This window comes from Marinomonas aquimarina (assembly GCF_900089755.1).
GTDB classification, from domain to species: Bacteria; Pseudomonadota; Gammaproteobacteria; order Pseudomonadales; family Marinomonadaceae; genus Marinomonas; species Marinomonas aquimarina.
Genome location: NZ_FLOC01000008.1, coordinates 57,117 through 112,769, shown reverse-complemented (window position 1 = coordinate 112,769; position 55,653 = coordinate 57,117). Strand labels below are relative to the sequence as shown.

Below are 55,653 nucleotides of genomic sequence, written 5' to 3'. Positions count from 1 at the left end.
AAAGCGAATTAACAGCATCGCTTAAGCAACGCCATATAAAAATACGATCAAAGTAGCGCTCAGGATGAGTGAGAGCCCCAGCGATGAACCATCGTTGGGGCTCTTTTTATTTAGTGTTCGATGACGGCGTCTTCAGGGCTAGACACCCCATTGCCCATGGGGTTAAACACTGGGCTTTCTAAAATGATGTTCTCAAGGCGACGGGTCGCCTCGTTGACTTTGGGTGAGATCATCAAAGTCATATCGGTCTCAGGTAACGTCGGTAACTCATGGGTAACGATGGCTAAATCGTCTTCGACGGTATGGTGCGGGATGATGGCCACACCGATCCCCGCTCTAACCGCCGCGAGCACCCCCATGCGACTTTGGCTGGTAAAGGCGACACGATAAGGGATACCGGCTGCATCCAGGGCTTCACAAGCGTAACGGCGGTGAATACAGCCTTCTTCGAATACCACTAACGGTAGTACCGGTGGTGTATGTACAAAATGGTCTTTGCCTCGAATCCACACTAAACGATCACGACGCAAACGCAGACCACCTTCAGTGCCCGCACGCATTTCCACTAAGGCAATGTCCAAGCGGCCGCGCTCTAACATATCCACCAAGTGATCAGGGCGATAGTCACAAAAGGCTTCCAGCTCCGCCTCCGGGTAGCTCAAGATGAACTCTTGTAGAATCGGCGCTAAAGCACGGCTAGCGTATTGATCATGGGTGCCTAGACGCACCACACCGCCGATGTCCATATTCTGAAACGAGCCAACGATTTGATCATGTAGATTTAATAGCTGCTGTGCATGACTTTTCAGGAGCACACCGACCGCTGTCAGGCGCACGCCATGCTGGCCACGCTCCATTAACGGGTTCGCCACTAATTCTTCTAGACGATTCAGTTGCATGCTCACCGTAGAAGGGGCTTTATGCAGCTGTTTCGCGGCTTCCGTGAGGTTAAGAGTGTCTGCGACCACCATAAAGGTGCGCAGTAAATTTATCGGTAGATCACGCATAGAACAGATTTCAGAATTTTTGAACGAAGATTTGAATATTTATCGATTTACTGAAGAAAGGCAAGCCCCTAGCATACGCGATTTCCCCCACAAGGGGCCAATCTACCGCTCTAAATATCAAGGAGTGCCTCCCTTTATGCGTATGCCAATTACCTTTGGCTTCAGTCAAATCGTTAGCAATGGCTTTGGCCTGTATTTATTTGCAGCGCTGGTGCCATTAATGCAAACCAGTATTGATATTAGCACCTGGTTTTTAGCCATTGTTGGTGCCAGTACTCAAATTGCATATTTGTCCGGTGCCATGCTGGTGGGGACATTTGGCCAACGTTTTGATTCCGGAAAAGTGTTAATGGTATCGATGGCCATTACCAGCGTAATGTTGGGTGTAGTCGCGACACAAAGTCATCAAGCTGTGATCCTAGGGGCTCTGATCGTGCTAGCCATGAATGCGGCCATTTGTTGGGGCTGTATCGTTGAGTTAGTCACCCGTTATGGATTAGTGGGCCGTACCGCAACGAATTTAGCCTTTATTGCCAGTGGCAGTGCGTGGGGTTACGGCGTCAATGGCCTCTTGATCCTGTTGTTTATCCCACTATTTGGCTGGCGCAGTGCCTGGGCTCTGGGCGGTGTCTTAGGCATCTTGGCGCTGGTAACGATTTTTGTCTTGTTAAAACGTTTACAAACCGTTGAGGAAACTCATCTCGTAGCCGGAGATGTATTGGCCATGGGTGTGAAGCAGTTGCTGCGCACCATTGTCAAAGAGCGTCCAGCGTTCTTATCTTGCTTAATTTTCTTTTCCGTTGGCTTTGCCACTATTCCTTTTTCGACTTGGCTAAACTTGTACTTAGCAGAGCTCTCTTTGCCCAGTGCACTGGGTGGCTACACGTGGAGCATGATCGGCCTGTCTGGCATGGTATCGGGTTTGTTAGCGGGTAAATTGTCTGACTACAAAGGTCATGGCATTGCGCTGTTGCTGATGTTTTTAGGATTTGCCCTATGTATCAGCGCTTTTACTTACGACCCTAGCCGCTTTGTGTTGGTGGCAGGCTTTGGCTACGGCTTGATGTATTTTGCCATTTGGGGCGTGATTTCCGGATGGTTAAACAAGCAATACAGTTCCAAAGTCACCATGCAGATCAATGGTATTGGTATGGTGGTGTTCGGTACGGGCGGTGCGCTAGGGAACTTGCTCGCGGGGGCGATCCAAGAATTTACCGGCAGTTTGGCGATGATGTATAGCTTGATTGCTGTAATCAGTGTGTTGTTGGCGATTCTATCGGCATACATCTATATGACTGAGCGCACACCGGATGAGCCATTGGTGGGAGCTTTTTAACGGGTTGAAGCAGGTTTAGATTAGAATTCAATAAAACTGAACGTAGATATCAAAACTTTTCGATTTATCGAATTGTAAGATGAGAATATGATGCTCTCATCCACTACATGGGTAGTTTGGCTTCACCTCTAATAAAAATAAGCGTTGCGAATGGGAGTGTGCTCTATGCGATTGGCAATCACCTTTGGCTTTAACCAAGTAATAAGTCACGGCTTTGGCTTGTTCTTGTTTGCTGCGTTAGTACCGCTAATGCAGCAATCTATTGATATCACCAGTTGGCACTTGGCGACCATTGGTGCATTGACGCAACTGGCGTACCTAGCTGGGGCGATGTTGTTGGGGGTGATCGGACACCGTTTGGATTCCGGCAAGTTGCTACTTGGTTCTGGTCTATTAACCAGTGCGTTATTGTTCACCATGGCGTGGTTAAGTGATCCTCTTATTATTACCGTAGTGCTGACGGTTATGGCGTTCAGTGCCGCATTCTGCTGGGGCGGCATTGTTGAAATGACCACTTGCTATGGACGCTTGGATCGTGCCTCTACCAACCTATCGATTTCTGCTAGTGGAACCGCTTGGGGCTACAGCTTTAACGGTCTAGTGATTCTTCTGGTGGTACCAGTGTTTGGCTGGCGCAGTGGCTGGATTGCGGCCGCGGTGTTTGGCTTAGTGGTGCTGTTGGCGACGTTGCAACTGTTGAAAAGCCTGAAACGCAACAATGAAAACGCCAACATTAACGTAGACTTATTAGTGCCAAGCTCAGCGATGAGTTCTGGCCAGCTATTTAAAACCGTATTTACTGAGCGTACCGCTTTCTTATCGTGCTTGGTGTTGTTCCTAGTGGGGCTATCGACCATGACGTTTTCCACGTGGTTGAACGTCTTTCTAGCGCAACTTGGCTTACCCGCATCGTTAGGGGGCTACACTTGGAGCGTGATCGGTATCACGGGCATGATCGCGGGCTTTGCTGTGGGTAAATTAGCGGACCAAAAAGGTCACGGTCTTTCTCTGTTGGCCATGTTCGGTGCCTTTGCCATCGGTTTGGTTGCCTTTACTTATGATCCTGCAAAATTTGTGCTGTTAGCGGGTATTGGTTACGGCCTAATGTACTTCCCAATTTGGGGCGTGATCGCCGGTTGGGTAAGCAAACAATACAGCTCCAAGGCAACCATGCAAATTAATGGTATTGGTATGGTGACCTTTGGCCTAGGTGGCGCCCTAGGGAACCTAATGGCTGGCTTTATCAATGATGCAACGGGCAGCTTGATCAATGTCTACTGGCTCATCACAGCGGTAGGTTGCGTGTTGTTTATGCTAGCAGGCTACATTTACTTTAGTAGTAGACATCCGGCGAATGGTGAGCCATTAGTCGGAGCACACTAGCGCACTTAGAGTAGTGCGCTGGTAAGTAAGCGTTCTAGCCAGACGAACGCGACTAAAAAGCCCCATTAAGGTGTCTGAACTGACCCCATAAAGTTGGACTCTTTTCTAAGCGGCTTTCAAGGCCTGATTTCGATACTCTATCGGCTTAAGGCCGCATAAGCCACCATAAAAGCACCTTCTTGAAAGGCTTTTAGGCCGGTTGCCGAGAAGTCGATCGGCAGCGGGTTGTCCTTGATGATTTCTTTCATGGTCGCATTATTGATCAGCTCGACATTTAAGTCTGGGATCAACTGAATCGCGGCTTCCATTTTAAAGCCCACCGCACCACCAGCGAACTTACCTTTAGTGGGGCGTTCACGAATAATGACCTGCTCAACTTTATAATCTTCAAACAGCTTCTTCATGGTAAATTGAAACTTACGCATGGCTTCAGCGTCGTTTGGATGCTGAAGCGCGTGGCGCACTTGGCGGCAATCGGGCAGTTGGAAAAAACCGTCATCTTTAGAAAGCAGGCACAGGATAACTTCGCTGCCTTTGATTTCGATACCACATGTGATCATAAGAAAAAGTCCTAGCTAAATGTCTGAGGCGCATTATCGCATATTCGCTGTCATCATACAGCGCCCGTGTAAGCGGCTTGATTGCGGGTCAAAGTGTTAAGATTCATTAGCTATATCTTAATTACGAATGATTCCTATAATCGGGTTGGCTTTCATAGGGGGCGTATTATGCTTAACGAGGGGATGGATCCTACTTGAGTGTGGCACTTTAGCATCATGTAACCCTTTGAGCACCATGTACCCCTGTGAGCATCATGTATCGTTATGAGCGTCATGTACCCATGAGAGCATTATGTACCCTTTGAGCAGCATGTGACTTTTAAACATCAATAAGCGTCAGACTCTTGGAGTTCGCGGACTCTTGGTTCGCGGTCACAATGACGCAACCCACTATGAAGTGTGTATCTTAGTCGCACGCCGTGTCTTTGGCGATGCGAAAACCGTCCAACTTGGTAAATGATGCTGTCCAAGTTCGAAGGTAGGTGGCGATGCGTTATGTTTTAAAGGGGGGCCAAATTATGGCTACGCCAATTGCAAATAACGACCTCTACGAAGTCTATGAGGACGAGATACTGCGCGTGAACAGTCCGGTGAGCGGAGTCTTGGGTAATGACACCGACGCCGACAATGATGCCCTCGGGGCATTTGTTCTTACTAATCCCAAAAACCCTTTATTTGATTTCAAAACCAACGGTACCTTCATTTACGATGCCCGTTATCATGGCATCCTTTACATTGACACCGATGGCGATCCAACGCTGAGTAATTTTGCTGACGCGGAAGTAACACTGTGGAATGGTTTTGATGCACTCGCCGAAGGTGCCATTGTCTATGACACTTTTGTTTATGAAGCGAATGATGGCCAAGATGGCGACAGCGCCATGGTCAAAATAAAAATAACCGGTGTCAACGATGATCCTGATGCGGTCAATGACTCTGCAATGGTTCAGCAGGACGCCTCTGATCTTGACCAAGAGTCTGTCATCATTGATGTGCTTGCTAACGATACCGACGTCGATATCTGGCCTATGGCAGATCAAGATAACTTTATGATCGTCGGGCTATCTGATATCGCCGATGATGGCGGCCCTGCTGGTGGCACGGATAACGATGCCGATGGCGGCTATGAAATTACCACGGATGAGGGTGGTACTGTCGAAGTGATCAATGGCGAGATCAAGTATACCGCGCTGGATGGCTTCTTCGGCATAGACACATTCGAATATACCGTCAGTGACCCTTATGGTGGCACAGATACTGCGGTTGTGCGTGTCACTGTGTTACCAGACAACGATGACCCAGTTGCCAATGATGACGTCCGATATGTGGACGAGGATGACGGTGAAACGTCTCTGGCCTCGGTATTGGGCAATGATACCGACTCCGACGATGCGCCCTTGATCGCCGCCGAGCTGTCGACGGGCATTGGCAGTGCGCTAACACGAGTGGATGAATTCGGTACTCCCATCGCCGGAGCAACTGGTACATTGGTTGATTTCAATAGCGATGGCACATTCGACTATGATCCTGACGGCGACTTTGAAAACCTAGGTGTGGGCGACACGGCCTATGTCGAGTTCAATTACATCGCCTATGACGGCCATGGCGCTTCGGACACCGCTACCGTAACGATTGAGATTGCCGGTGAGAACGATAATCCAACGGGTGAGGACCCTGACAGGGTGAGTGTTTATGAAGCGGGTTTAGTCGCTGATGGGGGCGACATCCCATTCGACGGTAGCCAAGACGACCCAACCGATACTGAGATCCCTGTTCAGCAAGACATCGATATTACAATAAACGATGTTGATGATTCCGATACGCCGTTTGTGGCGGGTACGACCGGTGGTAGCCTGACAACGTTAAATGGTACCTACGGTACGCTCGAATTCGTTGACGACGATACGGTACGCTACACACTGACGTCGAATGCTGATCATTCTGCCGTGCAGGGACATAACGGTGGCATCTATGATGACTTCACTGTCTATGTAGTGGACGAGCATGATGGCTATTCGGAAGGGGTAACAGTGAGCGTTGAGATCATCGATGATATCAACTTCCTAGTACAGGTACCGGTAAATGACGATGTGACATTCGATGCACTTAACACCTTGGCCGATACCAGCGTCAACTATACGAAAGATGCTTATATTAGTGACACCTTCACTCTGTATGCGGGTGCCGATGGCCAGATGTTGGAGCTTGTTGGCTTGCCAAACAACTTCACTCTTAAAGATGGCCGTGTGATTGAATTAGAGTACTACACTGGCCCGAACGGTGAGGATGCAGTAAGAGGGGTCTATGACTTCTATGACGAAGTACTAGATGAAACTGTGCAGAAAACGTTCTACACACTAACCATCGATTCGGATCCTGATAACGATGGTGATGATACCCCAGAAGGGTCTTATACCTTGACAGTATTGGAGAGTCCGCCAACGGTCAGTAATCCGATAGACTTCTCGGCGATTGATGCCGGTGGACCGGTAGAGAATCCAACAGTGGAGGATATCGGTTTTAATGGTTTCTTCTTTACCGGGGATGATCTTGCTGATTTGGTCAGCGCTGTCAGTGGTGGCACGCTTATTGACTTGGGTGGTGGTGATGGCTCAGACGATATCAACCCAAATAATGCCGGTGGTATCGGGATTGGTAATGGTAATATCGATGAGTTAGAGGTATTGCAGATTGATATGACTGGCTCCACTGGTGATATCACTGGTGTGGTATTGGATCTTCAAGGTGTCGGTGGTGGCGTCCCTGATGACCCAGACCTGATCTATGTGGTGGTTGATGAGGGTGTAGTGATTGATAGTGGTTACATCAACACGAACGATATCAACGTTAAAGGTGGTGAAACCATCACCATAGAGCCTAATTTAGAAAACGGTGAGGAGATTGATCAGATCTACCTTGCGCTCGATCCAGAAGATGTCGACTCCAACGATAAGGTGCGTATCAACCGAATTGAGACTCTCGAGAAGCAGCTTGAAGACAACTATGTGTTGAGTTTTGCCCTCGCTTCGACAGATGGCGATGGTGACCAATCACCTTATGACGGGGGGACTGAAGATATAGACGCCCTTGAGTTCGAGGTTACGATCCTTGGGGCCACTAATGTCGAGGTGGATAACGGCATCAATCTCGATGATGGCTATGTTTTAATCTAACAGGTGAACAGGCTAAATCGACTTGATTGATTTCTGCTTCTTTTGAAAGGCACTTTCAGTTTCTGGAAGTGCCTTGTTCTTGTACCACTGTTCGCTAAGATCGCTAGCGCTTTACGCACACGAAAATAGCGTTGCCGGATTGCCCTGCCCACGGCACTAGCTTGTCGTAATCATGCTCAAACACAAACACTTCAAAGTGCTTTTCTAGCAGGGTAGACAGCTCTGGAAATTCAACCGCTACCATTGGGTGGCTGTCTTGCCACACTTCTACTTGCTCGCCTGTGGTTTTTTGAATGCTTAAACGTAAACGCTGCTGGGAGCCTTGGCCTTCATAGAACCAGCCCGAGCGAAAGTTAAAGGCACTGCCGTCAAAGGCTGCAGAATGTGCGGTGGAGGACTGGTTATCGATAAAGCGTTTGTCGACCGAGTTAAAGCAAAATAAGCCGCCGCTGGTTAAGGCATTATTAACGGCCTCTAAGCAGGCTTCTAATGGTGCGATATCACCACTGTAATGAATCGAATACAGGAAGCAGGTAATCAGATCGACTGGCTGGTCGATGCGAAAGGAACACATATTTTGTAAGCTGAAAGAGGCTTCTGGGCAGCGAATCTGTGCTTTATCGAGCATCGGCTGGTTTAAATCGAGCCCTTGGCTTTGGTACCCTGAATCGAGGAAATAGCGTATATGTGGCCCCGTGCCACACGCAAGGTCAAGATGCTGGCGGCCTTCGTTACCGAAGATCTGATGGAGGCGGGCAATGCAGTTACTCTGTGCTTGATAATTGATGTCGGCGCACATGAGATCGTAGTAGGCTGACAAGTCAGTGTATAAAACAGTTTCAGACATGATGTCAGCTCTGTAAAAATAAAAGGCGCGCCATACTAGCTTTGAATGCACAGGAAAGCTATAAAAGTTGATGAAAATACCGTTGTAAGAGGTCCTTATGTTTATTGCCATGAACCGTTTTAAAATCAAACTCGGCTGCGAACAAGAGTTTATCGATATTTGGAAAGGCCGTGATTCCTACCTGAATGAAGTGTCAGGCTTCCAGTCGTTCAACCTATTGCAAGGTGCGACCAATGAGGAGTACACCTTGTTCTCGTCTCATGCGGTGTGGGAATCCCGTGCTGCGTTCGACGCTTGGACCAAATCAGAAGCCTTTCGTAAAGCACACGCCAATGCCGGCAGCCGTCGAGACATCTACCTTGGTCATCCGCAATTAGAGTGTTTTGAAGCGGTCATCTAGATCCCTTACAGTGCATCTAACCATGATCAAGGAATGAGGAGTTTGGAATGAAAATCGCAGTATTTTGTGGCTCCAGCAGTGGTAATGATCCACGCTTTGTTGAAACCACTAAGGCGCTTGGTAAGTACTTTGCTGAGCAAGGGGTAGACGTGGTCTACGGCGGTGGGGATGTGGGCCTGATGGGCACGATAGCGGACGCTGTTTTAGAAGGCGGTGGCAAAGTCTATGGCGCGATCCCTGAGTACTTAAAAAGCAAAGAAATTGCGCACCCTAACTTAACCGAATTACACGTCGTCAAAGACATGCATGAGCGTAAGGCGAAAATGGCTGAGTTGGCGGACGCTTTTGTCGCGCTACCGGGTGGCATCGGCACTCTAGAAGAAATCTTTGAAGTGTGGACTTGGGCGCAGCTTGGCCACCATAGTAAGCCTTGTGCGTTTTACAATGTCATGGGATTTTATGACCCCTTGTTTACCATGGTCGAGCAGATGCGCGATGCTGGGTTTGTGCGCCCACAATACGTGGACATGCTGATTAAAACAGACCAAGCAGAGACCCTGCTAGAAGCCATCCGCCACTATCAAGCCCCTGATCGCAAGTGGCGCTAGTGATCGAGTTGGGGCAGACAAGTCGTTTGCTCCTTTCCCTAGAAAACCATGCAGAGCGCAAGCAAAAACGACGCATTAACACATAAAAATACTGTTTTTTTTATTGCTTGAACTCCGAGCTTTTGCGTATGCTTTTTCTTTGAATAGTGATTTAGTTCTCTTGTGTGCTCATGTGGGTGGTTGGCCTACAAGAAAACTGAAGCAACTCTCTTGATGGAGTGCGAAGTGGTAAGCGACGAACAGGTATTAGCACGTTATTTTAGTGTGCTGGACACATTGCCAGATCATGTTTTTGTGTTCTCTGAAAGCGGAGAATATCTGGACGTGTATGGTGGCGCAGAGAATGCCACTGGCTTCGATTGTAAGCCTTTTATCGGACGTCGCCTCCATGACGTTATGCCGCAAGAGTTGGCCGACGGCTTTCTTGCTCACATCGTGAACGCGATCCGCACTCAAGAAACTCAGTACCTTAAATACAAGTTTGAGGAAGGGCGAATGATTGAGCTCCCCAATGGCCTAGTTCTACCCAAGGAACTGTGGTTTGAGGGCGTTATTAAGTCTTTGCCCATCGATCAAAATGGCCAGCGTAGCGCTCTTTGGATTGCTAAGAACATCACCACGCAACATTATTTGGAAATGGAGCTGAAGCACCTCTCCGAAGTGGACGAGTTGACAGGGGTGTACAACCGACGCTCATTTACCAAACTTCTACAAGCCGCCATTGATCGTTTCCATGACCAGGAAGAACCCTGCGCCTTAATTTTGTTTGATATTGATAACTTTAAACGAGTCAACGACACCTTAGGGCATAACGTGGGCGATGAAGTGATTCGTCATGTGGTTAATGTGTTTCGTGCTGGGTTAGGCCCCTCTATGTCGATGGGGCGTATTGGTGGCGAAGAATTCGCCATTCTTGCACCGCAAATGCAGGTAAGCGAAGCGTTAGCCCTTTCTGAGGCATTGCGCACCACCTTATTCAACACGTCTTGTGAAACCGATCTTTACGAAATACACGTAACCGCCAGCCTAGGCATTGCAGAGGTCTGTCGCGACGATGGTAATACGCTTGGGCTGCTTTCTAGAGCGGATGAAGCCATGTATGAGTCAAAGAAGCGTGGCCGTAATCAGAGTCGTGTGTTCAAACCATCTGTGAAAGAAGAATGGGCCGAGGTGGTGGAAACCTCTTGGATCAAGGTGAAGGGGTTATAGCCTCACGAGCAGTATGGCTGATCCAATGACCCTTAACAGGCAAAGTACTTTGCATCCACTAATGCTTGTTGGGCTTTGAAATAGTTTTCAACATGCAGCGTCAGCAAGCTCATCAACTCTTCAGCAAAACACACCGTACAGATTAGCGCTAGTAGGGCCGCTAGCCAATAAAGACCTCCGTAAGACAGATCTTCATTACGTTTGCTCGTGGCGAATAGTGTGCGTTTTAGAAGGCTCATAGTGATGACCGTAAGCTCAAGTGTCGATATTAAGGAGGATAAATTAAGGAAGCTCAGCATTGTACGCATTTTTAAGTGATGCCATCCATAAACTGACATGATTTTGCTTTAAAATTTACAAACACTTACATTTTTGGGTTTATGTAAGTGTTTGTAAGTAACACTAACTTATCATAGGTAATAATCATGCGTTTTAGCCATAAAATTGTTGTAGCGTCGTCATTGATGCTGTTACTGACGGTTGGCTTGCTCAGTATTCAACAATTAATGACTGTTCGTAGCGAAGTACAAGGATTAGTAGCCGCCAGCTTAAAAGAGCTAGTGGGAAGCGTGCAGAACACGATTGACTCCGAAATGGATAACAAAAAAGCGTTAGCCTATTCTGTTACAGAAACGATTGAATTGGCCCCAAACGATCGCAACTACGTGAAGCAGGTGCTGGAAGCCAAAACCTTTAAAAGTAGCTTTTTAGGTGCTGGTATTGGTTACCAAACGGATGGTGCTACTATTGAAAATGTTGATGACTGGAGCCCTGGAGCGGACTATGACCCACGACAGCGCCCTTGGTACAACTTAAGCCGAGCCAAAGGTCAGCAAGGCATTACCGAACCATACCTTGACTTGGCATCAGGTAATACGGTGATTTCCATTGTGAACCCCATTTACGATGACAACACTTTTATTGGCACCTCCTTCTACGATATGGATTTGGGCGGCTTGTCAGACCTAGTGAACTCGATCAACCTATTTGAATCAGGTTATTTGTTTATCGTGACCAAAGAAGGCACGGCGATTGCCCATCCGAATACCCAAAACAACGGTAAAAAATTTGCTGATATCCTACCTAAGGCAACGTTAACGGAAGGCAATCAGACACTTGAGATGAATGGCCACTCTTATATCGTTAATATCACTTTAGGCAGCGAAGGCTGGTACATCGTGGCGGTGATCGACGAAAGTGAAGCCTATGCTGCTTTGGGTACCTTGCGTAATAACGCGATTATCCTAACCGTGCTTGGCTTAGTGATTAGCCTAGTGGTGCTCACCTTTATGATCAAAGGCTTGTTGATGCCGCTAGAGAGCCTTAATCGTGCCATTAAGAATGTCTCTGAAGGAGACGGTGATTTAACCAAGCGTATTGAGGTAAGTAAAACGCCCGAGTTTGCCAGCTTGGCGCGTGGCTTCAACACGTTTACGCAGAGTTTACAAACACAGATTCAGCAATTGAAGCACTTGGGCGATGAGATAGTTGAAAGTGGCAATGAGACGGTTGAAGACTCGAAAAAGTCAGCCGATGCGACGCGTAAACAGATGCATGAGTTGGATTTGTTGGCGACAGCCATTCATGAAATGGCGGTTACGGCCAATGAAGTGGCACAAAGTGCACAGCACGCATCAGAAGCGGCGCAAGATGTGGATCGTAACACCATTGAAGGCTCAAGCATCGTCAGCGAAACGGCTCGCTCCATTGACGGTTTGGCGGCGCGAATTGAGCAAGCGGTACAGCAGGTTCAAGACTTAGAGGCGGCGACGTCAAACATTGAAACTATTTTGAGTGTGATCAACGACATTGCGGATCAAACCAACTTGTTGGCTTTGAATGCGGCAATTGAAGCGGCGCGTGCCGGTGAAAGTGGACGAGGCTTCGCCGTGGTGGCCGATGAAGTACGTACGCTGGCGTCACGCACGCAGGAGTCAACCACTGAAATTCGTAATATGATCGAACAACTGCAGAATGGCTCAGCGGCAGTATCCAATACCATGACTGAGAGTCGTGCCACTGCATCGCAAGCGGTTGAGAAAGCAAAATACGCGGACGAAGCCTTACGAAATATCAGTGTCGCGATTGAGCGTATCAGCGATATGAACATTCAAATTGCCTCTTCTGCACAAGAGCAAAGTCATGTGGCGGAAGACATCAGTAGCAACGCGGTGAAGATCAAGGATTTGTCGGTACAAGTCTCCGGTTTGGCGGAATCTTCGAGTGCTGCGATGGAGAAACAGCGCGAGAGTACATCGGCGCAGAAAGCTTTATTGGATCGCTTTGTGGTATAACCACTAGCGTTTATGCTTCCCAAAAAACGCCTTTCGAGGCGTTTTTTTTATGCGAAGATACCCCTTCTAGTAAAGACAGCTATCAGGAGTAGTCCGTGATTCGAGAGATGACTCGAGCCGATTTTGAGGCTTTTTGGCCAACGTTCTCTGCGGTGATCAAGGCACAGGAGACCTATGCCTATCGATCCGATATGACGTTAGATGAGGCTTATCAGATTTGGTGTGAACTGCCTGCCAAGACCTATGTTTGGCAAGAGGGCGATCAAATCCTAGGTTCTTATTACCTAAAAGCCAATGCCATGGGACCTGGAGATCACATTTGCAATTGTGGTTACATGGTTAGCGAGCAGGCCCGCGGCCAGGGCTTGGCCACCAAGTTATGTCAGCATTCGCAAGACATTGCCCGTGAATTGGGATTTCAAGCGATGCAATTCAATGCTGTGGTGTCCAGTAATGAAGTGGCTGTAAAACTGTGGCAGAAGCTGGGTTTTAGCATTCTGGGGACAGTGCCGAATGCCTATCGACATGGCAGGCTGGGGTTGGTGGATTGCCATATTATGTATAAGTCATTGGCCTAAGCGTTACGACGAGTGTTCCGTGTAGTGGGTGACTGGCTAGGTCTGCTAACAAGATACAGTAATTGTCATATTTAGCTGGAATCATGGTTGAACCATGCAGTAATGTGCGCCCTGTTGTCACATTGTTGCTTAGAGTATAAGGTAAACATTGATCGAATTTTACCTGTTACTTTTGGCGCGCACACTTTCATAGATTAGGTCCCTCTATAAGCTATCAAACATTGTATGTTTTAATAAAATCTTTATAAATCAGTTTTTTGTGACTTTGTTGTTAAGGCATTCAAGAGAGAAATGAAGCTCCTTCTTTTTTGCTAAAGCTCTCTATGAAAGAATGTTTGCCCGATTGGATTAGGTTGGTTTTGTAGTTTTGTGCAAGATCTAAAGAGGATCAGGCACGCGAAACTGGTGTTTTACTTCTATTATTTAGACACTGCTTAAAACCATTAAGCACGATTATTAAAAAATAACTGGGAGTAGAAAATTTATGAAAACCGTAGGCTATGCAGCACACGATTCAAACGCGAACATGGTGCCTTACCACTTCGAACGCCGTGAACTACGTGGCAACGATGTGGCAATCGAAATTCTATACTCAGGTGTTTGTCACTCAGACCTTCACACGGTAAACGGCGACTGGGGTCCACAACCTTACCCACTAGTACCAGGCCACGAAATCGTTGGTGTTGTAACGTCAGTAGGTTCTGATGTGACGAAATACAAAGTAGGCGACCAAGTTGCGGTAGGTTGTATGGTGGATAGCTGTCAAGAATGTGACCAGTGCCACAACCACGAAGAGCAATACTGCCGTAACGGCATGACACCTACTTACGGTGCACCGGATCGCATTTCTGGCGAAACTACTCAAGGTGGTTACTCTAAGCACATCGTAGTACGTGAAGAGTTCGTCCTAAGCGTTCCAGAAGGTATGGATCTGTCTAAATCTGCACCAATTCTATGTGCGGGTATCACAACGTACTCTCCGCTACGTACTTGGGGTGTTAAAGAAGGCACTCGCGTAGGTGTGATCGGTCTAGGTGGTCTTGGTCACATGGCCGTGAAACTTGCGGTGGCAATGGGCGCTGAAGTAACGGTACTAAGTCGTTCAACGAAGAAAGAAGCGGATGCTAAAGCTCTAGGTGCAAAAGGTATCCTAGCATCTTCTGACGAAGCTGCGATGCAAGCAGCAGCGAACTCATTCGATTTGATCATCGACACGGTTCCAGCGAAACACGATGTAAATATCTACACACCAACACTTGATGTAGACGGTACATTGGTCATCGTTGGTCAAATCGGTCCCATCGAAGAACCAATCACTTGGCCTCTAGTTGGCGGCCGTCGCCGTATCGCCGGTTCTCTAATCGGTGGTATCGAAGAGACTCAAGAAGTACTTAACTTCTGTGCCGAGCACAACATTTACCCAGAATGTGAAATGATCTCTATGGATCAAATCAACTCAGCATTCGAGCGTATGTCGAAAGGTGACATGGCGCACCGTATCGTTATCGATATGGCGTCTCTAGAAGCGTAATAGAATTCGCTTAATCTATAAAACAGCGGCTTTAGCCGCTGTTTTTTTTATTGCCCTGCTACTCTTCACCTTCCTTCATATTTTTCAAGCGCTTGCTTAGAGCTGGTTATGGAATCTCTGGCTAACTTATTTGGTTCTTTTTAGATTATTCAAAGTACTTAAAAACCGGAGCTTAGCCTCCGGTTTTTTATTGTCTCGTGTCATCATAGAGGTAAGTCATCTTGAATCAGAGATGAATGTTATATAAGTTTAAGCTAATTTAAAGTTTCACGAATAGGAAGGAGACCTTATGAATATTGCGGCAGAGTCATTAACAACCCCCGAGATTTATCGCTTATTGGTGGGGGGAGTAACGCCCCGTCCCATTGCTTGGATCAGCACTGTGTCCGAGTCGGGTGTTCATAACCTTGCTCCTTACTCGTTTTTTAGTGTGGTGAGTGTGAATCCGCCAGTACTGAGCTATACCCAAGTCAATCCGCAAACTGGGCAAGACAAAGATACGCTGAAAAACCTTATGGCGACCAAAGAATGTGTGGTGCATATCGTGGATTCGGCGGCATTAGAAAAGATGAACCTAACGTGTGCCAATTTACCCTCTGAGCAAAGCGAGTTTGATGTCGCAGACATTGCCTCCGAGTCGAGCCAAAGTGTGGCGCCGTTGTCTGTCGTAGCCGCTCCGGTGCGCTACGAGTGTCGACTTCGAGAAGTGGTGCGCATCGGCGAGCAGCCAGGCAATGGCAGTTTGGTATTGTTGGATGTGGTGTCGGTGTATGTCGCCGATCATTTATACCAAGACGGTGCCATTAATCAGCATGCACTGGACAGTGTCGGCAAGATGGGGGGCGACTTTTACAGCTTCACGAAAGCGTTAGAAGCTATAGCGCGTCCCTAAAGTTGTTGACCTCAGGGGTTGGCTTAAAAGGCGAATCGGGCTATAACAAAAGGCCAACGTAGACACTGCCTGTCACTAGGAAGCTTCATGACCGACTCGCCAACCGCCTTAGCCGCCCAATCCTATGACCATTTGGTGCATATCAAAGACCATTCCGAAGTGGCGTTATATGAGTTAATACCTGATGTGGTGTGGTTTTTTGATCTGGATAAACACGGTTGGTGGTGGGGCAACTCTGCGGCGGTGAAATTCTGGGGCCTGAATCATGTGGATGAGCTGATCAACAAAGACTTGTCTGGTGATACGCAAGGGGCCAAAGATCGCACCGCGCAGACCTTTGAATTAGCCGTACAAAACGGTCTCACCATTGACCCTTGGACGACCTACCCAAATGGTAAGCCAAAGACCCTGTATATGCGCCATCGTGCGGTATTGCTGGGGCCAGAAAAGCACCGTGGCATCATTGCTTTTATTAACGAGGAGGTGAACCTTGGGGAAACGCCTGAGAACCTGCTGTTGGTGGAAGCGATGCGCTATACCAATGTGGCCGTCACCATTTTTACGTTTGAAGGTGAGCCTGTGGTAGAGAACCCTGCGGCGACAGAAGCCTATAAGCACATCCATCGTAACGAGCTGCGCCAAGGGAACTTTTTTTTGGAGCGCTTCGTCAATCCTGCCGAGGGGAGGGCGATGTTAGCCCAAGCCATTGCGCAAAAAGGCGGCCAATGGACGCATCATGTCCACACCGCCCAAGGAGAGCGAATTCACACCTTGGATGTGCGCATGACACGCCACCCACTGTCCGGTGACTTTTTATTGTTGATGTCGGAATACGATGTGACCCCGTTACACGATGCCTTAGCAGCGGCGGAAATGGCTCAAGAAGAGCTACGTCAACTGGCTCACTATGATGCGGTCACAGGCATTCCATCGCTGCGTTATTTGATCGACCAAGAGCAGTCGTTGATGCGCTCGGTGCAGCAATCAGGCCATCCTTTGGCGGTGTTGTACATAGATTTGGATGGCTTCAAAGAAGTGAATGATAGTTGCGGCCATGAGACGGGCAACCAAGTGTTAACGGAAGTCGCACGACGCCTAAGCCAAGCGGCAGACGGCAAGGGCAAAGCCGTACGCTTAGGTGGCGATGAGTTTTTGATTTGGCTGGACAAGGTCGCTGAACAAAACCTAGTACACCAGATTGCCAAAGACTTACTGGCACACATTCAAATGCCGATCGAAGTTTCCCCATGTTGTACCATTAAAATCAGTGCCAGCATCGGCGTGGCCTTCCATCAGTTACACGGTCAAACCTTGGACGAAATCATACAAGCAGCCGACCATGCCATGTATACCATTAAGCGTGCTGGGAAATGTGGTGTCGGGGAAGCATCGCTGGCGTGATCATAGTCGATGCGAGATTCGCTAAGCGTTAGCTAACCATTAGAATAACGCTCGGGGCTTTGAATAGCGCACAGGCTGAATTGCCAACCGCTAACCCTAGCGCTTGTGTGCTGGCGTTGGTCACCACCGCGCTAACGCGCAGACCGCCACCAATGTCTAACGTGATGTCTGAGTTCACCGCCCCAGTTTCAATCGTTGAGATGGTGCCAACGAGTTTGTTGCGAGCACTGGTGGTGATCTTGGTATCACTGCTTAGAATGACGGATGATGCCTTAATCAAGGCTGTGCACGTTTGTCCCACTTTAAGGTCATGGCTTTTGCGACTTGCTTGGGTGATGATGGCCACTAGCGATTGCTCGGCACCAATATCCAAAATGACTTCTGAGTTTACGGCCCCATCATTTAGTGTGCGAATGATAGCGTTAAATTGGTTGCGGGCGCTGGTGCTCATTATGTCTCCTTTATTGCAGTCAATGGCTTACAAAGCCAAGGTCAATCAAGTAATAAAGTAAATTTATCGTAAACGCACCAAACGGATGCAAGAATGCGACAGTTAGCCTATGCCTTCCAAAAATTTGCGTTAGTATGCATCAATCCAGATTAGATTGAAAAAGTGGGACACGCGTATGTCGCAGCAATACACGATTACCATAGCGCCCTTGGCAGAGCAGCATTTTGAGGCACTGGCACAGTTGACAGTGCGACCAGAGCAGGAAGAGTTTGCGGTGCCTGATGCCTTAGCGTTAGCGCAGCAGTTGGCGCCATCAGAGCGACCCTTTGTCATGTTACATAATGACCAGTTAGCAGGTTTTTTCTTTGTCGATCTTAACTACGCCGCACTGCATGACTTTTGTCCTGACAATGGCGCCGGGGTACGTATGGTGATGGTCGATCGAGCGTTTCAAGGTCAGGGCGTTGCCACGCAAGCGTTGACTCAGCTGCCGCAATGGATGCAGCGCTTTTATCCCGACATCGCAGTATTGTATCTCACTGTGAATTGTCGCAATCCTGGTGCTTATCGCTGCTACGAAAAGTGTGGCTACCAAGACACGGGGGCGCTCTATTCAGGTGGCCCGGTTGGCCCGCAGCATATCATGAGCTGTCTAATTCGTTAATTATTGTAATGAAAACAATACCTATCAGTGCGCTGTGCACTAAGATGAAATGTAGAAATCAGTAGAGTGTGAGTGCATATGTCTAATGAGGCGTTGCCACTACTAGAAATAGTGGATGAAGATAGCTTGTCTAAGGTGCTGGACAGCTTCTACGCGATGATTCCAGAGATGGCTTACCTTATGGATGATGCAGGGCAGGTTTTAGCGAAAGCGCGTACAAGTCCTAAGTGGCCAGCTGAAAAGCAGAGTTATCGACGTTCGGTGGACGTGGATGGCTGTCAGCCGTTTATGATTTGTGTGCTGGCTCATGATGAGTCAAACGGCGACTTGGGCTTACCAGCTGACAATATTAGCGCCCTATTAGATATCCTGGCGCAGTTGATTAGTCTAAAGGTGAGTGCAGCGCTGGCTAAATCCCAGCGCCGCTCACCAGTGCATGATGCCCCCTTCCAACTCAAAGACGTGTTACAAGCTTCCCCTATGGCCATTGGTTGGTCGAATTCTACCACCCGTGAAATCGAGTACATTAATCCCGCCTTTGAGCGCATGTTTGGTTACAGCTTGGCTGAAATTCCTACGCTAGGGGTTTGGTTTATGAAAGCTTTTCCGGATGAGCATTACCGAGAAACCGTGTTGATGCCTTGGTATGAGGAGAGCCATGAAGCACAAAAGCACGGCGACTTCAGTAAAACACGCCAGTTGGTCGTGACTTGCAAGGACGGTTCATTGCGTCATGTGATGCTGAATGTGACCTTTGTTGGGGAACGCCGGTTAGTCAATTTCAGTGATGTGACCGATTATTTCAACATCCATGAGCGCCTAGAGATTAACAACAAGTTACTGGAGATGGTCGCCAAGGGGGATAAGTTAAAAGACATCATGCTGGCATTGGTAGAGCATGTTGAATCCGAGTTGCCAGATGCCATTGCCAGTGTCTTGTTGATGGATGAAGAGCAACGCTTACGCAGTTATGTGGCCCCCAATCTTCCTAATAGTTACCTGAAGGCGATTGACGGTATTCCTCCTGGGCCGTCGCTCGGCTCTTGTGGCACCGCAGCTTATCGAAAAGAGCGCGTGGTGGTGGAAGATATTTATCAAAGCACTTACTGGAAAGGCTATACACACTTAGCGGATTTGGCGGCGGTTAAGGCATGCTGGTCAGATCCCATTTTATCAAGTTCGGGGGAGGTGCTTGGTACCTTTGCACTTTACTATCCCTACCCAGCAGCCCCTAGCGAACAAAGCCTAGAGTTGCTCAATTTTACCAGCAACTTAGCCAGTGTCGCGATCGAACACCGACGAGGGCTGCACGCGCTTGAAAAACGAGCCTACTATGATCATTTAACTGGGCTTTCTAATCGCGGCCATTTTTTTGAATGTGCTGGAAAAGCGTTAGAGGGCTTTACGGATGAACAGACCTTCTATTGCATGATCATGATGGATATTGACCACTTTAAGCAGGTTAATGATCGTTTTGGTCACAAAGCAGGGGATAAGGTACTGGTCAAGGTAGCGCAGGTGATGCTGAGTATTGTCGATGATGTGGACCTAGTGGGACGTATCGGCGGTGAAGAGTTTGCCATTATGCTGCCGGAGGTAACCAAACGGCAAGCGCGCGTTATTGCCGAGCAGATTTGCCAAGCTGTGGAGCAACTCCAAGTTGAGGTGAACGATGACCAAATCATCAAAGTAACCATGTCGGCTGGCATTGCGCAGTGCTGTGAAGAAGGCGAGTGTGCGATCAGTATTGACCGTTTGTTTGGGCGTGCGGATGAAGCGTTATACCTAGCGAAATCCCTAGGGCGCAATCGTGTAGAGGTGTTCTCTAAAGAGGAGCGTGAAAATGCCGCTCACCACCATGGCTAAAGGGCCAGAAATTTGCAGAGCATTGGTGAGGGCGTAACCTGCTGTTGGAATGCACAGTGTGATCAGCAATTCGATACTAAAGGGGGTATCCTGTAAGAACGCTTATTTAAGTTTCATAAGTAAACAAAGCGTTAAAAAGTCTTTGCGGGGATAGCAACACGAAGCAATGTGGGAGAGGAGGGGATACTGCGATTATAAGGCAAAGTGATAAAGCGCCTGTTAATGCAACAGGCGCCCACAGCTGCTTATGCGAATACGAAGTATTTGCGAACTGTTTCAACCACTTCCCAAGTACCTTTCATACCTGGTTCGATTACGAATACGTCACCACCTTTAAGGTGTTTTGGCTCTTCGCCTTCAGGCGTGATGATGCAGTAACCTTCTAGGAAGTGGCAGAATTCCCATTTGTCGTATTCAACTTCAAATTTGCCAGGAGTACAGATCCAAGTACCCATGATCTTGCTGCCATCTTCAGATAGGTAAGCGTTTAGGTTAACAGTGTGTGGTTCGCCTTCGATACGCTTCCATTTTGTTGCATCAACAACTGGAGTTGGGCAAGTTTCGCGCATTACAGTAATGAAATCAGACATGACAGTTCCATGTATTAGGTTAGAGATAATTCATTGTAGAGCTGTCGAGTGCATATGGGTTGTCTCGTTCCGACTAAAATTGGCGTAATTCGTGTCGTAATCTAGTGCTTGAATCAAGCTTGCTATGAATAACTCATGTACCCACTACAAAATTGTGATCCTATACTTTGTATTAGTACAAGTTTCTAAGCTGAGGAGATGCTAAATGAAACACACACTTGAAGGTTTATTTGGCAATCGTATCTTAGCGGTGGCTGGGGCTTACAAAGACGCAGAAGTGTCAGATGATATGGAAATCGCGATTTGTGGCGTCGAGTTCCGTTCTGATACGGAGTTGCATTTATCTTTGCCTAAAGGGCACCAATTACTCCCCGATCAGCTGATCACCATCCATCTCGATAATCGCACAGGTGTATCTGAGTACGATGCGGAGCTTAAGGTGTATCGTGGCTCTTTCAAAGGTCGGGTTGTTGAAACGCATGGCTTTTCTGTCACCGTGGTCGCCTTGGAGTATCAAGTGTTTTACGGTGCTTCGATTGTGAAACAATACCGCGCGCCGGATTATGCTTTCCCAGCGGATCGGCGCCCATTGCAAGCGCTCCCTATTTCGCCTTTACAAACCTTACCGGACATTGATGAGGCTGAGTCAGATAACAAAGTGGGGGTGTTGTTTAGCTACGCCATGGAGCAACCCCACTCGACTGTCATGGCCTTCCTATCAAGCAGTAACGACGATATTTTCTTTATCACCTTCAAGGGCACATTTAAGGAACAAGTTCTAAAACGGGAGACGCAGGCTTGTTTTGCCATCGATGGCCGTGCCAGCTTTACCTTTGAGCATGCGATTGAGTGGAATTACAGCATTGTCGCAGGCGAGGTGTATCAAATACCTAAGGGCAGTGCATTGTTTGAAAAAGTGCGTGAGCGCTTTATTGCCAAGAACCCATGGGAAGTTGGCTTCTTTAGTCACCCAGAGGTCGAAATGTTCCACCTGAAAGCGGAGCGGGTGATTTGTCCGACGCAAAAACGCTAACTCTATTGATTGAAAAGTAGTCAGTTTACGGTCATTGGGGTTGCTGTGAGCTGGCTATGTTGCAAAACGTAACTATTATTTTGTGTCATTTAATAGGTTAGAAGTTGCTAATTGTCGTAAATTGCATATTGATCCTGCGTCGGAGCCCCTCTGATGCTTAAAAATGACTAGCGTCAATATGACGCTATTTAAGTTAATCTATTAGCGACACTTTTTTGGGTGTTATAGCTCTGTTTGCGTCTTCCTTTCTTTTCCAGCCCCCACTGGCATCTCAAAAAAATGATCTAAATCAATATTTTTCAACAACTTTCATGTTAACAATAAGAAACATTGATTGATGGCCTGAATGGAAATCGGGTGTCGCTTGCGATGGTAATGCTTTACCTAATTGTCGCTTATTAGCTTTTGTTAATGTTAAAAGTGTGTAATTATGTAATCATTGTGTAAGAAAAGGTCGTAAGCAGGGTATACGACTGCTCCAATAGATGGTGGTGCATTGAATAGCGTATCGGGTCGCTTAGCCCTGACGTTATTTAAGGTACTTTTCGCGTCAACTTTGTGTTGTTCGCATTCAAAAGAAGAAAGGAACAAATTACATGAAAGGCATCCAAAACAAGTTCAAAACATTGCTTTCAACAGCAGTAGCAACAGCATGTTTGATGAGTGCAAGCGCTGATGCACTGACACTTCGTTTAGCAACGGATTCTGGTACTGCAGGTTCACCAGCAGGTGACGCCCTAAAAAAATGGGGTGAGCTGATTGAGCAGAAGTCTAACGGTGAAATTGAGACACGCGTTTTCTACCAAAACGAGCTAGGCGGTCAGCAAGAAGTGTTTGACCTTCACGTTGCTGGCGATGTAGACGTAATGTTGAACTGGCCTATGACGTCATACGACAAACGTATCGGCGTTATTTACACACCTTACATGACGCTTTCTTGGGATGAAGCGCTGAAAGCGTACAGCCCAGGTGGTTGGGTAAACAACATGCTTGGTGGCGTTTACCAAGACATCGGTTTGAAATTCTTCGGCCCTTGGCCTGAAGGCTTTAACGGCGTTGGCTCACGCGGTAAATACGCGCTGAATATCGAAGACGCTGACGGTCTTAAAGTACGTACTATGACGGTATTCCCAGCACCACAAACGATGCAAGCACTAGGTTACCAAACAGCGGCTATCGACTGGGGTGAAGTGTACACAGCACTACAAACAGGTGTTGTAGACGGTGAAGCCGGTAACGTTATCTACTGGGATTACGAGTACTTCCGTGACTCTCTAGATTACTACGTACAAACAAAACACTTCTTCATGACTGGTGTTCTTTCTATGAACTACGATTCTTGGGAAGGCATGACTGAAGAAGAGCAGAAAATTGTTCAAGAAGCAGCGACTGAAATCATGAACGATCAGTTCAAAGCAGCGAAAGAACAAGATGATCACTACATTGCCGAAGCTCAAAAAGCAGGCATGGAATACTTCGAGCCTAGCGATGAGCAAATTCGTGAGTTTGCTAAAGCTGCGCGCGAAAAAGTATGGCCACTAATGGATGATGAGATTGGCTCTGAGATCATGGATGTGATCCGCAAAAATGCTTCACCTTTATAAGCTCTATTGTTGAAGTAACTCCTTTTAGACCAGCCCCTTAGCGGGCTGGTTTTTTCTTAAACTGGAGCAATGATGTTTACGTTTTTTTCTAATATAGATAAACGTGTCGGTTGGCTATTGGAGGCAGCGGCATTCGTGTCGAGCCTATTAGTTGTCGGCCTGATGCTGTTTTTAGTATTAGCTCGCTATGTATTTGGTTGGTCGGTTGTCGGCTTGCTTGAGCTAATTATGCTGTTTGGTATGTGGTTGTATATGCTTGGCGGCCTGATTGCCAGTCGCCGTAATGAACACCTTGTGGTGGATTTTGTCGAACTTAAAATCACCGATGAGCGCATGAAACTGATGCATAAGGCTTTGATCTCATTGATCACTTTTGCTATCTGCGTGTTCTTTATCGTGTTGTCTTACCGTATGTTGGCGTGGGGCATGCGCCGCCCACAATCTTCTCCAGGTATGGGGATTCCTATCTGGATGCCGCAAGCGTCAATTATGTTGGCAGCGATTGGTTGTACTTGTTATGCACTGCGCGACTTTATTTGTTCCGTTGTCAATGTGCGTCGTTTAAGCAAAGAGGGTCAGTAGTATGGAAGGTTTAATTGCAGTTGGCCTGCTGATGCTATTGATGATCATCGGTGTGCCAGTCGCTTGGTCGTTTGCGGGTGTGTTGGCATACTTGGTGTATATCTACGATGCCAACTTGAATACCATGATGTTGCAAGGTTACCGTTCCTTAGATTCGGTGATTTTGATCGCGCTGCCATTGTTTGTGTTAACCGGTTACTTGATGCAAAGCGGTGGTATCGCTAAGCGGCTGGTGGACTTTATTGAGGTGATGATCGGCAAGCGACGTGGTGGTATGGGCGCGTCTATGGTCGTGGCATCGGGTATCTTCGGTGCCATCGCGGGTACTGCTACGGCAGCCGTTGCATCAATCGGTACCATCATGATTGGGCCGTTGGAGCAACGTGGTTACCCACGTGGCTATGCTTCGGCGCTATTAGGTATCTCTTCGTTGTTGGGTATCTTGATCCCACCATCGATCACCATGATCCTGTTTGCCGTGGTGACACGTCAGTCCGTGGCTGCTTGTTTTGCGGCATCGATTGGTCCAGCACTATTACTGATCATCGGCTTGATCATCGCCAACCGTTTCAGCGTTGGTCGCTTCTTTGATGAGATCAACAGTGCTGCAGCAGAAGGTATGGAAAAAGCACCGAGTAAAGCGCGTGCGACGCTACGTGCTTTCCCTGCCTTATCGTTGCCGATCATCATCTTAGGTGGTATCTACGGCGGTATCTTTACACCGACCGAAGCGGCTGCAGTGGCGGCTTTCGCGGCCATGATCATCGGCTTCTTTATCTACAAAGACCTAACAGTGAAACGTTTTTCAAGCAGTGTCATTTCGGCTGCTGAGACGACAGGTACGGTGATTCTGATCTTGCTATTTAGCTTTATGATCGGCCGTATCTTGGCCATGGAGCGTATTCCACAAGACCTAACGGAAATGGTTAGTACCTTGATTGAAAACCCTCTGCTGATCTTGATTGCGGTAAACATCTTCTTGATCATCGCCGGTATGATCATGGATGACGTATCCGTAACCGTGGTGGTGGCACCTTTGTTTATGCCGCTAATGGTCGAGAGTGGCGTGCATCCAGTGCACTTTGCCTCAATCGTGGCATGTTCTGTGGTAATCGGTGCCAACAGTCCGCCGGTTGCGCCGATTCTCTATATGGCGTGTCGAATCGGTCAGGTGTCGATTCACCGTACCGTGATGCCAGCGTTGGCGTTGATGGGCTTTGTGGCCATGCCAGTAATGTTGATTACGACCTTTGTGCCTGAGCTGTCTTTGTTCTTGCCACGTTTGCTTGGCTTCGTTTAAGTTAGTCTTTTAATAAATACGGCAATGAGAAAAGCCAGTCGCTCTTTGAGTGACTGGCTTTTTTGTTGTTTGACTGATTTATGAGTAAATTTTAAGGCAGAGTTTTTTTATAATCATGGCTGTAAAATGTCCTGATTTAGGGCGATCAAAATGAAGGAGTATTTTGATGATTAAAGCCACTCATATTCTCTGCGCCGGGCTACTGCTCACCAATGCGGCCCTCTGTCGGGCGCAGACCCTTGAGACAGAGAGCTATCAAGTCGAAGTCACCTCTTTGTGTCCAGAGGGGGAAGTTGTCTGTCAGCGCATGTCCTTTGCGTTGACAGTAAAAGCGTCTGGCCAGGTGCAGCAGCATGAGGGGAGGTCGCTATATCGCCTTTGTGCCGATGGCGAGATGCCGTGCCAATTTATAGGCTATCGCTTTCGTGATGATCAACGTTTATTTACTGTGTTTGAAAATGGCGTTTTAGAAGTGAATTGTGGTGCAGGCCTAGAAATCGTACGTGAACAAGGGCAGTGGCAATATTAATGGCCGACTAGACTTGTGATCTAAAGCGTTTCTCATTACGACATGTTCCTAGTTATTCTGTTCTGATTAAGGGGGATTTAACTCAGACCGCTTGAGGTGATTCGTTATGTAGTGGATTATATAGCGAAATTCTGGAGCCAGTTTTTGGGCTCCTATCATCATCGAAGGAGAGTGGAATGAACCTGATCAAACATATGCCATGGCTAGTCATTGCTGGTCTTGCGAGTCAGCCTGCCGTAGCGGATCAAGTGCACGCGGCCGTTGCCGCAAACTTTACTGGTGCGATGAAATCAGTGGTGGCGCAATTTGAAGCCGATAGCGGTCATGATGTGCTGCTGTCATTTGGTTCATCAGGTAAAATCTTAGCGCAAATTCAAAACGGCGCCCCTTACGAAGTGTTTTTATCTGCCGATCAAGCCAAACCTAAAAAGCTAGAAGAGGCTGGTGTCGTGGTGGAAGGTAGCCGCTTCACCTATGCCATTGGTGCGTTAGCCTTGTGGTCATCCCAGCCTGATTTCGTACAAAACGATTACGCTCGTTTAACCTCAGGAGAGTTCAATAAATTGTCGTTGGCCAACCCCAAGCTAGCCCCTTACGGTTTGGCTGCCACTGAGGTCTTGGAGGCGCTGGGCTTGACCGAAGCAACTCAGGATAAATGGGTACAAGGCGAGAACATCGCGCAAACTTACCAATTCGTTGCGACCGGTAATGCCAACCTTGGTTTTGTTGCACTGTCACAAATCATGTCGCAAGGTCATGTGACCGAAGGCTCTAGTTGGATTGTGCCGAGTGAGTTGTACAGCCCGATTCGCCAAGACGCGGTGCTATTGAAAAAGGGGCAAGACAATCTGGCGGCACGTGATTTGATGCTTTATCTGCAAAGCGATAAAGCTCAGGACATCATTCACACTTATGGTTACCAAACAGAGTAATTTGATATGTTCACTGAAGCGGATCTGGATGCAATTTGGTTAACCTTACGTTTGGCCACCACGGTAACCCTGCTGCTGTTGATTATCGGGACGCCCATCGCTTGGTGGTTGGCACGTACAGATTCTTGGTTAAAAGGCCCTATTGGTGCGGTGGTGGCGTTGCCGTTGGTATTGCCACCAACCGTGTTGGGCTTTTATATGCTGATTGCCATGGGGCCGAATGGCGTTATTGGTCAGCTGACCCAGCAGCTCGGGATTGGGCTGCTGCCATTCAGCTTTTGGGGGCTCGTACTGGCGTCGGTGGTGTACTCATTACCGTTTGTGGTGCAACCTATCCAAAATGCCATGCAAGCACTTGGAGATCGACCTATGGAAGTAGCGGCGACGCTCAGAGCTGGCCCTTGGCAGCGTTTCTTCTGTGTTGTATTGCCATTATCAAAACCAGGCTTTATTACTGCGGCGATTCTAGGCTTTGCCCACACGGTAGGGGAGTTTGGAGTAGTGTTGATGATTGGAGGCAATATTCCCCAAGAAACTCGAGTGGTATCGGTGCAAATCTATGACTATGTCGAAGCGATGGAATACGGCCAAGCTCATGTCTTGTCGGCTCTAATGGTGGGCTTTTCGTTTATCGTCTTACTTGGTGTGTACGGCTTCCAGCGTCAATCTGCGGGGATGTTGGGAGTGAAGTCATGATGTCAGAGTCAGCACCAAAAATTCATGCTCAGTTTCATCTCACGCGACAAAGCAAAGGGCTAGAACCCTTTGAACTCAAGGTGAGCACAGAGCTACCAAGCCAAGGCGTGACTGCGATTTTTGGGCATTCTGGTTCTGGGAAAACCACTTTTTTACGTTGTGTCGCCGGTTTGGAGCGGGCGCAATCGGGTTATCTCGAAGTACAAGGCCAAATTTGGCAAGGTCCTAAACAGTTCTTGCCAACCCATCAGCGCCCCCTTGGCTATGTGTTCCAAGAGTCGAGTTTGTTTGACCATTTGACTGCAATGGGGAATTTGAAATTTGCGATCAAACGCGCTGCAGCGCCGACCACGACAGAAGCTTTTGAGCGCATTGTGAGCTTGATGGGGATTGAGTCAATCTTAATGCGCTATCCGAATCAATTATCGGGCGGTGAACGGCAGCGGGTAGCGATAGCAAGAGCCCTGTTGATTCAGCCACGTATCCTGTTAATGGATGAGCCGTTAGCGTCGCTTGACAGTGCCCGTAAGCAGGAGATTCTGCCATATCTGGCCAAGTTACGCTCTAGCCTTGATATACCGATTCTGTACGTTAGTCACTCCGTCGATGAGATTGCCCAGTTAGCGGATCATGTGGTGGTGCTGGAAAGCGGTCATATGGTGGCGCAAGGGGCATTGTCGGAAGTCTTTGCACGAACAGATTTAAAGGCTCTGTCCGGCTTCGATACTGGTGCGGTGTGGCAAGGAGAGGTTGCTGAACGTGATGCACCTTGGCATCTGAGTAAAGTTGCCTGTGGTCAGGCCAGTCTCTGGGTGCGTGATGCGGGTGACCCTGTCGGCAGTGCCATGCGCTTACGCATTTTAGCACGCGATGTGAGCTTATCACGGTCTGTGAATGACGAGTCGAGCATCGTCAACCGTTTACCGGTTAGCATTCTGGAGATCACCCCAGACCAAGACGAAGCCATGGTGCTGATACGTTTACAGTGTGCAGAACAAATCTTACTGGCACGTTTGACCAAGCGTTCCCTCGACACCATGCAGCTGGCGGTTGGTCAGTCCCTGTGGGCGCAGATTAAATCGGTGGCGATTGTACGTTAAATGCAAGCGTGATTGCGTGACAATAAAGCCGACATTAGTCGGCTTTCATCAAAATCACACTAGGGGCTTTGAAGATTGCGGCTACCTGATCGTTACTCTGCAGCGCCAACTCGTGCAAGCTGGTGTTGGTGATCACCGCATTGAGGGTTTTGTTTTGCCCTAGATCGATGGTAATGTCGCTGTTGACGGCACCTTCAGTAATGCGCACGACTGAACCGATCAAGCGATTACGGGCGCTGGTGGCAAGGGTGGTCTCTTTGCTCAATAAAATTGAGCTTTCTGAGACCATGGCAATGGCTTGTTTACCGGCCCGCAAACCCAATTGCTCGGCACTGTCCCTGCTGATGATAGCCACCAAAGGCTGCACCGAACCAATATCTATGACCACCTCAGTATTGACCGCACCGTGTTCTAGGCTCACTACTTGGCCACGGAACTGATTGCGGACACTGGTCATCGCCTGTTCGGAACGAACGAAATTGGCAATATCCTCGAGGGAGTGAAGTTGCTCCCCTAAGCGTGCTAAAAACTGAGCATGTTCGTTCATTAAGGCCTGAAAGCCATCAATGATGCGTTCGCCCAAATGCGTCAGTTGTGTGCCACCGCCTTTCGCGCCACCGCTGGCGCGCAGGACCAAGGGCTCTGCCGATAAGTTATTCATGGCATCGATACGATCCCATGCAGTCTTATAGCTGATGCCCACTTCTTTGGCGGCTTTCGAGATGGAACCGGTCAGTTTGACAGCGCGCAGTAAATCAATTTGTTGTGCCGCAAAAGCACTGCTAGAGCCAGTTTGTAGGAAAAGGTTTCCCGTTAACTGGCCAGCAGTGCTCGGGGCACTCTGAGCGTTAGAATCAACCATCTTTGTTGATGATGGCGATAATGTCTTGCAGCGCCTGATCGGCTTGGTCGTTATCAATTTGGCAGGTGCCAGCGTTCAAATGGCCACCACCGCCATATTGTAGGCATAGCTCTCCTACGTTGGTGTTAGAGCTGCGATTTAGAATAGATTTACCAATGGCAAATACGGTGTTTTGCTGTTTCAGACCCCACATTTTGTGAATCGAAATATTGCAATCAGGATAAAGCGCGTAGATCACAAAACGGTTGGTGGTATAGATGGTCTCTTCGTTGAGTAGGTCGAGTACGACAAGATTGCCATGCACGCTGGCGCAACGCTGAATCTGCTCTTTGGCTTTGGCATCGTGTTCCATGTACAGGTCAACGCGTTCTTTGACGTCTTCTAGCGCCAAAATCTCTTCGATCGTGTGACTCTTACAGTAGTCGATCAATTGCATCATTAGTTGATAGTTGGAAATGCGAAACTCACGGAAACGACCCAAGCCAGTTCGCGCGTCCATAATGAAGTTGAGTAAAACCCAGCCGGTTGGGTTAAGCACTTCATCTTTGTTAAACTGTGCTGAATCCCCTTTGTCCACCGCATCCATCATTTCCTCAGAGATGTCTGGGAAGCGTTCTTTGCCGCCGTAATAATCGTACACAACACGCGCGGCAGAGGGTGCGTTCGGGTCAATGATGTGATTGTCGATATTACTGTCGTTACGAACGGTCTCACTTAAGTGGTGATCGAAGGCAAGATGGCAGCCAGCAACGTAAGGCAAGTTGGTGGTGATATCGTTTGCGTTGATGTCGACCTTACCATCCTGCATGTCTTTTGGGTGAACAAATAAGATGTCGTCAATTAGGTCTAAATCTTTCAATAGGACGGCACAAACCAAACCGTCAAAATCACTGCGAGTAACCAGTCGAAATTTTTCGCTGCTCATATTTACATCCCTACCTTGAAATCGATAACAGTGCTGATAAGTGTACCAGCGAATATTCTTCTCTGTGTGAAATTTAATGTAACGCTTTATTAATTGTGGCGCATGTTGAGTTTCATGATTTGGAACAAGGTGTTGTGATACATATGAGTCACTTTGATAAATAATAAGAATTATTATCAATATTTGATTCGTAAGGAAGTGTTATGAAATTCAAGCAGTTACTGGTGGCTGGTGCATTGATGGCGAGCCATGCCCAAGCGAACGAGCGTTTGGTGAGTTACGATCTTGGTAGTGTCGATACCTTGCGTGCGTTGCAAGCAACGGATCAAGTGGTGGGCCTGCCGAAACAGTCGTTGCCAGCTTATCTGTCTGAATTTTCAAATGAGCGATACACGGATGTGGGTGGTCTAAAAACACCCGACGCCGAGGCGGTGGCCAAGCTTGACCCCAGTCTAATTCTCATTACAGGTCGTCAAGGTGACAGTGGGCAAGCCCTAGCTAGCATTGCGCAAACACAAACCGTTGGGCTGCAAGAGGGGGCCTACTGGCCAGCACTGGAAAAGCATGTGATGAATTTGGCTACCCATGTGGAGAAACAGGAACAAGGCCAACAAGCGCTTCAAGCCTTAGCCAAAGAGCTGGCGGCGATGAAGCAGCAGCTGGCAGGTCAAGCGGTGTTGTCTGTGACTCATAACGCCGGTGGTTTTAGTGTGCGTCAGGACCCGATCGCCAGCGAGCTACTAGGCCTGACTCAAGTCGCTCTGTCCGAATCCGTAAAACCGATTCAACGTGGCACCCGTACCTTTCTGCCACTCTCTGTGGAGGACATTGCGTCTGTGAACCCCAAAGTCCTGTACGTTGTGGATCGCAGCCAAGCCATTGGTGAAACCGATCAAGCACTGAACGTAGAAGCTTTGCAGGTAAAGCTCAGTGAAATGGGCGCGCAAACCAAAGTGGCGTACCTTACGCCGGGCTTATGGTACTTATCGGGTAATGGCTTGGAGAGTGTGAAGCTGCAGGCGCAGGAGCTGGCTCAAGCACTATAACTGGCGTAGTAAACGGCGTTGTTGTAAGGGGGCGAAATGATTCGCCCCTTTTTTATAATAAAAATGGCATAATAACGGGGCATTTTATTTTAATTCGTTATGTTAACCAGCTAAGAGACATTCAATGGCCAGAGGTCGCCCCTCCAAAAAAGGTTTGATTGCCGACGCCGCCTTAAACCTATTCAAAGTTGCCGGTTACCAAGGCACCAGCATTGATCAAGTAGTGTTGGAGGCCGCTGTCTCAAAGCCAACTGTTTACAGTAACTTCCCCTCAAAATTGTTGTTGTGGCAAGAAGTATTGCGTCAGATTATCGCTCGCAGCGAACAACAGCTGGTCGCCCTTGAACACTCCCTCAAACAGGAATCGGCAGATTTTTCGTATGGTTGGGTCGCCATTTGGCAGGCCTGGTCAGACGCCGATGATCGCCTTGCTGCGTATCGTATTCATTGGGGGGAACAACATAAATTGAGTGCTGAGGAACAAGCCATGTTTGAGGTATTGGAGCAACATCTAGCCAATACTCTGGCCCGCTGGATGGCTTACCATAACGTTGCAGCGGAACAGCATTTCACTCTGTTTGCTGTGTCTCGCGAGGCCTGTTTATTGCCTGCCATTGCAAATCGTCCCAGCGATTGTGCCGATCTTGGGCAACTGATTGAGCAACTGATAAAAAGCTAAGCCTAGATTGAGCCAATTTGCCCCGTCGTTCGTATCGTTAGGGCAGTCATTACTGGAGGTCTTATGTTGCGACGTTTGCGTTACTTTCTATTCGCTGTTGTGTCTCTAACAAGCTTAACGGCTTGCTCCGTCAGCGCGCCAAAGGGTATTCAGCCTGTGACTCAGTTTGAGCTGACTGACTATTTAGGCACCTGGTATGAGATTGCCCGTTTAGATCATAGCTTCGAACAAGGCTTGAGCAATGTCACAGCGCAATACAGTCTGCGTGAAGACGGTGGTGTGAAAGTGATTAACCGTGGCTATGCAAAAGAAGAGCAAGCCTGGCAAGAAGCGGAAGGCAAAGCTTACTTCGTTCAAGACTCTGCAACAGGACATTTAAAAGTGTCCTTCTTTGGCCCTTTCTATGGCGCCTATGTGATTTTTAACCTTGATCAGGCGTATCAATACTCACTGGTATCGGGACCGGATCGCTCCTACTTTTGGTTACTGTCACGCACCCCAAGCTTGACTCCAGAAAAGCAAGCCGAACTCATTGCGAAGGCCAAGGCGGCAGGGTTTGCGACGGAACAGCTGATTTTTGTCGATCAAACCCTGAATCACGAGTAGTCCACGATGTTACGGATAATCCACCACATCATCGGCTTTACGTTTGAATACCCAGTATTTGGACAACAGGAAATTTAAGCAATGGCCGACAAAGATTCCTGGGATCATCGCCAAAACCGGCGCCAGGCTTAAGTGGGCGTATTGCTCATAAAAATCGCTGCGGATCGCCCACCAATACAGACCAATGTTCGGCAAAAGACCGAGTATCGAAGCAAAGGCGAATTGCGTGGCTTCCTTAAGCTTAGCGTCTAATGTGGCGTGCTCTTTAAAGGTGTAGAGCCGGTGACAGAGCCAATTGGTCAGTACCGCCAAAGCAAATGCGAGGACGCGAGCCCATATCAATGGGATGGCATCGGCCAATAGCCAAAGCACGACCACATCGACGGCAAAGCTAACTTGCCCCACCACACTGAACTGAAAGAACTGCAAGATAGTAGATTTCATACCCCATACTAGACGGCTGCCGATGACAGCTTGATGACGAGGCTACTTTTCGAGACGTGCGGCCAGTAAGGCAAAGACGCTGCCCATACCACAGACGAAAAGCACCAATCCGACTAGGCCGTATAGGCCAAATAGGGTAATCATGGCGGCATAGCTTGGTGGCCCAACGGTTGCTCCTAGGTTGCCAAGCTGGGCGATCAGGCCATAGCCGTTGGCTTGTTCTGCACTGTTACGGGCAAGGCGTGGCACCATGGCAAGTGCCGCTCCAGGTATCAGCCCTGCACAGAGCACCATTTCCCCTACAATGATGGAAAATAACAGCGGTGAGGCAAAGTCTTGAGCGAGGACCAAGCCTCCTAGCGCCAATCCTGCGTAAGCCAGCTGAGCAACACGCTGTGGGCGCAGGACATATTGTGACAAAGTTCCTGCCAAAAAAGTGCCTGCGGTGCTGAGTAAGGGCAGCAGTACCTGCATGATCGGGCGTAGCGCGTCAGAGCTGATAAAGTTTGGAATATAGGTCAGTAGTGAGACCAAGGTGCTGGTATAAAAGACAAAGATTAACCCTGGCAACAAGGTCTGTGGGGTGCGATAAATATTAACCATTTTTTGCCAGTAGCTGTCTTGGTTAGGCACTGGGGCATCCGAAAAACGGCTTTCATCCTTCTCAAGCAACAGCAGCAGCGCAATGATCATGACACTGATGAATACGCCGTGGGCAAAGTACAAACCGTTGAGATCAAAAGCGGCGATCAAAGGCTGACCAAACAGACCCGCTAGGGCAAAGGCAACCCCAAAGAAGGTGCCCCAAATCCCCATGGTGATGGAGCGATGTTGTGGCGCACTGAGCCGAGCAATCATGGTTGGAGCAGCAACCACGACCCCTAATTGAGAAAAGCCTTCCAATACACGGGTCGCCATGACGATTTCAAAGCTGGGTAAAGTCGACTGAATAAAAGAGAGGGTCGCGCCTAACAATAAGGCACCGAGTAATACTTTGCGGTAACCAATCTTACCCGCCATCAAGCCCGCGGTGACACCAAAGATCAAGCCAATGATACCGACCACAGAAATAGCCGCCCCCGTCCAAGTGGGACCGGCTTGGTAATAGGTCAATAATTCATTATAGGAAACCGAGAACTTGGCAAATTGCATGGCCGCACTGATGCCTGCAAACCACAGCAAAAAGACTTCTAGCCATGCGGTTTGAGTGGGTTCTTTGGGTGTTACTGCGGCATTCGCCATACACAATCCTTTTGCTCGATCTTGCTGCCAAACTGGGCGCTAAACGTGTGCTATTGTAATCCGTTCGGTCAGCTTTTATTAGTCTTGATCTTTTCTCACTATACTGAAGCTAAGAACGGCTGACCCATTTTGTAAACATCTTTGCGCTATTTTGGTCTTTGTCACCCTAGGCTGTTTTGCCACTATGAAGCGACTTGACCATCTTGGAGTGTGATATGTCAGAGCAGGGCAATAATAACAACCATTACCCGAATCTATTTCGCCCCTTAGAACTGGGCTTTACCACTTTAAAGAATCGTATTCTGATGGGCTCCATGCACACGGGGCTGGAAGAAAAGGACCACACGGGCGATCGCTTGGCTGCGTTTTATGGAGCACGCGCCCGTGGTGGCGTGGGTTTGATCGTCACAGGCGGCTACAGTCCTAATGCGGAAGGCTCACCTTATCCGTTTCCCTATCAGCCTCTTAACCCTCTTGTACATCGAAAAATTACTCAAGCCGTGCATGATGAAGGGGGCAAGATCTGTCTGCAAATCCTTCATACAGGGCGTTACGCGTTCCATCCTAATCTTGTGGCGCCCTCGGCCATCACCGCACCCATCAATCGTTTTACGCCTAGTGCGCTAAGCAAAGAAGGTATTGAAAAGCAGATTCAGGATTTTGTCGATAGCGCCTTGTTTGCTCGCAACACTGGCTATGACGGGGTCGAAATCATGGCCTCAGAAGGGTATCTGCTCAACGAATTTATTGTTAAACACACCAACCAGCGTGACGATGATTGGGGTGGTGATTATCACAATCGCATCCGCTTTCCGGTGGAAATTGTGCGTCGTATTCGTGAAACCGTGGGCGAAGACTTTATTCTGATCTTTCGTTTGTCCATGTTGGACTTGGTTGAACAAGGTTCAACCTTTGAGGAGATTGTTGCCTTGGGGCAGGCAGTAGAACAAGCGGGGGCAACGCTTATTAATACTGGCATTGGCTGGCACGAGGCGCGTATCCCGACCATCGCCACCTGTGTTCCGCGGGCTGGCTTTAGCTGGGTGACTAAAGCTTTTAAAGCGCATTTTTCGATTCCGGTTGTGGCGACCAACCGGATCAATACCCCAGACATCGCCGAGCAGGTGCTGGCAGAAGACTGCGCCGATATGGTGTCCATGGCGCGACCCTTTTTGGCCGATGCCGATTTTGTTAATAAAGCAGAGCAGGGGCAAAGTGAGCGCATCAATACCTGCATCGGCTGTAACCAAGCCTGTCTTGATCATGTGTTTGAAGGCAAGGTAGCGAGCTGTCTGGTGAATCCCTTTGCCTGTCATGAAACCGAATTACTGCTGATGCCAGCAGAGACACCGCAGAAAATTGCAGTGGTCGGCGCAGGTCCAGCCGGCATGGCCGCAGCTTTAACTGCCGCGAAACGCGGGCTTCAAGTGACCTTGTTTGATGCCAGTGACCATATTGGAGGGCAATTTAATATTGCCAAAACCATTCCAGGTAAAGCCGAGTTCTCCGAAACCCTCAGGTATTTTGCACAGCAACTGAAAGAATATGGTGTTGCACTGCGTCTAAATACTAAAGTGACGGCAAACCTACTCAATGAATTGGATGTCGATCACGTCCTGCTAGCCACGGGGATACGTCCACGAACGCCCGAAATAGAAGGTATTGATCATGCGAAAGTGCTGACCTACTTAGATGTGCTTAAGTATGGCAAGCCTGTGGGAGACAAGGTCGCCATCATTGGTGCGGGAGGTATCGGCTTTGATACCGCAGAGTTCTTATTGTCTGGTATTCACAGTGACCAAGATGTGGCGCACTTTGCGCGACAGTGGGGCATTGACCAATCTTGGCAGCATCGGGGTGGTGTGCGAACACCTGAACCAAGTACAGAGCGTCATCGTACGGTTTACTTATTACAGCGTAAACCCAGCAAAGTGGGGGCCGGCTTAGGTAAAACCACCGGCTGGATACACCGAGCCCATTTAAAACAACAGGGTGTTGAGATGCTCTCGGCTTGTCAGTATCAACGTATCGATGATGATGGGCTGTGGTTTGAACGAGACGGCCAAAGCCACTGCTTAGAGGTAGATCAGGTGATTGTCTGTGCGGGGCAAGAACCTGAACGTGCGCTAGTAGAAGGATTACAAAAGCCTTTCACCTTAATCGGTGGGGCCGATGTGGCCAAAGAACTGGATGCCAAACGCGCCATAGCGCAAGGCACCAAGGTGGCGATGACTTTATAGAGGATACGAGACTGTCCTCTAGCAGTAACTATTTATTGGAGGACAGATTATGAAAGCGTTAACCTTAGCCAGCGCACTGACATTGGGTACGTTAGCCATCACACCTCAAGCCTCTGCAGAGCAACAGACTATGATTGCGGCGGGCGGTTGTTTCTGGTGTGTGGAATCGGACTTTGAAAGTGTTGAAGGCGTGATTGATGTGGTTTCCGGCTATACCGGCGGTCATGTAGCGAACCCGACTTACCAACAGGTATCGGGCAAGAAAACCGGCCACTACGAAGCGGTGAAGATTACCTTTGATGATGAGATTGTCAGCCTACGGGAGCTAACCGAATACTACTGGCGCACCATTGACCCAACCGATGCCAGTGGCCAGTTTTGTGATAAAGGCGAGCCTTATCGCACAGGCTTGTTTTACCAAAACGAAGAGCAACGTCAGGTGTTTGCCGCATCAAAAGCTCAGGTGATCGAGAGTAAACCGTTTGCGGGTGATATTGTTACCGAAATTATGCCCGCCAAAGAGTTCTACTTGGCCGAGGACTACCATCAGGATTATTACTTGAAAAACAACCTGCGCTACAAGTTCTACCGCTATAACTGCGGTCGTGATAGTCGTATCGAAGACCTTTGGGGCGAAGTAGCCAGTAAGCAGTATCACTAGCCTTCTAAACCCCCTCCCAGCCTTGGTAAGGGGGAGGAGCCTGAGCTGCTGAGACTGAGATAGCTCGCGTTCCTTCCCCTTGTGTCTTTAAGGGGAAGGTTAGGATGGGGTTACAAAAACTGAATTTAAAAGCGCGCCAATCAAACGTTTAGGATTCTGCTAAGAATTTTTCTGATGGCTATTTATTAGCCAATAAAGTGATACAATAGTGCTACTTTTGACTATTTCTTTGGAGCAGATCAGATGAAGGTCGAGTTAGTGACTTCTTTAAAACGCCAAGCGACTAAAATTCTTGCAGATCTTCACGAGTCAAAAGAACCTGTTTTGATTACGGAGCATGGCAAGCCATCTGCTTACCTAGTCGATGTTGAAGACTATGAGTTTATGCAAAACCGCCTCGCCATTTTAGAAGGGATTGCACGTGGTGAGCGCGCGTTTGCAGAAGGAAAAACCTCTACTCACGAAGAAGCCAAGGAAAAGATGGCGAAATGGCTAAAATAGTTTGGACGGATCCAGCTCTATCAGATTTAAATGAGGTAGCCGAATACATCGCTTTAGAGAACGAGGCAGCCGCCAAAGCCTTGGTTCAGCGAGTCTTCTCTATCGTTGAACGCTTAGCAAATTTCCCTGAGTCGGGGCGAATCCCACCAGAGTTAAACCATTTATCCTATCGCGAAGTTGTGGTTCCACCTTGCCGAGTGTTCTACAAATATGAAACTGATCAAGTGCTGATATTATTTCTAATGCGTCAAGAGCGTGATTTGCGCAATTTTCTCATTAGCCAGTAATCCTTTTCCTTAGGCCTTATCGCTCGCAAATCCCGTCCACAAAGGTTAAGCTTCGCGCCCTTGTATCATCCAATTGAGTAACCTAATGAATTTTGAGTCCCTAGGATTAGACGCGCGCATTTTGAAAGCCTTGCAAGAGAAGGGCTATACCTCTCCAAGTCCCATCCAGCAACAGGCCATTCCGGTAGTGTTGTCGGGTCAAGACTTGATGGCAGCGGCGCAAACGGGGACAGGTAAAACCGCGGGTTTTACCTTGCCGATGCTGCAAAATTTATTAGGTGGTCAAGGGGCGCGTAATAACCAGGTGCGTGCTCTGGTGCTGACGCCGACGCGAGAGTTAGCGCAACAGGTAGCGGATAACGTGTCTCTATACAGCAAGCATTTGCCGCTTAAAAGTGCGGTAGTGTACGGCGGTGTGAAGATTAACCCACAGATGCAGAAGCTTCGTGGTGGCGCGGATGTGTTGGTGGCAACACCAGGACGTTTGTTGGATTTGTACCAGCAAAATGCCTTGAAACTGGATCGTTTGGAAATCCTCGTCTTGGACGAAGCGGACCGTATGCTGGATATGGGCTTTATCCACGATCTGAAGAAAATCGTCGCGCTGATTCCAAAAAAACGTCAGACACTGCTGTTTTCAGCAACTTTCTCTGATCCGATCAAGGAGCTGGCCGAACGATTTGTAACCGACCCTGAAGAAGTCTCTGTGTCGCCAGCGAACACTAAAGCGGCGACCATCAGTCATCAGGTATTTGAAGTCGATAAGCCAAACAAGACCAAGCTTTTGATTCATTTAGTGAAGCAAGAAGGCTGGCGTCAGGTGTTGGTGTTCTCGAAAACCAAACACGGTGCCAACCGCATTGCGCGTATGTTAAACGCAAAAGACATCAGCGCGGCGGCGATTCATGGTGATAAGAGCCAAAATGCTCGGACCAAAGCCTTGGCCGATTTCAAATCGGGTGCGGTGCAGGTATTGGTGGCAACGGACATCGCTGCCCGCGGTATCGATATTAGCCAGCTGCCGTATGTGGTGAACTTTGATCTGCCAAAAGTGCCTGAAGACTATGTACACCGAATTGGTCGTACTGGCCGTGCGGGTGAAACCGGTCACGCCGTGTCGTTTGTCACCGAAGAAGATATCCGCGAGTTATTTGCCATTGAGCGTGTCATCGGTGAATTGATTGAGCGTCATGTGGATGCCGCTTTCCCGCCTGCAGCACGATTGCAAGCGTCTAAATTAGACACCCGTCCGATTAAGCCAAAGAAACCAAAAAAACCGAAGCAGCCAAAAACCGATCAGGTTCAGGCAGCCGATGCGCAAACGAAAGAGATTGCTAGCAACAAACCCGCGTCGCGTAAACCTGCAGCCAGAAAGCCACAAGGTCAGGGCGCAAAAGGTCGATCACCACAATCAGGGGCTGGTAAACCTCGCCAAGGCTCAGGTAATAAGCCAGCTCAAACGCCTAAAAAACCAGCAGAGCAAGCACCAAGTACCACTCGAGCACCACGTAAGCGTGTGCGCCCGAACCGCAATGACAGTGCTTCTTAGGGAATGCTCGATGTCGTATTTGGCATGTGAAATACGCCAACTTAGCCTGATCGGGTAATCTTATTGGCAGGGATCTGTTTATGATTCCTTGCCATAACAATAAACAGTTTGCTCGAGGGTTGGATGGCATCCATTACAGATAAGCGTTTGATTTTTATTCTAGGCAACGACGGCGCAGGCAAAACAACTGCTGCTGCGGCACTGGCGTTGTTGGCCTCGCGTCAAGGTAAGCGTGTGTTGGTGGTCTCCACCGACCCTGGGCAGCGTTTAGGTCATACCTTCGCCTGGGAAATCGGTGAACAGGGCGCTGCGGTCTGTGCCGGCGTGCATGCGTTAGAGATTGACTCAGCCAAAGAAGAGACATTGTTTGAGCGTATTTGCACACTGATTGAAGACGCTGAAGATTACTATGACTTGGTGATTTTTGATAACGCCCCGATGGCGTCAGCTACGACAGACTTATCATCAGAGTGCCAAGCGTTATTTGAACGCTGTCAGCGCCGTTTTCAAAATCCGGACAATACTGCCTTGCTATTTGTTATGACAGCGGACTCAGCCTCAGTTAAGAGCGCTGCAAGTGCGCTTGAATCGCTGTCGGCAAGCGCACTGCCATTACAAGGCTTGCTGATCAATAAAACGTTACCAGAAAATAGTCCGATTAGCGGCAAACTGTCTGAGCACCCCCAATACTGTCTGCCATTAATGCCAACGGAGATTCATGGCATCGGTGCGCTACAACAAATCGCGGTGTTGCTGCAGCAAAGTGGCCTGTAATGAAGCTTTCCAGCAAGACACAAAAAATGGGCCGAATGGCCCATTTTTATTGTCTTGGAGAGTGCTTGTTAACTGGCCGCTTTTAGGGGGTGGTCATCGGGTAGCATTCGATCGATCCAAATGGCCAGTTTGTGTTTCATACCGGGCAAGTCTTCTTTATCCGGTGGCAGGGCGACTACTAACTTGTCTTGTACTAATAAGCGGTAGAGAGATTCGACTTTGAGATTAGCGGATGTCTCGGCTGAGAAGGCTGCATAGCCACGCTTTTGGGCGTAGGATTCACCGACTTGCATGGCTTTCTTAACGAGCTGGGCTTCATTCTTCAATTTTTTCATAAGCACCTCCGTTATGGCGTTCTTTGCAGTCTAGAGCAAAACGGCGCCCAACAACACAGCAATCGTATTGAAAGCCAAGCAGTAAGAATGTGATGGACTTAATGTTGACGTAAGCGCTCCGCCCATTTGCCTTGGTGAGTTCGCTCACAGGCTTCTTCATTGTCCAGAAAGAGATGTTTGTTGACGTCTTTCAGAGCGATATTAAGGGCCTTTAAACGCGCCTTGAGGTTGTTTTGTAAACTGGCCAAGTGAGGGCTCTGAGCAAATGCTTGTTGTGCTTGCTCTGACTCAAAAATACAGACGACCTTTAAGCTTTGTGGAAAACGATCGTAGTCAACCAAGTGCGTCAGCCACTGAAACTGGACCTGTAGATCAAGCAGTTCGTCACACAGTTCGGTGAGGGTTTCACGGATTTGGTTATCCAGCTTTTTGTCCGTTTTACGCATGGTTGGCCTCGTTATGGGGGATTTTTGAATGGCGCATTATTATAAAAAATTTTTATTCAAAACGCGTCAAGTGATTGTTGTATATCGGAACAAAGTGAACAATGCCCTCATTTGTTCTAGTATCAAGGGTATCGATAGCAAGGCCTAACGTAGGAGTAGAGATGTCTGATGTTGCAGACGGTCAGCGCAGTGAGCATGAAAAAATTGAGCTGGAGCATGATGCGGCTAAGATCTTTATGCGCTGGTACGAAGGCAATACTGGCAAGAAAATACGCCATATTTGGCACAATCAGCCTCAGCGCCCCGACGTTTCTTGTATGTTTGAAGGCGAGCGCTTAGATCTAGAGATTGCTCACTTGTATGGCTCCGAAGCAGAAGCAATGGCGATTCTGGGGCGTTACCTCACCGAGCAAACGAAGCAAGAGTTGCACACCTTAGATCAAGAGCCCCATGAACGCTTGCTAACCGCTTTAAACCGAATTTTGTTGAACAAAGCGGGTAAAAATTACCATTCAAAACGTGTCTGGCTGGTGATCCGCAATGCCCATCCACAATGGACCAAAGAAGACATCAAGGGGCTGATCGGTCACATCAGTGTGCCGGATAACCATCCCTTTGAAAAAATCTGGATGGTCGGGGATATGGAAGGTAAATCCGGTATTGTGCGCCTCTACCCTTAGCGATGCACTGACGAGCCGCTAACCATCAGTCTCGACGATGAACGCATTGCCCCATGGCATAAGTGGCTTTGATAGCGCGATCGTCTGCCAAAATCATCAAAGCGAATAGGGTGTCTTGAATGCTGCTGGAGCGTGCTAAACGGGTGTTGAGCAGCGGTGTTGCTGCTTTGTCCAAGATCACGAAGTCGGCTTCTGTGCCGACGGCCAAATTGCCCACTCTATCTTCTAGGCGTAATGCTTTGGCCCCGCCAAGGGTGGCAAGGTAGAAGGACTTCATCGGATCTAGGTTCTGGCCTTGCATTTGGATGACTTTGTAGGCTTCGTTTAGAGTACTGAACATGGAAAAACTGGTGCCGCCGCCGACATCTGTGCCCATGCCGACATTGACCTTGTGGAGCTCTGCTTTTTCTAAGTTAAACAGACCGCTGCCGAGGAAGAGATTAGAGGTTGGGCAAAAGGCGATGGCTGAGCCGGTCTCACTTAAACGCTGATATTCCTGATCACACAAATGAATGCCATGGGCAAACACAGATCGCTCGCTGAGCAATTGATGCTGATCGTACACGTCTAAGTAGTGACTGGAGTCGGGAAACAGCGCCTGCACCCATTCGCACTCTTTGAGGTTTTCGGAAAGGTGTGTGTGCAGGTAGAGGTTGTCGAATTCAGAGAGTAATTTGCCCGCTTGGGCGAGCTGCTCAGAGCTTGAGGTCGGGGCGAAGCGTGGCGTGACCGCGTAATGTAGACGACCCTTTTCATGCCAATTTTCAATCAGTGCTTTCGAATCTTGGTAACTGCTTTCGGGGGTGTCGGTTAAATAATCTGGCGCATGGCGATCCATCATCACTTTGCCGCAAATCATGCGTAAATCTTGCGCTTCAGCCGCTTCAAAAAAAGCCTCAACGGACGCCTTGTGCACAGTGCCAAAGACTAGGGCAGTGGTGGTGCCATTGCGTAATAGCTCTTCTAAGAAGCGCTTCGCTACCTGGCTGGCGTAGTCTTTATCGGCGAATTTGCGTTCTTCTGGAAAGGTATAGGTGTTGAGCCAATCCAACAGCTGCACGCCGTAGGAGGCAATCATATCGCTTTGTGGATAGTGAATATGGGTATCGATAAAGCCTGGAATGATTAACGCGTTACTATGATGCTCAACGTCGATGTCTGGCGACAAACTGGGTAACAGTGTTTGAGCATCACCTAGGGCGCTGATGTGGCCATCTTCGACCACCAGTAGACCATCTTCAAAGTATTGGAAGGCTTGCTCGTGAGCGACGTCTGTCGGGTTGGCAATGCAGTGCAGGATGGCTGAACGCCAAGCTTTTATTATAGGCATGTGTTCTCAATATTCGCTAAATGGGGTTATGCTTTTGTGGTTCAGGACTTTGACCGATTGTTTATTATTAGTCAATGAGCCAACGTCTAACGTTAGCTCATACGCGGGCGAAATGCTAAGCCGCGACATCGATAAAGATGGCGCGGAAGTCGTTTACATTAGTCAGCGTTGGTCCAGTGATGACGGATTGGCCGATTTTCTCAAAAAAGGTATGGGCATCGTTATCGCCAAGGTATTGCAAAGCGTTCATCCCTTTATGAACGGCATCAGCTAATGAATATTCGGTGATCATAGCGCCTGCAATCTCGGCTGTGCCATCCACGCCATCCGTATCGCAAGCGATGGCGGAAATACCGTGTGCCCCTTGCAGCTCAATGGCGAGGGACAATAAAAATTCTACATTCGGACCACCGACACCTTGGCCTTTGACCGTCACCGTGGTTTCGCCTCCTGACAGTAACAAACAGGGCGGTTTAATCGGCTGTTCAAAGTGACGCACTTGGCGAGCGATACCGGCCATGACTTTGCCGGCTTCTTTGGCTTCACCCTCGATACTGTCACCCAGAATAAGGCTTTTTATGCCCAGTTCTTGGGCCCGTTTGGCGGCGGCTTCGAGCGCCATTTGTGGTGTCGCAATCAGTTTGTTAGTGCAATGAGCGAGGCGGTGATCCTCAGGGAACAGGGTTTCATAAGCCCCTTTTTCGAGTTTCTCGCGCACCACATTGGAGATTTCAATGGCGTATCGGTCGATGATCTCTAAGGCATCTTGGCAGGTGGTGGTGTCTCCGACAGTTGGACCTGAGGCAATCGCTGATAGCGCATTGCCCGGAACATCTGACATGATCAAAGTGGTGACTTTGGCAGGATAGCAGGCCGCTGCGAGGCCGCCTCCCTTAAGTTGTGATAAGTGGCGGCGCACGGTATTCATCTCGATGATGTTTGCACCACTTTTGAGCAAAGCACTGTGGATGACCTGCTTTTCCAGTAAGCTGATTTCATCGTAAGGTAAAGGCATTAAGGCTGAGCCACCACCTGAGATCAGTACCACCACTTGATCTTGTTCGGTTAGGCCTGTGACCCGCTGCAGGATGGCTTTGGCGGCGCGTAGGCCGTTTTCATCGGGGACTGGGTGAGCGGCTTCGATAATGTCTATTTTCTCGCATGGCACAGCGTAACCATAACGGGTCACCACCAGCCCTGATACCTCACCTCTAAAGTTCTGCTCAAAGGCTTGCGCCATGGCGGCTGAGGCTTTGCCAGCGCCGATGACGATGGTGCGGCCAGCGGCGGGGCAGGGCATGTGCCTGGGCACACAGCGATGGGGGTGCACCACGTCTAGAGCGGCTTCGAATAAAGAATGCAATAACTGCGTGTGAGCGGTCGTCGAGCTGGTCATCGGTTATCTCCCTCTGGTTACCTTGGGTAGGCAGTGCCAAAACGCCAGTCTTAGCGTACACAGAGGTTATGCAGTATCCATACCACGCCGTTTGCAATAGCGGATACAAGCGTGCAGGAAGGTGGCGACTCCGACCCCAGCACAGTCGGCCCAAAAGTCGCCCCATTCGCCGCGACGATGGACATAGGGTTGGATCAGCTCAATTAAGCCGCCGCACAGGGTAATGAGGAAGGCCAACCACAGATAACGACGTGTTGGGCCGAAGGCACACAACATCGCCCAGAAGGCAAAGCCCAGCACGTGGTGTAATTTATCGGAGCCAGGAGGCGTGCCCAGAGAGGACGCTGGCATCAGCGTCGCTAACGAAACAGCCAATGCCCCTAGGATAAAGCCTAAGAGCTGTGTGTTTGGGCTGAACAGCCAACGACGCCCAAACATGATTAACGCAGGACGCGAGAGCGGATGGTACGGCCCTTGATTTTCTTGGTGGCGAGTGCTTTCACCACTTGGCGCGCGTGGCGCTGCTCAATGGCCACATAGGCTTGGAAGTCGAAGATATCGATTTTACCGACCGCACTTTTCTCAAGGCCAAGACCCGCCGTCAGGGCGCCAAGAATATCGCCTGCACGCAGCTTGTTTTTCTTACCCGCGTCAAAGGCGATGGTCACGACTTCCGGCTGCAGTGTGAAATTACCTGGGCAAGTGCCTAATGACAGGAACTCTGGTTCTATGGCAAAACGCTCGGCGATGTCGGCCAGTTTGTAGTCTTCGCGATCGGTAATAAAACTCACCGCGATGCCTTCTGCGCCAGCACGGGCGGTACGACCGATACGGTGCGTGTGCACATCGATATCGCGCGTTGTGTCGTAGTTGACGACCAAATCGATTTCTTTGACATCGATACCACGGGCCGCGACATCGGTGGCCACTAACACGGAACAGCTCTTATTGGAGAAACGCACCAATACTTGGTCACGCTGTTTCTGCTCAAAGTCACCGTGAATCGCCAAAGCGCTGACATTGTGATCGGTTAGCCATTCCGCGACTTCGTCACACTCGGCTTTGGTGTTACAGAACACAATGACTTGGTTGGGCTCAAAATGCGACAAGGTGTCTAGCAGACGTTGCGGTTTTTCACTGTTGTTGGCGCGCACGAAGTATTGATCAATGTTCGGACGAGTGGCTTCTTCCACTTCGATTTTGACAAAGCGCGGCTGACGCTGAAACTCTTCGCTGATACTGGCAATGTTGTCACCGAAGGTCGCTGAAAACAGCAGGGTTTGACGCTGTTTAGGCGTCAGGGCAACGATATCGCGAATACTGTCGATAAAGCCCATGTCGAGCATACGGTCGGCTTCGTCCAGTACCAGGGTATTGATGCCGCTAATATCCAGATTGCCTTTGCGCAAGTGCTCCATAATGCGTCCAGGCGTCCCTACTACGACATGAGCGCCATGCTCCAATGAAGCAATCTGTGGGCCGAATGGCATACCGCCACACAGGGTCAGTACCTTAATGTTTTCTAAGTAGCGCGCTACTTTGCGAATTTCTTTCGCGACTTGGTCGGCCAGTTCTCGAGTCGGGCACAACACCAAACTTTGGCAGCCAAAATAACGTGGGTTCAGTTGCATCACCAAACCAATGGCAAAGGCTAGGGTTTTACCACTGCCCGTTTGCGCTTGTGCAATGAGGTCTTTGCCCGCTAAAACATCCGGCAAGGCCTGTTGTTGAATCGGGGTAAAAGCAGTGATGCCCATGTCCGCAAGAAGTTGCGTCATTTTAGGCGGAAGGGTGTCAGCAAGCTGCAAAGGAGTTGATGCGTTCAAGAGAATGTCCAGTTAAGAAAAATTTGTCGCAGTCTAGCAAATTTTAATGGGCGCCACTATTTATAGGATGAAAGGAAACCGATAAATATCTGTAAGAGCTACTCGAATGAGTGCAGCGAGTCCCTTGTGAATTATATTGCCCATCTTCATATCGCCAAATTAACGCACACCTCCTATGCCGGGAATCTGTTAGGGGATTTTCCGTGGCAACCGGACCCCAAACAAAGGGCACTCTGGCAGGGCTGGCGTTTGCACCAAGCGATCGACACCTTTGTTGATGCCCACCCACAATCACAGCGTTTCAAAACGTTGCCAAGAACTGGACGTCGACGTTTTGCGGGCATCGTGCAAGATATATTGATGGATTACTGGTTAGTGCGCTTGTGGTCGCAATTTGATCAGCAGCCATTTGACCACTTTGCGCACCAGGTGGTGCAGCAATTGTCGCGCGACAAGCCACTATGTCCTGAGCGCTTGCAAGGCATGATAGGTTCGTTAGAGCAAAACAACTGGTTGGCTGATTTGGGGACTGATTGGGGCGTGAACGAGCGATACGTTCGATTCAAAGACGTTGGCCGTTAGGACATCATTTAGAGCCCTTCATTGATGAGTTGCCCTTATTGTTGCAGCAAGCAAAAGAACCGTTTCTGGTGCTTTATCCAGAGGTCTTGGAAGAGGCGCAAAGAAAACTTCGGGAAGGTTTTAACTGATTGAAATAAAAAAGAAAAGCCGCAGTGATGGCACACTGCGGCCCAAAGGGCGATAGCCCGATCGAGAGAACACCCAGAGAGAACCTAAGTGTCGAATACACTGCAGTTTCTGGATGTTTTGCAGTATAGGGTGGGTTGGATTTTACTGCGTTGACTCAGGTCAGTTTTAAGAACTGAGCAGGAAATAAGGTCGGTTTTAGTGTTAAGCGGCTGATTGAAAGTACGTTTTTGTCATCGTCACGGAGTTTTTAGCATTGTGATCTAAACTTTATGGTAGACTGCGCGCCAAATTTTGAATCGTAACAAAGAGGTGAAAACGTGAGCGTTCAATGGTTCCCTGGGCACATGAATAAAGCTCGACGCGAAATCGAGAATGTCATGACTCAAGTAGACCTCGTCATTGAGGTTTTGGATGCCCGTATTCCAGACTCCAGTCAAAACCCAATGTTAACCACTCTACGTGGCGATGTGCCGGTCTTGCGTTTGCTTAATAAAAAAGATTTGGCCGACAAAGGCCGTGTCAATCGTTGGTTAGAGCATTGGCGCGATGCGGACCAAATTACCGCTTACCCATTCAGTACCCAAGACAAAGCCGATTTGGCCAAACTGTCTAGCTGGGTACAAAAGTTGGTGCCACACCGTGGCTCAGCAGAGAAGCCGATCCGTGCCATGATTGCCGGGATACCAAACGTCGGTAAATCTAGCCTAATGAATGCTTTGCTTGGGAAACGTGTGGCCAAAGTGGGTAACGAGCCAGCGGTGACCAAAGCCCAGCAAAAACTGCGTGTGAACGACGGTTTCCAAATACTCGACACACCAGGGATTCTGTGGCCCAAAATTGAAAACCCAGATGCCAGCTATCGTCTTGCCGTGACTGGTGCTGTGCGTGATACGGCCATTGATTATGAAGATGTGGCGGTCGTGGGGTTGAAGTTCTTTATTGCCGATTACAGCGATGCCTTGATCACCCGTTACAAATTGAAAGAAGCGCCGGTGGACGCCGTGGAAACGCTCAAGATCATTGGCTCGAAGCGAGGCGCATTGCGTGCCGGCGGCAAGATTGATATGCACAAGGCGGCTGAGGTGTTTTTATCCGATGTCCGCAGTGGCGCCATTGGCCCGTACGTTATGGAAACACCTGAAATGGTGGCCGACGAGTGGGTCAAAGTTGAGCAAGTAAAAGCAGAAAAAGAAGCCGCGCGACAAGCACGTCTAGCGGCTGCGGTGCCGCAACGTCAGCAACAGCAAAACGTGGAATACCGCCAAGATCAAGATAAAGCTCCCATTAGTGATGAAAAAGAGTGAGGTAGTGCTCTATGGATTATGAAATTGCATTTGACCAAGAAGAAGGCGCCTACCGCGTATTCGCTGACGTAGAGTTTGCTGCGCTCGCTGAATGGGTCAGTGAGTATTTAACAGACAAAGAAACCGTACAGCGTGTTTGGCAGGCGGCGTCTTTGGCGGAAAAAGAGCAGGAAGTCACCGAGTTCAAACACGGGATCTTTCAAGTCGTGATCAGCTCGGAAGGTGTGGCGGTGAAACGTCGCATTGACATGAGCCAAGCGGAAGATGAAATCAAAGCCATGTTTGATACCCAAAGCGCCTTCTTTCAGGCCTCAAACGATGGTGTGGAAGCCGAGTGTGGCTTAGATGATCTCATTGATCTGATTGAAAATTGGCATGATTTTCAGCAATAAGTTGTTCCTGTTGTAGTCAAGGTTTACACTAACACCTGTTTTTAATGATGTCCTTTAGGAGCCATTATGCTCATCGAATTGGAAAAAGCCCGAACGCGTAAGAATGTCGTACGTATCTTTCGCGAAGAAATCGACGGACCAGATAACTGGACAGATGGATTTATCATCGCGGCAAACGAAGAAATGGTGCTGATGCAGTTGGTGGACGATGGTGTTCACTTAAATGGTTATCAGATTCTATTTCTAGAAGACATTAGCGACTTTATGCACCCAGCGCCGTTTAATGACTTCCAAAAACGTGTTCTAGAGCTACGTGGTGAAGACATTGAAGACCCAGAAGTTGAGCTAGAAGATCTTGCGGTTCTGCTAATGGACATCAGTGAAGAGTTTGGCTTGGTCACCATTCACCGTGAAGAGGTGGATGCTGACGGTTGTGAGATCGGCCGTGTTTTGCGTGTCGATGCAACGACCTTTGAGCTAGAAGAAATTGGCTCCGATGCGCGTTGGTTTGATGAAACCTACGAATACGATCTATACGACATCACACGCATTGAGTTTGGCAGTTCCTATGAAGACGCCTTGTTATTGGCGAATGAAGACATGGGTGAAGATGCCTACGAGTTAGTGGAATTCGACGACGAAGACGAAGCACAAAGCTAACAGCGTCATGAAAATGTAAAACAAAAGGGGAAAAGCATGCTTTTCCCCTTTTTTATGCCTGCTTTTTAGAACCAGAGGTTACACTTTCAACGTATGAATACAGTCACTTAATTTAGGATGAATTGATGAAAAAGCTTTCTAGATGGATGTTGGCGTTGGTGTTGGTGGTGGTCTCCGGTTGTGCGGTATTTGCGAGCCATAACTTGGACGACATCTTTGGTCCCGCCAATAGCCAAAATCGCCAGCTGGTTGCCACTGAGTACAGTGCGCCAGTGTCCGATAACTTTTATCAGGAACAAGTGCGCCCCATTTTAGAAAGTCGCTGTATCAATTGTCATGCCTGTTATGATGCTCCTTGCCAGATCAAATTAACCGCCGTTGGCGGCATTGAGCGTGGTGGCAGTAAAGATAGAGTGTATCAAGGTGATCGCCTGTTAGCGCTTGAGCCGACGCGTCTTTACGAAGATGCGCGCACCACCCAAGCGTGGCGTGAAAAAGGCTTCTATCCGATTTTGAACGAGCGTGAACAAAGCCCAGCCGCCAACCTTCAGGGCAGTGTGTTGTATCGGGCAATTGCCTTGCGCCGTCAGCAAGGGGAGTTTGACAGTGATGTGCTACCAGCGGATCAGTATGACTTTTCTCTTAATCGTGATCAACAATGTCCCGCTATCGAAGAGTACAATACCTTTGAAACCACTCACCCCACGTGGGGCATGCCCTATGGATTACCTCAGTTAACCGATCACGAGTACGCCGTGCTGACCAAGTGGCTGGTCAAAGGTGCGCGCATGCAGGCGACATCGAATGTGCCAGACAGTGTGCAAAGCCAAGTAAGCCAGTGGGAGCAGCGCTTAAATGGGGATTCGCTGAAAGCACAGTTGGTCAATCGTTACATTTATGAGCATATTTATTTATACAGCTTATATTTTGATGACGAGGCCCGCTACACCTATAAACTGGTGCGTTCGAGCACCCCGCCAGGTGAACCAATAGAGCGCATCAGCACACGTCGTCCCTACGATCACCCTGGAGTGGATCGTGTTTATTACCGCCTATGGTTAGACCCTGAAAGCCGAGTGCAGAAGACCTTTATCCCGATGCAGTTGGACGATGCTCGTTATGCGCGTTGGCATGACTGGTTCTATCAAGCGGACTACTCCGTCACGCAAGCGGGCAGTTATCAGCCTGCAGTCGCCAGTAACCCGTTTGAATCGTTTGCGCAAATTCCGGGTAACAGCCGTTATCGCTTTTTGTTAGATCACGCGCAAAACACCATCATGGCCTTTATAAAAGGGCCTGTTTGCCGCGGACAGGTGGCGGTGAATGTGATCAATGAGCAGTTTTGGGTGTTTTTTGTCAACCCAGATCTAGAGCTACACAACATTGGTAGTGCTTTCCTTGAGCAAAATGCGTCGTCCTTGGCTTTGCCTGCATCGCAGAGCAGTAATGCCTTGCCGATCACCTCTTGGGTGCTCTATTCAGAGAAACAAAAAAACTACCTAGCGGCCAAGGCCGGTTTGCTTGAAGTCATGGGTGAAAACGGTATGCACTTTAATACCGAAATGATTTGGGATGGCGAAGGCGAAAACAGTAATGCCGCCCTCACGGTGATGCGCCACTTTGATAATGCCTCCGTTGAAAAAGGGCTAGTAGGACCTGAGCCAAAAACCGCTTGGGTCATTGACTACCCATTGCTTGAGCGCATTCATTATCTGTTGGTTGCAGGCTTTGATGTGTTTGGTAATGTTGGACACCAGCTGGTGACGCGCTTGTACATGGATTTCCTACGTATGGAAGGGGAGATGAACTTCCTCATGTTCTTACCCCGAGAGGAGCGTGCAGCGGTACGTGAATATTGGTATCGCCAAACCAATCAAACCATCAAGAATTATATTTTCAGCGACCTGCTGCAGGTGGATGTGCCTTCGAAGGTGGCTTATCAAACGGCGGACCACAAACGCGAGTTTTTAACCATCATAGAGCAGCGCTTGGCCCCCGTGTTATCGCAGCAACATGAGTTGTCCCAGTCGTTATTGCAACCGTCGACTCAAGCCGCGCTGTTAAGTTTGCAGGAATTGCAAGGTCGTCCTGTTGTGCCTTTCCCTGAGTTGGCGATGATGTTGATTGAGCGTGAGGGGCAGGCGGATGCGGAACTGGTAACGATTGTTCATAATCGCGGCCATTACAACATCACCAGTTTATTAGACGAAGAATCTACCGTGGCACCGCAAGAGGATCGTTTGATGGTGGTACGTGGTATTGTGGGAGACTACCCGAATGTGTTGCTCAGAATGACAGAACAACAGGTGCCGGCATTCGTCGCTGCCGTGACTGCGATTCAGTCAGAGTCAGACTATACTGCCTTGCTAGATCAGTACGGTGTGCGCCGTACCAGTGATCAGTTCTGGGCTACCAGTGATGAAATAGCACGTTTGAATAAGGCCATGAAGCCACTTTCTAGCGGTATATTGGACTACAATCGCTTAGAAAATCGCTAGTCGGCCAGATGAAAAGCTTTGCTGTGAGGCAAAGCTTTTTTGTTTAGGGCTAGGCGGCTTGGTAACCTTCTAATAAATGTTGCCAAGCCTGCTGGTTGTATTCAAAACGGCTCAGCTTTTTCAGCTCCTTGTCGAACGAGCGTTGCAGACGTTCTAGATTGTTCTTTTTCCAGCCAGCGCTGTTGTCCTTGATAGCGCATTTATCAAAGTCGATCAGCCATACTTGATCTTGTTCGTCGAGCATGATGTTGTGACAGTTCAAATCGCTATGAAACACATTGTGATCATGAAAGCGGCGAATGGTGTGACCAATGTTGCGCCATATGTCGTCTGTAAGAGTGCCCTGTTGCAAGATTTGAAATAAATCGCGCGCATTAGGGATGGCTTGGGTTAACAACCAGGCTTGGTAAGACACGCCTTCGCGGCGCACTAAGCCGGCCATCGGCGTGGGCGCGGGCAACTTCAGTTTTTGCAGCGTTTCTAGCAACGCCAGTTCTTTGTACGCACGCGTGTGCTCAAGTGGCTGTGCTAAAAACGAGAACTTATTGAATTTCCCGATCAAGCCACCACGGCGATACTGTCGCAGTACGGCGGTGGCATGGGGGGTGTCCACGAACCACACGGTGCCTCGCCCTGTGGCGGTGTTGAGTAATTTATGTTGTGCTTGCCAGTACTCAGGCTGGAACCATTCCTTGGTTATCCCTTTGTTATTTGGGCTAATGAAAACAATGTCGCTGCTTGCGGTAGGGTGAATGCTTGGCATGAAAATAATCTAAAAAAATGAATGAGATGACGCTATTTGGGAGCCATTTTGAATGGCGGGTATTTTATAATAGTTCTCATATATTTAAACAGCCCTAAGGGGATGAAATGGATCAGACAATTACTAACATAGCGGTCATCCGGCTGTCTGCTATTGGCGATGTGTGCCATGCCATGGCCGTGATCGCGGCGTTACAAAAGCGCTATCCGAAGGCGCAGATTACTTGGATCACCGGCCCGGTTGAAGCACAGCTAGTCCGTTTGCTGCCAGGGGTGAAGGTACATGTGTACGATAAAAAGTCGGGTGTCTCTGGCATGTTGGCTCTGCGCAAAGCCTTGTCATCGATTCAGTTTGATGTGCTGCTGCATTTGCAATGGTCGTTGCGTGCAAGCCTGTTAAGTAAAATGCTGCGTGCCAAGCGTCGCATTGGTTTCAAAAAGACCTATTCTCGTGAAAAGCAGCATTGGTTCGTCAATGAATTTGGTGAAGAGCCACGTTCTCCCCATGTGTTGGACTCATTTTTGGCCATTGCGGCGAAGCTGCAAGTCACCGATATCCACTTGCCGTTAGCGTTAACGTTACCGGACGCCCCAGGTGGCTTACCTGAAACCTATGTGGTGATTAATCCGAGTGCTTCTAAGGCTGAGCGCAATTGGACCCTCGACGGTTATCAGGCCGTTATAGACTGGTGCGCTGAGCAAGGTTTAGCGGTCGTGTTGACGGGCGGCCCTAGTGACGCTGAGAAAGCAATGGCTGCGCAACTGCATGGCTCTCATGTGACCGATCTCGTTGGACAGACCAACTTGGCGCAAATGCTGAGCGTATTGCAGGGGGCGAACTGGGTGCTAAGCCCTGATACGGGGCCAGCGCATATGGCAACGCTAGTCGGCACGCCCGTGGTCGGGCTCTATGCGCATTCAAATCCGCAGCGTACTGGCCCCTTTAGGGATCTGGATAAGGTGGTGAGCGTCTACGAGCAATGCGCGCAGCAGGAATACGGCAAGCCGGTCAGCGAATTGCCTTGGGCTAGCCGTGTGCATGACCCTAAGGCCATGCAGCAGATCACAGCCGAGCAGGTGATTGCCCAGCTGGTATTCGTCAATGGGTCGTGACTTATAGAAGGTTTTGCTCGGCAAGCTTAAGGTCCAAGGTGGCCTTAAGCAGCTTGTAAAGGTTCACTGAGGCGTCGATCTCTTCTTTACGGTTGGTCAAACTCTCGATGTTTAAGCCAAGCGGAATGCCCAGCGGTAACGCCACTTCGATAATTTGCTCAAGCGCAGAGCGACAAATCTTAATCGATTCATCCAATGGGTTTTCAGCATCCAAAATACGGAATTTCGTGGCGTCTGGCACCGAAATACCGAGCCATTCCATAAAGCTCAACGTCTGTTCACTACCGCAAGGGGTGAATGTTAGGATGACACGCTTCGGTGTTTCACCGTTTTCTCGACAAGTGCGGGCGTATTGGCTCAGCATGTCAACCGTGGCTTGTGGGTTATACACCGCTTGGGAAACGAAAAAGTCGCAGCCAGCAATGGTTTTATTCATCAAACGCACGTGCTCGTCGCCTTTGACTGCATGACGCTCTGCAATGGTGACACCGCCCAGATTGAAATCGTGCGGATTATTCTGCAAAGCTTTATAAGCTTGGTTCAGTGGCAGCGCGATATTGCCGTCAGATGAAGGTGAGCCCACCAGTACGATGTCACGAATGCCATAATCTTCCCAAGCAGAGTTTAACCACTGATTGAATTCGGCCTCTGTGCGAGAAGACACACTTTTGTAAGTGATCACAGGCTTGATTGCCAAAGCTTGCAAGCGTTTCGACCAGTCTAGTGGATCGTGCGTCTGCATGTATGGGAACGGGCGCGGCTTGGAGATGCGGCTGCTCTCGTCCTGAATGTCGTATACGATTAAACCATCGACTTCAATCTGTCCTAAACGGTCCAGCAGCTTTTGGCCGATTTCGTTAAGCTGTGCATCGTCTTCAATCGTGTTTCTCGGTGGCGTAGTACCGATAAAGTAAACTCCACGATTTGGGTCTTGAAATTTGCGTGCTAGTTCAGTGGTCATTTGGGGCTCGTTAATCTCTATGTGAAGTTTAGTTTTCTGTAATCTTTTTGATGGTGCTTAGTGTACCAGTGAATCTAATTCAAGATCATCTATACTGATTTGAATAATATTGTAGTTGAATTGAATGTCGTTAATTTGCTGTATTAGGAATATTTCATGTCCCGTATTAATTTGGAGCCCATCACACAAACAGATGGCGCTTATCCGCCAGTCGAGACTTGGCACCCTGAGTGTTGTGGTGACATGGACCTAATCATCAAGGCCAATGGCGACTGGCTGCATGAAGGGGAAGTGATCCAGCGGGAGAAAATGGTGACCCTGTTTTCACGCATCCTGTGGCGTGAGCAGGACGAGTATTTTCTGGTGACGCCGGCGGAGAAAGTGCGTATCCAAGTGGAAGATGCACCCTTCCAGATTGTGCGCTATGAGCAGAGTTTGGATGAGCAGGGCCGTCAAATATGGCGCTTTTTCACCAAAACCAATGACGTGCTGACCTTAGGGGTCGACAGCGATATTGAATTGTTCGAGCGTGCTGATGCGTTATTGCCTTACGCCTCTGTACGCCATGGCATGTGGGCCAGTTTTCATCGCAATGTGTTCTATCAATTAGTTGAACAAGCTACGCTGGTGGAGAGCAAAGAGGGGATGTTGGTGCAATTGGTCAGTGCCGGTAAAGCCTACACTTTAGGCACTTTTCACGAAATGTAGCGTATTTAAGGTGTCCGTTTAGAGAGCCCCTGCGCTATAATACGCTCCCGAAAAAAATACTTTTATAAGGTGAAGCGATTGTTATTCTCTGAGTTTGATTTAGATAGCCGACTAATGAAGTCTTTTGGCCACTTTGGCTTTGAGCACAC

General features: G+C 48.7%; 58 protein-coding genes (2 of these 58 running past the window's edge). 40 read left to right on the top strand and 18 right to left on the bottom strand.

Annotation, left to right across the window (positions count from 1 at the left end):
* On the top strand, positions 1–12 hold the final stretch of the coding sequence (locus tag MAQ5080_RS08405) for a hypothetical protein (RefSeq protein WP_067208692.1). The gene continues 252 nt to the left of window position 1, outside the view; only the last 12 of its 264 coding nucleotides appear in the window; the start codon falls outside the window, past its left edge; its stop codon occupies positions 10–12.
* A 98-nt stretch (positions 13–110) separates the two neighbouring features.
* On the opposite strand, the gene MAQ5080_RS08400 is transcribed toward MAQ5080_RS08405, so the two are convergent.
* Positions 111–1,007, bottom strand: a complete 897-nt coding sequence (locus MAQ5080_RS08400; RefSeq protein WP_067208695.1) for a LysR family transcriptional regulator — start codon at positions 1,005–1,007, stop codon at positions 111–113.
* A gap of 136 nt (positions 1,008–1,143) precedes the next feature.
* Here MAQ5080_RS08400 and MAQ5080_RS08395 point away from each other — a divergent pair, with 136 nt between their 5' ends.
* On the top strand, positions 1,144–2,343 hold the full coding sequence (locus MAQ5080_RS08395; RefSeq protein ID WP_067208698.1) for an MFS transporter: 1,200 nt from the start codon (positions 1,144–1,146) through the stop codon (positions 2,341–2,343).
* Between the two features lie 165 nt (positions 2,344–2,508).
* Positions 2,509–3,726, top strand: coding sequence for an MFS transporter (locus MAQ5080_RS08390; RefSeq protein ID WP_067208701.1), 1,218 nt, complete (start codon positions 2,509–2,511; stop codon positions 3,724–3,726).
* Between the two features lie 137 nt (positions 3,727–3,863).
* Here the strand turns inward: MAQ5080_RS08390 and MAQ5080_RS08385 are convergent, their stop codons facing one another.
* Positions 3,864–4,286 carry a DUF3010 family protein gene (locus MAQ5080_RS08385; RefSeq protein WP_067208703.1) on the bottom strand — a complete coding sequence of 141 codons (423 nt, stop codon included), beginning with the start codon at positions 4,284–4,286 and terminating at the stop codon, positions 3,864–3,866.
* Between the two features lie 518 nt (positions 4,287–4,804).
* Here MAQ5080_RS08385 and MAQ5080_RS08380 point away from each other — a divergent pair.
* The gene (locus MAQ5080_RS08380; protein WP_067208706.1) at positions 4,805–7,459 is read left to right on the top strand and encodes an Ig-like domain-containing protein; all 2,655 of its coding nucleotides are present in this window, start codon (positions 4,805–4,807) and stop codon (positions 7,457–7,459) included.
* Positions 7,460–7,562: 103 nt separating this feature from the next.
* Here the strand turns inward: MAQ5080_RS08380 and MAQ5080_RS08375 are convergent, their stop codons facing one another.
* Complete coding sequence (locus MAQ5080_RS08375) at positions 7,563–8,306, bottom strand: class I SAM-dependent DNA methyltransferase (RefSeq protein ID WP_067208709.1); 744 nt, start codon at positions 8,304–8,306, stop codon at positions 7,563–7,565.
* A 97-nt stretch (positions 8,307–8,403) separates the two neighbouring features.
* On the opposite strand from MAQ5080_RS08375, the gene hmuQ reads away from it, so the two are divergent.
* The 3 genes from hmuQ to MAQ5080_RS08360 all read left to right on the top strand — a co-directional run bounded on the left by hmuQ (position 8,404) and on the right by MAQ5080_RS08360 (position 10,523).
* The gene (gene hmuQ / locus MAQ5080_RS08370; protein ID WP_067208712.1) at positions 8,404–8,706 is read left to right on the top strand and encodes a heme-degrading protein HmuQ; all 303 of its coding nucleotides are present in this window, start codon (positions 8,404–8,406) and stop codon (positions 8,704–8,706) included.
* 47 nt (positions 8,707–8,753) lie between these two features.
* Positions 8,754–9,314 carry an LOG family protein gene (locus MAQ5080_RS08365; protein WP_067208715.1) on the top strand — a complete coding sequence of 187 codons (561 nt, stop codon included), beginning with the start codon at positions 8,754–8,756 and terminating at the stop codon, positions 9,312–9,314.
* A gap of 225 nt (positions 9,315–9,539) precedes the next feature.
* On the top strand, positions 9,540–10,523 hold the full coding sequence (locus tag MAQ5080_RS08360) for a sensor domain-containing diguanylate cyclase (protein ID WP_197464593.1): 984 nt from the start codon (positions 9,540–9,542) through the stop codon (positions 10,521–10,523).
* Between the two features lie 32 nt (positions 10,524–10,555).
* On the opposite strand, the gene MAQ5080_RS08355 is transcribed toward MAQ5080_RS08360, so the two are convergent.
* Positions 10,556–10,762 carry a hypothetical protein gene (locus MAQ5080_RS08355; RefSeq protein ID WP_067208720.1) on the bottom strand — a complete coding sequence of 69 codons (207 nt, stop codon included), beginning with the start codon at positions 10,760–10,762 and terminating at the stop codon, positions 10,556–10,558.
* 186 nt (positions 10,763–10,948) lie between these two features.
* On the opposite strand from MAQ5080_RS08355, the gene MAQ5080_RS08350 reads away from it, so the two are divergent.
* The 5 genes from MAQ5080_RS08350 (at position 10,949) to MAQ5080_RS08330 (ending at position 17,219) form a co-directional block, all read left to right on the top strand.
* The gene (locus MAQ5080_RS08350; protein WP_067208722.1) at positions 10,949–12,817 is read left to right on the top strand and encodes a methyl-accepting chemotaxis protein; all 1,869 of its coding nucleotides are present in this window, start codon (positions 10,949–10,951) and stop codon (positions 12,815–12,817) included.
* A 95-nt stretch (positions 12,818–12,912) separates the two neighbouring features.
* Positions 12,913–13,395 (top strand): GNAT family N-acetyltransferase, encoded by a 483-nt coding sequence (locus MAQ5080_RS08345; protein ID WP_067208725.1) that lies wholly within the window; start codon positions 12,913–12,915, stop codon positions 13,393–13,395.
* A 484-nt stretch (positions 13,396–13,879) separates the two neighbouring features.
* Positions 13,880–14,926, top strand: a complete 1,047-nt coding sequence (locus tag MAQ5080_RS08340) for an NAD(P)-dependent alcohol dehydrogenase (protein WP_067208728.1) — start codon at positions 13,880–13,882, stop codon at positions 14,924–14,926.
* A gap of 289 nt (positions 14,927–15,215) precedes the next feature.
* Positions 15,216–15,818: a flavin reductase family protein gene (locus tag MAQ5080_RS08335; protein ID WP_067208730.1), complete on the top strand. Its 603-nt coding sequence runs from the start codon at positions 15,216–15,218 to the stop codon at positions 15,816–15,818.
* An 87-nt stretch (positions 15,819–15,905) separates the two neighbouring features.
* Complete coding sequence (locus tag MAQ5080_RS08330; RefSeq protein WP_067208733.1) at positions 15,906–17,219, top strand: GGDEF domain-containing protein; 1,314 nt, start codon at positions 15,906–15,908, stop codon at positions 17,217–17,219.
* 28 nt (positions 17,220–17,247) lie between these two features.
* Here MAQ5080_RS08330 and MAQ5080_RS08325 read toward each other — a convergent pair whose 3' ends face one another.
* Positions 17,248–17,670, bottom strand: coding sequence for a TOBE domain-containing protein (locus tag MAQ5080_RS08325; RefSeq protein WP_067208736.1), 423 nt, complete (start codon positions 17,668–17,670; stop codon positions 17,248–17,250).
* 175 nt (positions 17,671–17,845) lie between these two features.
* On the opposite strand from MAQ5080_RS08325, the gene MAQ5080_RS08320 reads away from it, so the two are divergent.
* Together MAQ5080_RS08320 and MAQ5080_RS08315 are read left to right on the top strand one after the other, a co-directional pair.
* Positions 17,846–18,334: a GNAT family N-acetyltransferase gene (locus MAQ5080_RS08320; protein WP_067208739.1), complete on the top strand. Its 489-nt coding sequence runs from the start codon at positions 17,846–17,848 to the stop codon at positions 18,332–18,334.
* Between the two features lie 78 nt (positions 18,335–18,412).
* Positions 18,413–20,200, top strand: coding sequence for a bifunctional diguanylate cyclase/phosphodiesterase (locus tag MAQ5080_RS08315; RefSeq protein ID WP_082861063.1), 1,788 nt, complete (start codon positions 18,413–18,415; stop codon positions 20,198–20,200).
* Between the two features lie 245 nt (positions 20,201–20,445).
* Here MAQ5080_RS08315 and MAQ5080_RS08310 read toward each other — a convergent pair whose 3' ends face one another.
* The gene (locus MAQ5080_RS08310) at positions 20,446–20,790 is read right to left on the bottom strand and encodes a cupin domain-containing protein (RefSeq protein ID WP_067036007.1); all 345 of its coding nucleotides are present in this window, start codon (positions 20,788–20,790) and stop codon (positions 20,446–20,448) included.
* A gap of 205 nt (positions 20,791–20,995) precedes the next feature.
* Between MAQ5080_RS08310 and MAQ5080_RS08305 the strand changes: the two genes are divergently transcribed.
* From MAQ5080_RS08305 to modC, 8 genes are all read left to right on the top strand, one after another.
* A complete protein-coding gene (locus MAQ5080_RS08305; RefSeq protein WP_067208744.1) occupies positions 20,996–21,823 on the top strand; it encodes a hypothetical protein in 828 nt (275 codons plus the stop codon).
* Between the two features lie 596 nt (positions 21,824–22,419).
* Entirely contained in the window at positions 22,420–23,427 is a 1,008-nt protein-coding gene (dctP, locus tag MAQ5080_RS08300) for a TRAP transporter substrate-binding protein DctP (protein WP_067208747.1), read from the top strand.
* Positions 23,428–23,496: 69 nt separating this feature from the next.
* Positions 23,497–24,009, top strand: coding sequence for a TRAP transporter small permease (locus MAQ5080_RS08295; RefSeq protein ID WP_067208751.1), 513 nt, complete (start codon positions 23,497–23,499; stop codon positions 24,007–24,009).
* 1 nt (position 24,010) lies between these two features.
* Positions 24,011–25,309: a TRAP transporter large permease gene (locus tag MAQ5080_RS08290; protein WP_067208755.1), complete on the top strand. Its 1,299-nt coding sequence runs from the start codon at positions 24,011–24,013 to the stop codon at positions 25,307–25,309.
* Positions 25,310–25,475: 166 nt separating this feature from the next.
* Positions 25,476–25,838 carry a hypothetical protein gene (locus MAQ5080_RS08285; RefSeq protein ID WP_082861064.1) on the top strand — a complete coding sequence of 121 codons (363 nt, stop codon included), beginning with the start codon at positions 25,476–25,478 and terminating at the stop codon, positions 25,836–25,838.
* Positions 25,839–26,014: 176 nt separating this feature from the next.
* Complete coding sequence (gene modA, locus MAQ5080_RS08280) at positions 26,015–26,770, top strand: molybdate ABC transporter substrate-binding protein (protein ID WP_067208758.1); 756 nt, start codon at positions 26,015–26,017, stop codon at positions 26,768–26,770.
* 6 nt (positions 26,771–26,776) lie between these two features.
* Complete coding sequence (gene modB / locus MAQ5080_RS08275; protein WP_067208761.1) at positions 26,777–27,466, top strand: molybdate ABC transporter permease subunit; 690 nt, start codon at positions 26,777–26,779, stop codon at positions 27,464–27,466.
* Complete coding sequence (gene modC, locus MAQ5080_RS08270; RefSeq protein ID WP_197464594.1) at positions 27,463–28,566, top strand: molybdenum ABC transporter ATP-binding protein; 1,104 nt, start codon at positions 27,463–27,465, stop codon at positions 28,564–28,566. The genes modB and modC overlap by 4 nt, the downstream gene beginning before the upstream one ends.
* A gap of 34 nt (positions 28,567–28,600) precedes the next feature.
* On the opposite strand, the gene MAQ5080_RS08265 is transcribed toward modC, so the two are convergent.
* Positions 28,601–29,428: a TOBE domain-containing protein gene (locus MAQ5080_RS08265; protein ID WP_067208764.1), complete on the bottom strand. Its 828-nt coding sequence runs from the start codon at positions 29,426–29,428 to the stop codon at positions 28,601–28,603.
* Positions 29,421–30,353 (bottom strand): DHH family phosphoesterase, encoded by a 933-nt coding sequence (locus MAQ5080_RS08260; RefSeq protein WP_067208767.1) that lies wholly within the window; start codon positions 30,351–30,353, stop codon positions 29,421–29,423. Before MAQ5080_RS08260 ends, MAQ5080_RS08265 begins: the two co-directional genes overlap by 8 nt.
* A 203-nt stretch (positions 30,354–30,556) precedes the next feature.
* Here MAQ5080_RS08260 and MAQ5080_RS08255 point away from each other — a divergent pair, with 203 nt between their 5' ends.
* From MAQ5080_RS08255 to MAQ5080_RS08245, 3 genes are all read left to right on the top strand, one after another.
* Positions 30,557–31,399 (top strand): ABC transporter substrate-binding protein, encoded by an 843-nt coding sequence (locus tag MAQ5080_RS08255; RefSeq protein ID WP_067208770.1) that lies wholly within the window; start codon positions 30,557–30,559, stop codon positions 31,397–31,399.
* Positions 31,400–31,523: 124 nt separating this feature from the next.
* A complete protein-coding gene (locus tag MAQ5080_RS08250; protein WP_067208773.1) occupies positions 31,524–32,078 on the top strand; it encodes a TetR/AcrR family transcriptional regulator in 555 nt (184 codons plus the stop codon).
* Between the two features lie 63 nt (positions 32,079–32,141).
* A complete protein-coding gene (locus tag MAQ5080_RS08245) occupies positions 32,142–32,684 on the top strand; it encodes a lipocalin family protein (protein WP_067208776.1) in 543 nt (180 codons plus the stop codon).
* A 9-nt stretch (positions 32,685–32,693) separates the two neighbouring features.
* Here MAQ5080_RS08245 and MAQ5080_RS08240 read toward each other — a convergent pair whose 3' ends face one another.
* Positions 32,694–33,128, bottom strand: coding sequence for a GtrA family protein (locus MAQ5080_RS08240; RefSeq protein WP_067208778.1), 435 nt, complete (start codon positions 33,126–33,128; stop codon positions 32,694–32,696).
* A gap of 42 nt (positions 33,129–33,170) precedes the next feature.
* Positions 33,171–34,370, bottom strand: a complete 1,200-nt coding sequence (locus MAQ5080_RS08235) for an MFS transporter (protein WP_067208781.1) — start codon at positions 34,368–34,370, stop codon at positions 33,171–33,173.
* Positions 34,371–34,585: 215 nt separating this feature from the next.
* On the opposite strand from MAQ5080_RS08235, the gene MAQ5080_RS08230 reads away from it, so the two are divergent.
* The 6 genes from MAQ5080_RS08230 to MAQ5080_RS08205 all read left to right on the top strand — a co-directional run bounded on the left by MAQ5080_RS08230 (position 34,586) and on the right by MAQ5080_RS08205 (position 40,382).
* Positions 34,586–36,610, top strand: coding sequence for an NADPH-dependent 2,4-dienoyl-CoA reductase (locus MAQ5080_RS08230; protein WP_067208784.1), 2,025 nt, complete (start codon positions 34,586–34,588; stop codon positions 36,608–36,610).
* Positions 36,611–36,659: 49 nt separating this feature from the next.
* Complete coding sequence (msrA, locus tag MAQ5080_RS08225; protein WP_067208788.1) at positions 36,660–37,271, top strand: peptide-methionine (S)-S-oxide reductase MsrA; 612 nt, start codon at positions 36,660–36,662, stop codon at positions 37,269–37,271.
* 243 nt (positions 37,272–37,514) lie between these two features.
* Positions 37,515–37,772: a type II toxin-antitoxin system Phd/YefM family antitoxin gene (locus MAQ5080_RS08220; protein WP_067208791.1), complete on the top strand. Its 258-nt coding sequence runs from the start codon at positions 37,515–37,517 to the stop codon at positions 37,770–37,772.
* Entirely contained in the window at positions 37,760–38,059 is a 300-nt protein-coding gene (locus tag MAQ5080_RS08215; RefSeq protein ID WP_067332959.1) for a type II toxin-antitoxin system RelE/ParE family toxin, read from the top strand. Before MAQ5080_RS08220 ends, MAQ5080_RS08215 begins: the two co-directional genes overlap by 13 nt.
* Positions 38,060–38,144: 85 nt before the next feature.
* Complete coding sequence (locus MAQ5080_RS08210) at positions 38,145–39,608, top strand: DEAD/DEAH box helicase (RefSeq protein WP_067208794.1); 1,464 nt, start codon at positions 38,145–38,147, stop codon at positions 39,606–39,608.
* A gap of 123 nt (positions 39,609–39,731) precedes the next feature.
* Complete coding sequence (locus tag MAQ5080_RS08205; RefSeq protein WP_067208798.1) at positions 39,732–40,382, top strand: ArsA family ATPase; 651 nt, start codon at positions 39,732–39,734, stop codon at positions 40,380–40,382.
* A gap of 68 nt (positions 40,383–40,450) precedes the next feature.
* Here MAQ5080_RS08205 and MAQ5080_RS08200 read toward each other — a convergent pair whose 3' ends face one another.
* Together MAQ5080_RS08200 and MAQ5080_RS08195 are read right to left on the bottom strand one after the other, a co-directional pair.
* Positions 40,451–40,717: a DUF5062 family protein gene (locus MAQ5080_RS08200; RefSeq protein ID WP_067208801.1), complete on the bottom strand. Its 267-nt coding sequence runs from the start codon at positions 40,715–40,717 to the stop codon at positions 40,451–40,453.
* A gap of 98 nt (positions 40,718–40,815) precedes the next feature.
* Positions 40,816–41,163 carry a Fis family transcriptional regulator gene (locus MAQ5080_RS08195; protein WP_067208804.1) on the bottom strand — a complete coding sequence of 116 codons (348 nt, stop codon included), beginning with the start codon at positions 41,161–41,163 and terminating at the stop codon, positions 40,816–40,818.
* Between the two features lie 161 nt (positions 41,164–41,324).
* Between MAQ5080_RS08195 and MAQ5080_RS08190 the strand changes: the two genes are divergently transcribed.
* Positions 41,325–41,843, top strand: a complete 519-nt coding sequence (locus tag MAQ5080_RS08190) for a hypothetical protein (protein WP_067208808.1) — start codon at positions 41,325–41,327, stop codon at positions 41,841–41,843.
* 25 nt (positions 41,844–41,868) lie between these two features.
* On the opposite strand, the gene guaD is transcribed toward MAQ5080_RS08190, so the two are convergent.
* From guaD to dbpA, 4 genes are all read right to left on the bottom strand, one after another.
* Positions 41,869–43,173: a guanine deaminase gene (gene guaD / locus MAQ5080_RS08185; protein WP_067208811.1), complete on the bottom strand. Its 1,305-nt coding sequence runs from the start codon at positions 43,171–43,173 to the stop codon at positions 41,869–41,871.
* Between the two features lie 115 nt (positions 43,174–43,288).
* Positions 43,289–44,569, bottom strand: coding sequence for a glycerate kinase type-2 family protein (locus tag MAQ5080_RS08180; RefSeq protein WP_067208814.1), 1,281 nt, complete (start codon positions 44,567–44,569; stop codon positions 43,289–43,291).
* Between the two features lie 66 nt (positions 44,570–44,635).
* Entirely contained in the window at positions 44,636–45,007 is a 372-nt protein-coding gene (locus MAQ5080_RS08175) for a VanZ family protein (protein ID WP_067208817.1), read from the bottom strand.
* Positions 45,008–45,009: 2 nt separating this feature from the next.
* Complete coding sequence (dbpA, locus tag MAQ5080_RS08170) at positions 45,010–46,395, bottom strand: ATP-dependent RNA helicase DbpA (RefSeq protein ID WP_269447865.1); 1,386 nt, start codon at positions 46,393–46,395, stop codon at positions 45,010–45,012.
* Positions 46,396–46,521: 126 nt separating this feature from the next.
* Between dbpA and MAQ5080_RS08165 the strand changes: the two genes are divergently transcribed.
* The 5 genes from MAQ5080_RS08165 (at position 46,522) to MAQ5080_RS08145 (ending at position 51,960) form a co-directional block, all read left to right on the top strand.
* The gene (locus MAQ5080_RS08165) at positions 46,522–46,977 is read left to right on the top strand and encodes an ACP phosphodiesterase (protein WP_231870811.1); all 456 of its coding nucleotides are present in this window, start codon (positions 46,522–46,524) and stop codon (positions 46,975–46,977) included.
* A gap of 446 nt (positions 46,978–47,423) precedes the next feature.
* Positions 47,424–48,410: a ribosome biogenesis GTPase YlqF gene (gene ylqF / locus MAQ5080_RS08160; RefSeq protein ID WP_067208824.1), complete on the top strand. Its 987-nt coding sequence runs from the start codon at positions 47,424–47,426 to the stop codon at positions 48,408–48,410.
* 11 nt (positions 48,411–48,421) lie between these two features.
* Complete coding sequence (locus MAQ5080_RS08155; protein WP_067208826.1) at positions 48,422–48,802, top strand: YacL family protein; 381 nt, start codon at positions 48,422–48,424, stop codon at positions 48,800–48,802.
* Between the two features lie 66 nt (positions 48,803–48,868).
* Positions 48,869–49,462 carry a hypothetical protein gene (locus MAQ5080_RS08150; protein WP_067208829.1) on the top strand — a complete coding sequence of 198 codons (594 nt, stop codon included), beginning with the start codon at positions 48,869–48,871 and terminating at the stop codon, positions 49,460–49,462.
* A gap of 125 nt (positions 49,463–49,587) precedes the next feature.
* Entirely contained in the window at positions 49,588–51,960 is a 2,373-nt protein-coding gene (locus MAQ5080_RS08145) for a fatty acid cis/trans isomerase (protein ID WP_067208832.1), read from the top strand.
* Between the two features lie 49 nt (positions 51,961–52,009).
* Here MAQ5080_RS08145 and MAQ5080_RS08140 read toward each other — a convergent pair whose 3' ends face one another.
* Complete coding sequence (locus tag MAQ5080_RS08140) at positions 52,010–52,723, bottom strand: 3-deoxy-D-manno-octulosonic acid kinase (protein ID WP_067208835.1); 714 nt, start codon at positions 52,721–52,723, stop codon at positions 52,010–52,012.
* Between the two features lie 107 nt (positions 52,724–52,830).
* Between MAQ5080_RS08140 and MAQ5080_RS08135 the strand changes: the two genes are divergently transcribed.
* Positions 52,831–53,835, top strand: a complete 1,005-nt coding sequence (locus MAQ5080_RS08135) for a glycosyltransferase family 9 protein (RefSeq protein ID WP_067208837.1) — start codon at positions 52,831–52,833, stop codon at positions 53,833–53,835.
* Between the two features lies 1 nt (position 53,836).
* Here the strand turns inward: MAQ5080_RS08135 and MAQ5080_RS08130 are convergent, their stop codons facing one another.
* On the bottom strand, positions 53,837–54,796 hold the full coding sequence (locus MAQ5080_RS08130) for a methylenetetrahydrofolate reductase (protein WP_067208840.1): 960 nt from the start codon (positions 54,794–54,796) through the stop codon (positions 53,837–53,839).
* A 156-nt stretch (positions 54,797–54,952) separates the two neighbouring features.
* On the opposite strand from MAQ5080_RS08130, the gene MAQ5080_RS08125 reads away from it, so the two are divergent.
* Complete coding sequence (locus tag MAQ5080_RS08125; protein ID WP_067208843.1) at positions 54,953–55,504, top strand: DUF1285 domain-containing protein; 552 nt, start codon at positions 54,953–54,955, stop codon at positions 55,502–55,504.
* Positions 55,505–55,618: 114 nt separating this feature from the next.
* Positions 55,619–55,653, top strand: the 5' portion of a protein-coding gene (locus MAQ5080_RS08120) for a DEAD/DEAH box helicase (protein ID WP_156496547.1). It continues 1,258 nt past the right edge of the window; 35 of the gene's 1,293 nt are visible here — the first part of the coding sequence; its start codon is at positions 55,619–55,621; its stop codon lies beyond the right edge, outside the window.

Bases quoted from the DNA above. Each gene is read 5' to 3' on its own strand.
- MAQ5080_RS08355 (WP_067208720.1), bottom strand. From the start codon at position 10,762: ATGAGCCTTCTAAAACGCACACTATTCGCCACGAGCAAACGTAATGAA.
- MAQ5080_RS08365 (WP_067208715.1), top strand. From the start codon at position 8,754: ATGAAAATCGCAGTATTTTGTGGCTCCAGCAGTGGTAATGATCCACGC.
- hmuQ (WP_067208712.1), top strand. From the start codon at position 8,404: ATGTTTATTGCCATGAACCGTTTTAAAATCAAACTCGGCTGCGAACAA.
- MAQ5080_RS08325 (WP_067208736.1), bottom strand. From the start codon at position 17,670: ATGAGCACCAGCGCCCGCAACCAATTTAACGCTATCATTCGCACACTA.
- MAQ5080_RS08195 (WP_067208804.1), bottom strand. From the start codon at position 41,163: ATGCGTAAAACGGACAAAAAGCTGGATAACCAAATCCGTGAAACCCTC.
- MAQ5080_RS08180 (WP_067208814.1), bottom strand. From the start codon at position 44,569: ATGACCAGCTCGACGACCGCTCACACGCAGTTATTGCATTCTTTATTC.
- MAQ5080_RS08220 (WP_067208791.1), top strand. From the start codon at position 37,515: ATGAAGGTCGAGTTAGTGACTTCTTTAAAACGCCAAGCGACTAAAATT.
- MAQ5080_RS08350 (WP_067208722.1), top strand. From the start codon at position 10,949: ATGCGTTTTAGCCATAAAATTGTTGTAGCGTCGTCATTGATGCTGTTA.
- MAQ5080_RS08205 (WP_067208798.1), top strand. From the start codon at position 39,732: ATGGCATCCATTACAGATAAGCGTTTGATTTTTATTCTAGGCAACGAC.
- MAQ5080_RS08230 (WP_067208784.1), top strand. From the start codon at position 34,586: ATGTCAGAGCAGGGCAATAATAACAACCATTACCCGAATCTATTTCGC.
- modB (WP_067208761.1), top strand. From the start codon at position 26,777: ATGTTCACTGAAGCGGATCTGGATGCAATTTGGTTAACCTTACGTTTG.
- MAQ5080_RS08285 (WP_082861064.1), top strand. From the start codon at position 25,476: ATGATTAAAGCCACTCATATTCTCTGCGCCGGGCTACTGCTCACCAAT.
- MAQ5080_RS08145 (WP_067208832.1), top strand. From the start codon at position 49,588: ATGAAAAAGCTTTCTAGATGGATGTTGGCGTTGGTGTTGGTGGTGGTC.
- MAQ5080_RS08245 (WP_067208776.1), top strand. From the start codon at position 32,142: ATGTTGCGACGTTTGCGTTACTTTCTATTCGCTGTTGTGTCTCTAACA.
- MAQ5080_RS08315 (WP_082861063.1), top strand. From the start codon at position 18,413: ATGTCTAATGAGGCGTTGCCACTACTAGAAATAGTGGATGAAGATAGC.
- MAQ5080_RS08380 (WP_067208706.1), top strand. From the start codon at position 4,805: ATGGCTACGCCAATTGCAAATAACGACCTCTACGAAGTCTATGAGGAC.
- MAQ5080_RS08125 (WP_067208843.1), top strand. From the start codon at position 54,953: ATGTCCCGTATTAATTTGGAGCCCATCACACAAACAGATGGCGCTTAT.
- MAQ5080_RS08215 (WP_067332959.1), top strand. From the start codon at position 37,760: ATGGCTAAAATAGTTTGGACGGATCCAGCTCTATCAGATTTAAATGAG.
- MAQ5080_RS08310 (WP_067036007.1), bottom strand. From the start codon at position 20,790: ATGTCTGATTTCATTACTGTAATGCGCGAAACTTGCCCAACTCCAGTT.
- MAQ5080_RS08190 (WP_067208808.1), top strand. From the start codon at position 41,325: ATGTCTGATGTTGCAGACGGTCAGCGCAGTGAGCATGAAAAAATTGAG.
- MAQ5080_RS08265 (WP_067208764.1), bottom strand. From the start codon at position 29,428: ATGGTTGATTCTAACGCTCAGAGTGCCCCGAGCACTGCTGGCCAGTTA.
- MAQ5080_RS08320 (WP_067208739.1), top strand. From the start codon at position 17,846: ATGTCGCAGCAATACACGATTACCATAGCGCCCTTGGCAGAGCAGCAT.
- MAQ5080_RS08375 (WP_067208709.1), bottom strand. From the start codon at position 8,306: ATGTCTGAAACTGTTTTATACACTGACTTGTCAGCCTACTACGATCTC.
- MAQ5080_RS08130 (WP_067208840.1), bottom strand. From the start codon at position 54,796: ATGACCACTGAACTAGCACGCAAATTTCAAGACCCAAATCGTGGAGTT.
- MAQ5080_RS08260 (WP_067208767.1), bottom strand. From the start codon at position 30,353: ATGAGCAGCGAAAAATTTCGACTGGTTACTCGCAGTGATTTTGACGGT.
- MAQ5080_RS08305 (WP_067208744.1), top strand. From the start codon at position 20,996: ATGAAACACACACTTGAAGGTTTATTTGGCAATCGTATCTTAGCGGTG.
- MAQ5080_RS08395 (WP_067208698.1), top strand. From the start codon at position 1,144: ATGCGTATGCCAATTACCTTTGGCTTCAGTCAAATCGTTAGCAATGGC.
- modA (WP_067208758.1), top strand. From the start codon at position 26,015: ATGAACCTGATCAAACATATGCCATGGCTAGTCATTGCTGGTCTTGCG.
- MAQ5080_RS08135 (WP_067208837.1), top strand. From the start codon at position 52,831: ATGGATCAGACAATTACTAACATAGCGGTCATCCGGCTGTCTGCTATT.
- MAQ5080_RS08290 (WP_067208755.1), top strand. From the start codon at position 24,011: ATGGAAGGTTTAATTGCAGTTGGCCTGCTGATGCTATTGATGATCATC.
- MAQ5080_RS08385 (WP_067208703.1), bottom strand. From the start codon at position 4,286: ATGATCACATGTGGTATCGAAATCAAAGGCAGCGAAGTTATCCTGTGC.
- MAQ5080_RS08140 (WP_067208835.1), bottom strand. From the start codon at position 52,723: ATGCCAAGCATTCACCCTACCGCAAGCAGCGACATTGTTTTCATTAGC.
- dctP (WP_067208747.1), top strand. From the start codon at position 22,420: ATGAAAGGCATCCAAAACAAGTTCAAAACATTGCTTTCAACAGCAGTA.
- MAQ5080_RS08250 (WP_067208773.1), top strand. From the start codon at position 31,524: ATGGCCAGAGGTCGCCCCTCCAAAAAAGGTTTGATTGCCGACGCCGCC.
- MAQ5080_RS08400 (WP_067208695.1), bottom strand. From the start codon at position 1,007: ATGCGTGATCTACCGATAAATTTACTGCGCACCTTTATGGTGGTCGCA.
- MAQ5080_RS08255 (WP_067208770.1), top strand. From the start codon at position 30,557: ATGAAATTCAAGCAGTTACTGGTGGCTGGTGCATTGATGGCGAGCCAT.
- MAQ5080_RS08150 (WP_067208829.1), top strand. From the start codon at position 48,869: ATGCTCATCGAATTGGAAAAAGCCCGAACGCGTAAGAATGTCGTACGT.
- guaD (WP_067208811.1), bottom strand. From the start codon at position 43,173: ATGCCTATAATAAAAGCTTGGCGTTCAGCCATCCTGCACTGCATTGCC.
- MAQ5080_RS08155 (WP_067208826.1), top strand. From the start codon at position 48,422: ATGGATTATGAAATTGCATTTGACCAAGAAGAAGGCGCCTACCGCGTA.
- MAQ5080_RS08330 (WP_067208733.1), top strand. From the start codon at position 15,906: ATGACCGACTCGCCAACCGCCTTAGCCGCCCAATCCTATGACCATTTG.
- MAQ5080_RS08200 (WP_067208801.1), bottom strand. From the start codon at position 40,717: ATGAAAAAATTGAAGAATGAAGCCCAGCTCGTTAAGAAAGCCATGCAA.
- MAQ5080_RS08295 (WP_067208751.1), top strand. From the start codon at position 23,497: ATGATGTTTACGTTTTTTTCTAATATAGATAAACGTGTCGGTTGGCTA.
- MAQ5080_RS08240 (WP_067208778.1), bottom strand. From the start codon at position 33,128: ATGAAATCTACTATCTTGCAGTTCTTTCAGTTCAGTGTGGTGGGGCAA.
- MAQ5080_RS08175 (WP_067208817.1), bottom strand. From the start codon at position 45,007: ATGTTTGGGCGTCGTTGGCTGTTCAGCCCAAACACACAGCTCTTAGGC.
- MAQ5080_RS08210 (WP_067208794.1), top strand. From the start codon at position 38,145: ATGAATTTTGAGTCCCTAGGATTAGACGCGCGCATTTTGAAAGCCTTG.
- MAQ5080_RS08335 (WP_067208730.1), top strand. From the start codon at position 15,216: ATGAATATTGCGGCAGAGTCATTAACAACCCCCGAGATTTATCGCTTA.
- msrA (WP_067208788.1), top strand. From the start codon at position 36,660: ATGAAAGCGTTAACCTTAGCCAGCGCACTGACATTGGGTACGTTAGCC.
- MAQ5080_RS08235 (WP_067208781.1), bottom strand. From the start codon at position 34,370: ATGGCGAATGCCGCAGTAACACCCAAAGAACCCACTCAAACCGCATGG.
- MAQ5080_RS08340 (WP_067208728.1), top strand. From the start codon at position 13,880: ATGAAAACCGTAGGCTATGCAGCACACGATTCAAACGCGAACATGGTG.
- modC (WP_197464594.1), top strand. From the start codon at position 27,463: ATGATGTCAGAGTCAGCACCAAAAATTCATGCTCAGTTTCATCTCACG.
- MAQ5080_RS08390 (WP_067208701.1), top strand. From the start codon at position 2,509: ATGCGATTGGCAATCACCTTTGGCTTTAACCAAGTAATAAGTCACGGC.